This window comes from Paenarthrobacter sp. 22069 (genome assembly GCF_052046035.1).
Classification (GTDB): Bacteria; Actinomycetota; Actinomycetes; order Actinomycetales; family Micrococcaceae; genus Arthrobacter.
The window spans coordinates 1-50,029 of record NZ_JBQEQF010000027.1 but is presented as its reverse complement, the minus strand read 5'-3'; the positions used below and the strand labels follow the sequence as shown (position 1 = coordinate 50,029).

The 50,029-nt window shown below is 60.4% G+C and carries 43 protein-coding genes and 5 pseudogenes; 29 read left to right on the top strand and 19 right to left on the bottom strand.

Features of this window, described 5'->3' with window-relative positions:
* Positions 1-302: 302 nt before the first annotated feature.
* The 6 genes from ACTJK0_RS18695 to ACTJK0_RS18670 all read left to right on the top strand — a co-directional run bounded on the left by ACTJK0_RS18695 (position 303) and on the right by ACTJK0_RS18670 (position 4,582).
* The gene (locus ACTJK0_RS18695; protein ID WP_440746199.1) at positions 303-1,655 is read left to right on the top strand and encodes a ParB/RepB/Spo0J family partition protein; all 1,353 of its coding nucleotides are present in this window, start codon (positions 303-305) and stop codon (positions 1,653-1,655) included.
* A 732-nt stretch (positions 1,656-2,387) separates the two neighbouring features.
* Entirely contained in the window at positions 2,388-2,672 is a 285-nt protein-coding gene (locus ACTJK0_RS18690; protein WP_223917551.1) for a glutaredoxin family protein, read from the top strand.
* Positions 2,669-2,977, top strand: coding sequence for a hypothetical protein (locus ACTJK0_RS18685; RefSeq protein ID WP_223917550.1), 309 nt, complete (start codon positions 2,669-2,671; stop codon positions 2,975-2,977). Before ACTJK0_RS18690 ends, ACTJK0_RS18685 begins: the two co-directional genes overlap by 4 nt.
* An 82-nt stretch (positions 2,978-3,059) precedes the next feature.
* Positions 3,060-3,566 (top strand): single-stranded DNA-binding protein, encoded by a 507-nt coding sequence (gene ssb, locus ACTJK0_RS18680; protein ID WP_223917549.1) that lies wholly within the window; start codon positions 3,060-3,062, stop codon positions 3,564-3,566.
* Positions 3,567-3,702: 136 nt separating this feature from the next.
* Positions 3,703-4,323, top strand: coding sequence for a DNA-binding protein (locus ACTJK0_RS18675; protein WP_223917548.1), 621 nt, complete (start codon positions 3,703-3,705; stop codon positions 4,321-4,323).
* Positions 4,316-4,582 (top strand): ParB family protein, encoded by a 267-nt coding sequence (locus ACTJK0_RS18670; protein ID WP_223917546.1) that lies wholly within the window; start codon positions 4,316-4,318, stop codon positions 4,580-4,582. Before ACTJK0_RS18675 ends, ACTJK0_RS18670 begins: the two co-directional genes overlap by 8 nt.
* 795 nt (positions 4,583-5,377) lie before the next feature.
* Here ACTJK0_RS18670 and ACTJK0_RS18665 read toward each other — a convergent pair.
* A complete protein-coding gene (locus ACTJK0_RS18665) occupies positions 5,378-5,686 on the bottom strand; it encodes a hypothetical protein (protein WP_223917544.1) in 309 nt (102 codons plus the stop codon).
* Positions 5,687-6,379: 693 nt separating this feature from the next.
* On the opposite strand from ACTJK0_RS18665, the gene mobC reads away from it, so the two are divergent.
* From mobC to ACTJK0_RS18650, 3 genes are read left to right on the top strand one after another with little or no spacing between them, the layout of a single operon-like run.
* Complete coding sequence (gene mobC, locus ACTJK0_RS18660; RefSeq protein ID WP_440746198.1) at positions 6,380-6,772, top strand: plasmid mobilization relaxosome protein MobC; 393 nt, start codon at positions 6,380-6,382, stop codon at positions 6,770-6,772.
* Positions 6,772-8,343 carry a relaxase/mobilization nuclease domain-containing protein gene (locus ACTJK0_RS18655; RefSeq protein WP_223917540.1) on the top strand — a complete coding sequence of 524 codons (1,572 nt, stop codon included), beginning with the start codon at positions 6,772-6,774 and terminating at the stop codon, positions 8,341-8,343. The genes mobC and ACTJK0_RS18655 overlap by 1 nt, the downstream gene beginning before the upstream one ends.
* 18 nt (positions 8,344-8,361) lie before the next feature.
* The gene (locus tag ACTJK0_RS18650; protein ID WP_223917539.1) at positions 8,362-9,150 is read left to right on the top strand and encodes a hypothetical protein; all 789 of its coding nucleotides are present in this window, start codon (positions 8,362-8,364) and stop codon (positions 9,148-9,150) included.
* Positions 9,151-9,324: 174 nt separating this feature from the next.
* Here ACTJK0_RS18650 and ACTJK0_RS18645 read toward each other — a convergent pair whose 3' ends face one another.
* A complete protein-coding gene (locus tag ACTJK0_RS18645; RefSeq protein ID WP_223917538.1) occupies positions 9,325-9,708 on the bottom strand; it encodes a hypothetical protein in 384 nt (127 codons plus the stop codon).
* A gap of 470 nt (positions 9,709-10,178) precedes the next feature.
* Between ACTJK0_RS18645 and ACTJK0_RS18640 the strand changes: the two genes are divergently transcribed.
* Entirely contained in the window at positions 10,179-10,976 is a 798-nt protein-coding gene (locus ACTJK0_RS18640; RefSeq protein WP_346656257.1) for a PDDEXK nuclease domain-containing protein, read from the top strand.
* Position 10,977: 1 nt separating this feature from the next.
* On the opposite strand, the gene ACTJK0_RS18635 is transcribed toward ACTJK0_RS18640, so the two are convergent.
* Positions 10,978-13,272, bottom strand: a complete 2,295-nt coding sequence (locus ACTJK0_RS18635) for a tyrosine-type recombinase/integrase (protein ID WP_223995551.1) — start codon at positions 13,270-13,272, stop codon at positions 10,978-10,980.
* Complete coding sequence (locus ACTJK0_RS18630) at positions 13,269-14,345, bottom strand: tyrosine-type recombinase/integrase (protein WP_223995552.1); 1,077 nt, start codon at positions 14,343-14,345, stop codon at positions 13,269-13,271. The genes ACTJK0_RS18635 and ACTJK0_RS18630 overlap by 4 nt, the downstream gene beginning before the upstream one ends.
* Positions 14,346-14,675: 330 nt before the next feature.
* On the opposite strand from ACTJK0_RS18630, the gene ACTJK0_RS18625 reads away from it, so the two are divergent.
* The 6 genes from ACTJK0_RS18625 (at position 14,676) to ACTJK0_RS18600 (ending at position 20,122) form a co-directional block, all read left to right on the top strand.
* The gene (locus ACTJK0_RS18625; RefSeq protein WP_223995553.1) at positions 14,676-15,725 is read left to right on the top strand and encodes a PDDEXK nuclease domain-containing protein; all 1,050 of its coding nucleotides are present in this window, start codon (positions 14,676-14,678) and stop codon (positions 15,723-15,725) included.
* 864 nt (positions 15,726-16,589) lie between these two features.
* On the top strand, positions 16,590-16,919 hold the full coding sequence (locus tag ACTJK0_RS18620; RefSeq protein ID WP_223995554.1) for a hypothetical protein: 330 nt from the start codon (positions 16,590-16,592) through the stop codon (positions 16,917-16,919).
* Positions 16,916-17,599: a DUF3800 domain-containing protein gene (locus tag ACTJK0_RS18615; RefSeq protein WP_223995555.1), complete on the top strand. Its 684-nt coding sequence runs from the start codon at positions 16,916-16,918 to the stop codon at positions 17,597-17,599. Before ACTJK0_RS18620 ends, ACTJK0_RS18615 begins: the two co-directional genes overlap by 4 nt.
* A 259-nt stretch (positions 17,600-17,858) precedes the next feature.
* Entirely contained in the window at positions 17,859-18,578 is a 720-nt protein-coding gene (locus ACTJK0_RS18610; protein ID WP_223995556.1) for a hypothetical protein, read from the top strand.
* Positions 18,568-19,734, top strand: coding sequence for a helix-turn-helix domain-containing protein (locus ACTJK0_RS18605; RefSeq protein ID WP_223995557.1), 1,167 nt, complete (start codon positions 18,568-18,570; stop codon positions 19,732-19,734). Before ACTJK0_RS18610 ends, ACTJK0_RS18605 begins: the two co-directional genes overlap by 11 nt.
* 79 nt (positions 19,735-19,813) lie before the next feature.
* A complete protein-coding gene (locus ACTJK0_RS18600; protein ID WP_440746201.1) occupies positions 19,814-20,122 on the top strand; it encodes a PDDEXK nuclease domain-containing protein in 309 nt (102 codons plus the stop codon).
* Between the two features lie 360 nt (positions 20,123-20,482).
* Here the strand turns inward: ACTJK0_RS18600 and ACTJK0_RS18595 are convergent.
* The 4 genes and pseudogenes from ACTJK0_RS18595 to ACTJK0_RS18580 form a co-directional block, all read right to left on the bottom strand.
* Positions 20,483-20,763 (bottom strand): annotated as a pseudogene (locus ACTJK0_RS18595) (IS110 family transposase).
* 39 nt (positions 20,764-20,802) lie between these two features.
* Positions 20,803-20,994: a hypothetical protein gene (locus tag ACTJK0_RS18590; RefSeq protein WP_223995562.1), complete on the bottom strand. Its 192-nt coding sequence runs from the start codon at positions 20,992-20,994 to the stop codon at positions 20,803-20,805.
* A pseudogene (locus ACTJK0_RS18585) lies at positions 20,952-21,451 on the bottom strand (IS110 family transposase); the annotation flags it as partial. The pseudogene ACTJK0_RS18585 and the gene ACTJK0_RS18590, both read right to left, overlap by 43 nt.
* A pseudogene (locus tag ACTJK0_RS18580) lies at positions 21,431-21,576 on the bottom strand (IS110 family transposase); the annotation flags it as partial. The pseudogenes ACTJK0_RS18585 and ACTJK0_RS18580, both read right to left, overlap by 21 nt.
* Positions 21,577-22,149: 573 nt before the next feature.
* On the opposite strand from ACTJK0_RS18580, the gene ACTJK0_RS18575 reads away from it, so the two are divergent.
* From ACTJK0_RS18575 to ACTJK0_RS18560, 4 genes are all read left to right on the top strand, one after another.
* Complete coding sequence (locus ACTJK0_RS18575) at positions 22,150-23,640, top strand: APC family permease (protein WP_159629951.1); 1,491 nt, start codon at positions 22,150-22,152, stop codon at positions 23,638-23,640.
* 183 nt (positions 23,641-23,823) lie between these two features.
* Positions 23,824-24,654, top strand: a complete 831-nt coding sequence (locus tag ACTJK0_RS18570) for a hypothetical protein (RefSeq protein WP_159629953.1) — start codon at positions 23,824-23,826, stop codon at positions 24,652-24,654.
* A 203-nt stretch (positions 24,655-24,857) separates the two neighbouring features.
* Positions 24,858-26,255 carry an FAD-binding oxidoreductase gene (locus ACTJK0_RS18565; protein ID WP_159629955.1) on the top strand — a complete coding sequence of 466 codons (1,398 nt, stop codon included), beginning with the start codon at positions 24,858-24,860 and terminating at the stop codon, positions 26,253-26,255.
* Positions 26,256-26,675: 420 nt separating this feature from the next.
* Complete coding sequence (locus tag ACTJK0_RS18560; RefSeq protein WP_159629957.1) at positions 26,676-26,981, top strand: antibiotic biosynthesis monooxygenase family protein; 306 nt, start codon at positions 26,676-26,678, stop codon at positions 26,979-26,981.
* A gap of 311 nt (positions 26,982-27,292) precedes the next feature.
* On the opposite strand, the gene ACTJK0_RS18555 is transcribed toward ACTJK0_RS18560, so the two are convergent.
* Together ACTJK0_RS18555 and ACTJK0_RS18550 are read right to left on the bottom strand one after the other, a co-directional pair.
* Entirely contained in the window at positions 27,293-28,228 is a 936-nt protein-coding gene (locus ACTJK0_RS18555) for a LacI family DNA-binding transcriptional regulator (protein WP_440746200.1), read from the bottom strand.
* Positions 28,229-28,258: 30 nt separating this feature from the next.
* Positions 28,259-28,351, bottom strand: a pseudogene (locus ACTJK0_RS18550) (LacI family DNA-binding transcriptional regulator); the annotation flags it as partial.
* A 141-nt stretch (positions 28,352-28,492) separates the two neighbouring features.
* Here ACTJK0_RS18550 and ACTJK0_RS18545 point away from each other — a divergent pair.
* Positions 28,493-29,767: an MFS transporter gene (locus ACTJK0_RS18545; RefSeq protein ID WP_159629961.1), complete on the top strand. Its 1,275-nt coding sequence runs from the start codon at positions 28,493-28,495 to the stop codon at positions 29,765-29,767.
* Between the two features lie 12 nt (positions 29,768-29,779).
* Positions 29,780-31,576 (top strand): glycoside hydrolase family 3 protein, encoded by a 1,797-nt coding sequence (locus tag ACTJK0_RS18540; protein WP_159629963.1) that lies wholly within the window; start codon positions 29,780-29,782, stop codon positions 31,574-31,576.
* Between the two features lie 1,412 nt (positions 31,577-32,988).
* Here ACTJK0_RS18540 and ACTJK0_RS18535 read toward each other — a convergent pair.
* From ACTJK0_RS18535 to ACTJK0_RS18510, 6 genes are read right to left on the bottom strand one after another with little or no spacing between them, the layout of a single operon-like run.
* On the bottom strand, positions 32,989-34,038 hold the full coding sequence (locus ACTJK0_RS18535; RefSeq protein ID WP_159629965.1) for a sulfate/molybdate ABC transporter ATP-binding protein: 1,050 nt from the start codon (positions 34,036-34,038) through the stop codon (positions 32,989-32,991).
* Positions 34,035-34,898: an ABC transporter permease gene (locus ACTJK0_RS18530; protein WP_159629967.1), complete on the bottom strand. Its 864-nt coding sequence runs from the start codon at positions 34,896-34,898 to the stop codon at positions 34,035-34,037. Before ACTJK0_RS18530 ends, ACTJK0_RS18535 begins: the two co-directional genes overlap by 4 nt.
* The gene (gene modA / locus ACTJK0_RS18525; RefSeq protein WP_159629969.1) at positions 34,873-35,676 is read right to left on the bottom strand and encodes a molybdate ABC transporter substrate-binding protein; all 804 of its coding nucleotides are present in this window, start codon (positions 35,674-35,676) and stop codon (positions 34,873-34,875) included. The genes ACTJK0_RS18530 and modA overlap by 26 nt, the downstream gene beginning before the upstream one ends.
* Before the next feature lie 52 nt (positions 35,677-35,728).
* Positions 35,729-36,250, bottom strand: coding sequence for a molybdenum cofactor biosynthesis protein MoaE (locus ACTJK0_RS18520; protein ID WP_159629971.1), 522 nt, complete (start codon positions 36,248-36,250; stop codon positions 35,729-35,731).
* A gap of 59 nt (positions 36,251-36,309) precedes the next feature.
* Positions 36,310-36,819 carry a cyclic pyranopterin monophosphate synthase MoaC gene (moaC, locus tag ACTJK0_RS18515; RefSeq protein WP_159629973.1) on the bottom strand — a complete coding sequence of 170 codons (510 nt, stop codon included), beginning with the start codon at positions 36,817-36,819 and terminating at the stop codon, positions 36,310-36,312.
* The gene (locus tag ACTJK0_RS18510) at positions 36,807-38,096 is read right to left on the bottom strand and encodes a molybdopterin molybdotransferase MoeA (protein WP_159629975.1); all 1,290 of its coding nucleotides are present in this window, start codon (positions 38,094-38,096) and stop codon (positions 36,807-36,809) included. The genes moaC and ACTJK0_RS18510 overlap by 13 nt, the downstream gene beginning before the upstream one ends.
* 272 nt (positions 38,097-38,368) lie before the next feature.
* On the opposite strand from ACTJK0_RS18510, the gene moaA reads away from it, so the two are divergent.
* Positions 38,369-39,514 (top strand): GTP 3',8-cyclase MoaA, encoded by a 1,146-nt coding sequence (gene moaA, locus ACTJK0_RS18505; RefSeq protein WP_201302373.1) that lies wholly within the window; start codon positions 38,369-38,371, stop codon positions 39,512-39,514.
* A 6-nt stretch (positions 39,515-39,520) separates the two neighbouring features.
* Positions 39,521-39,787 carry a MoaD/ThiS family protein gene (locus ACTJK0_RS18500; protein ID WP_159629977.1) on the top strand — a complete coding sequence of 89 codons (267 nt, stop codon included), beginning with the start codon at positions 39,521-39,523 and terminating at the stop codon, positions 39,785-39,787.
* 140 nt (positions 39,788-39,927) lie between these two features.
* On the opposite strand, the pseudogene ACTJK0_RS18495 reads toward ACTJK0_RS18500, so the two are convergent.
* Both ACTJK0_RS18495 and ACTJK0_RS18490 read right to left on the bottom strand, forming a co-directional pair.
* A pseudogene (locus tag ACTJK0_RS18495) lies at positions 39,928-40,707 on the bottom strand (helix-turn-helix domain-containing protein); the annotation flags it as partial.
* 424 nt (positions 40,708-41,131) lie between these two features.
* Positions 41,132-42,235 carry an IS110 family transposase gene (locus ACTJK0_RS18490; protein ID WP_159629981.1) on the bottom strand — a complete coding sequence of 368 codons (1,104 nt, stop codon included), beginning with the start codon at positions 42,233-42,235 and terminating at the stop codon, positions 41,132-41,134.
* A gap of 791 nt (positions 42,236-43,026) precedes the next feature.
* Between ACTJK0_RS18490 and ndhA the strand changes: the two genes are divergently transcribed.
* The 5 genes from ndhA (at position 43,027) to ACTJK0_RS18465 (ending at position 48,994) form a co-directional block, all read left to right on the top strand.
* On the top strand, positions 43,027-43,878 hold the full coding sequence (gene ndhA, locus ACTJK0_RS18485; RefSeq protein ID WP_159629983.1) for a 2,6-dihydroxypyridine 3-hydroxylase subunit NdhA: 852 nt from the start codon (positions 43,027-43,029) through the stop codon (positions 43,876-43,878).
* A complete protein-coding gene (gene ndhB, locus ACTJK0_RS18480) occupies positions 43,875-44,366 on the top strand; it encodes a 2,6-dihydroxypyridine 3-hydroxylase subunit NdhB (RefSeq protein ID WP_328699835.1) in 492 nt (163 codons plus the stop codon). The genes ndhA and ndhB overlap by 4 nt, the downstream gene beginning before the upstream one ends.
* A 1-nt stretch (position 44,367) precedes the next feature.
* Positions 44,368-46,818 carry a 2,6-dihydroxypyridine 3-hydroxylase subunit NdhC gene (ndhC, locus tag ACTJK0_RS18475; RefSeq protein ID WP_159629985.1) on the top strand — a complete coding sequence of 817 codons (2,451 nt, stop codon included), beginning with the start codon at positions 44,368-44,370 and terminating at the stop codon, positions 46,816-46,818.
* A 71-nt stretch (positions 46,819-46,889) separates the two neighbouring features.
* Complete coding sequence (locus ACTJK0_RS18470) at positions 46,890-48,167, top strand: (S)-6-hydroxynicotine oxidase (protein WP_159629987.1); 1,278 nt, start codon at positions 46,890-46,892, stop codon at positions 48,165-48,167.
* A gap of 452 nt (positions 48,168-48,619) precedes the next feature.
* A complete protein-coding gene (locus ACTJK0_RS18465) occupies positions 48,620-48,994 on the top strand; it encodes a DUF948 domain-containing protein (RefSeq protein ID WP_159629989.1) in 375 nt (124 codons plus the stop codon).
* 376 nt (positions 48,995-49,370) lie between these two features.
* Here the strand turns inward: ACTJK0_RS18465 and ACTJK0_RS18460 are convergent, their stop codons facing one another.
* Positions 49,371-49,565 (bottom strand): helix-turn-helix domain-containing protein, encoded by a 195-nt coding sequence (locus tag ACTJK0_RS18460; RefSeq protein WP_159629991.1) that lies wholly within the window; start codon positions 49,563-49,565, stop codon positions 49,371-49,373.
* Positions 49,566-50,029: the final 464 nt, after the last annotated feature.

Here is a 50,029-nt window from a genome sequence, read left to right as displayed (position 1 = left end):
CCCTCCTTCGTCGGGGCCTGCGGCGCGGGAATTTCCCTGCGGCGCTCCTTCGTCGCTGATTTCCTCCGGGAATTTCCCGCCCCTTGCCCTCACGGGTAGACAGGCCTCCGTCGGTCACAGCTCCGCAAGCTTCGCCAGCAGCCAAAACAACAACGGGGGGGAGAGGGGAAGCTGGCCGGTCACCACGGACCGCGTCGGCACCCGTTTTCACCCGCTTGACAGACATAGAAGCGTCGGGGGAGAGGGGAAGCTGGCCGGTCACCTACCGCCCCACACCCCACGTCTCTGCAAGGACAAAAACCATGACAGCAACGCCCACGCTTGAAATGCTCGATCCGGCAACCCTGACCGTCGATATTAACGTCCGGAAAGACGCGGCCCTGACCGCTGATTTCGTTGCCAGCATCAAAGAACACGGTGTGATGGAACCCGTGATTGCCCACCGCAAGGAGGACGGCACCCTGCACGTCCTGATGGGCCAGCGCCGGACCCGCGCCGCTGTACAAGCCGGACGGCCCCTGATCCCGGTCATGATCATCGAGTCCCCCGAGGAGGCCGAGCGCATCGTCACCCAGGTAGTGGAGAACATCCAGCGCGCCGAACTGAGCGAAGCTGACGAGGCCGACGCCTACCACCAGCTTTCCCTGATCGGTGTCTCGGCGGCCGCGATCGCCAAGAAGACCGGACGGACCAAGACCACCGTCGAGTCCGCCCTCAAGGCCAAGTCCACCGAGACCGGAGCCGCCGCCCTGGGCAAGGGATACACGATCGAAGAAGCCCTCATTCTGGCCGAATTTGATGCGGACGAGGAAGCGACCGCCGAGCTTGAATCGGTCATCATGGACGAACCTGACATGCTCCTGCACGTCGCCCAGCAGCTGCGTGACAAGCGCGACCGCGCCGCCGCGCTGGCTGCCTTCACCGCAGAGCTGGAAGCAGCGGGAACCATCGTTGTTCCCGAATGCGGGTACGGGGAGGACAGCGAAACCCTCCGCGTCACGTCCCTGAAAAGGGCAGATGGGGAACCGGCCACCGATGAGGACGGAAACGCCGTCTACATCGAGACGGACTATCGCGGCCAGCACTCCGCCGTCGCCGTCGTCACCGGTTGGAAAGACGCGGGCTTCACCCTCCGCTACTACAGCGGCTACGGCACGTCCTCGGCTCCGAAAGGCCCCATGACCGACGAGCAGAAGGCCGAGCGGAAGACCCTGATCGAGAACAACAAGCTGATGCAGTCAGCGACCACCGTCCGCCGCGAATGGGTCAAGGCGCTGCTGTCAAGGAAGCAGGCCCCCAAGGGCTGGCAGTACTTCACCCTCCACGCGATCACCCACCACCCCGAAACCGCCAGCGGCTACGAGGGCAAGGTGGCAGCTGACATGGTGGGCGCGAAGGTCGAGGAATCCAACCAGTGGGCGTGGAACCCGCTCAGGGACCACGTCGCCAAAACGACCGCCCGCCCGGAGTTCGGCCTGATTGCGCTGGTCTGCGCCGGCTATGAAAAGACCATCCAAAAGGACTCGTGGCGCTCACCGTCCCAAACCCACCGGGACTACCTGAACCAACTGGTTGTTTGGGGCTACACCGCATCGGAGACTGAGCAGATCATCATCGACAGCGGCAAACCGGTCGAGGACGAAACAGCGGCATAAAGACCCCTTGCCGGGCGGAACGCCGCCCGGCAAGGCCCCAGCCAATCACCACAGGCAGGGACGGAACCTTTCAGAAGTAGGGTGGTCCGCCGTCCAGGGAGAACCACAGCATCCATTCACCAGCGGCGGACCGCCGTAATCGCACCATCCAGAATCCAAGACAAGAGTCGCGCTACAGCAAAGACGCTGGCAAAAACGGCCAACATTTCAGCTAGACTGACCGTAGATTTCTTGCAGAGAAACCAGAAAGGAGCCGGCCGACGCCGGTTCCTTTTTGGGTTAAAGCGCAGACTGTCTTCCCGAGCCCAGCGGGTGCTGCGCTTACAGAACGCCCCACCTTTCCCATGGACCAGGACCTCCGCGACCCGCGCCACCTTCCCAAGGGGCATGGGATTCTTCAGGCAGGGACCACATCTGTTCATCGGGGAAGCCAATTGCCCGCAGCCCATCCAACCCCGCCTAAGGGGTCCGGGATGCAGGCACAAGGGCTGCCGCGGGCGGGAACCTGCGGAAATGACCGCAGTCGCCGGCGGTGCCAACAACCGTCAGTCCCCGCTGGTACCAGGGGATCCTTTGCAGCCCCGAAGCACCCAAAAACGGCAGAAACGAATGCAAAAAATCCCTAGAACAAGCGGCCAAATGGCTTTTCATTCAGTTGAATGATTGGTAGAATTGAAGCAGCAAGTCAGCCCGACGAACGAAACTCTTTTGATACGAAACCAGGTGCTGAAAATGACTGCAACACCGGCCGCTTACACGGTCTACACCAAGCCCGACTGCAGCAACTGTGAGAAGACGAAGGACTACTTCGACTCCAAGGGCATCACCTACACGGCCGTTGACATCACCGAAGTGCCGGCAGCGCTGGAATACATCACCGCCGAACTCGGCTACTCCCAGGCGCCCGTCGTCGTGAACAACACCGATGACCAGGACCACTGGTCCGGCCTGCGCCGCGACAAACTCGTCACCGCCGCCATGAAACACCACCACGCCCGGGAAGGGGCCACCGCATGAGCATCAGCACCGACACCATCACCGCGATCTTCGACCGCCACGACGTCCAGCACGAGTACCGACAGGACCCCGAACTCCTCGGCGCCGCCTACGCGCTGGCCTTTCTGGAGGAACCCGACGGGGGAGCGGAACAACGCTTCTACGACGCCCGGACCACACTGCCCGGCGACACCCCCGACGAGCTGTCCTACGAGATGCCCAACCGGGCGATGCTCACCGAAATCTACGACGACCGCATCCTCCGCCGCAGCCACATCCTTGAAATGGAAGACCTCATGGCAGAGGCCGATCCAACCCGCTCTTAACCCTCACCCGGCACCCCCACCCGCCGGGGGTGCCGGGACCCGTACCCGCCATACGAAACCAGCAGAAAAGGGATACGAAACCATGTCAGGCGAAACCACCACCACCGTGATCGGCAACCTCACCAGCGACCCCGAACTGCGCCAGGCAGGCGGGGCCGCGGTCGCGAACTTCACCATCGCTTCCACCCCCAGAACGTTCGATGCCGAAAGCAAGGAATGGAAGGACGGCGACACGCTGTTCCTCCGCTCCACCGTCTGGCGGGAAGCAGCCGAACACGTCGCCGCGTCCCTGACCAAAGGCAGCCGGGTCGTCGCCACGGGGCGGCTCAAGCCCCGCACCTACGAAACAAAAACGGGCGAAAAGCGCACCACCATCGAATTCGACATCGACGAAATCGGAATCTCCCTCCGCTATTCAGCTGCCACGGCTACAGGAAGCAAGCTGCCACCCACGGCCCAGGAACCCCGACTCCAGGATAAAGAACAGACGCGCGATGACCAGCCGGCACACCAGGAGACACCGCGCATCGGGTGGCGGGACCGGCTCAAAGCCCAGCAGGAAGCCGCTGCCGCCGAAGCCGCAGACTAACGCCGACGACGACTCCCGCTTCGGCAAAAACGCGGGCGTCCGCCAGTCACCACCGCGGGCCCAAAACGATCTTGCGCTCCGCGTAGTAGGCGTAGTAGTTTTACTACTACTCCTACTACTTTTTAAGGATGTCGCCGTGCCTTCGAGTGCTAAAGACCGGGTTTTTGCCGCCGCCGAGCAGATCAGCGCTGAGCGCCGCCCTACCGTGTCCACGGTCCGCGCGGCCGCCGGGGTCAGTAACGCCGACGCCACCCGCTATTTGAAGGAGTGGACCGAGGAGAAGCAGGCCGCCGGTGGCCAGGTCGCGGCGACCCCACCGGCCATCCTCGAGCAGGCCGCACGCCTGGCCGGGGCGGTCTGGGCTGAAGCGTCCTCCGCAGCGCAGGAGCGGCACGCCGCTGCCGAACAGCAATGGGCTCGTGAGAAAAAAGAGCTGACCGAAGAGGTCGCCGAGCTCGTCGCTGACCTCGACACCGTCACCACGGAGAAAGAGTCCGCCGTCGCGGCACTCACGGGCCGGGTCGAGGACCTGGAACGCCGGCTGGCCGCCACCGCCGAGCAGCTCGAGCAGGCCCGGGCAGCCGGGCAGGAAGCAACGGCCGCGGCCGCGACGGCAGCGACCCGGACCGCGGCCGCTGAAGCCCGGGCAGCCGCACTTCAGGAAGCCCACGACGCCCTGCTGCAACGCATCACCCCCGAGCAATCCACAGAGCAGTCGGGGGAGCAGTCGCCGCGCGCAGGGGAGCCACGTGCCTAAGCCCAAAAAGGTCCCGGCTTTCACCCCGTACTTCACCGAGGACCAGGCCGATCAGGTCAGGGCCGCGTTCCAGGAAACCGGCGAAGCGGAAGGCGACGCGAGCGTCTCGGACTTCATCGTCTATGCAACGATGCGTGAGGTGAAGCGCCGCCAGCGCAAGTACAACGGTGGTAAGCCGTGGCCTCCGGTGAAGGCCGGCGGGCTGCGCCGCGGCCAGCGAACGATGGACGAACTGCAGCACCGGCGCGAGGACGCCTAACCGATAGCCACGCCTATCCATTAACGCGACCGGTGACGCCGCGCATGAAGCCAGGGACTGCCCGCGGATGCTGACGCTGGATCAGGTAGAGCAGGTCCTGAATCCGGGCAAGCGTCTCGTCTACGCGCTGGTGCGCGCCGGCGGGCTGCGGACCGCCCAGTAACGGCGGCCGGGGATGTCTGGCGGGTCCGCGAAGACGACCTGATTGCGTACATTGACGCCGCGTACGCGAGGGCGGCCGAGCGGATCGCCGCGGGCCTGGTCAGCAAAGGCGATGCCTCGCTGAAGACTACCGCCGGAACCGGGAATACGCGGCCACCTTCCGTCACCTTTTCCGGGTGACTGGATCCGGTATTTTCGAGGCCGCCTCGAGATGGCCTTGGAGTACTTCCGGGTGAGCTTTGTGCCCCCCGCTTGGATCATAATGATCTGCTGGCAGCGGGTGTTGCTTGGGTGCCGTCCGGCTGCTTGTGATTGTCTCTGCCCTGTCCCGGCTCCGGGGAGTCCTCTTGTGCCACTGGAAGCCGTTCAGACTGTGGTTCCTGCGCTCCGGCTCCCTGCCCGCCGCGGCCCGGGATACGGGCCCGCGCTGCCGAAGGAAATCGGTTTTGTGGGGTCCCCTTTGCGAAGCGGCCGGTCCGTGCACGTGCCGGGGCGGTGCATAGCGTTTCTTGTCCCGCTCGTGCCACACGTACAAGGGAGGACCGACATTACGTCGGTCCTCCCTTGTGTGCAGCTACTGGGTGGCGTTTTTGCCGGCGTTGCGTGTGTGCGACGCGGTGTCGGTTGCCCTGGTTACTGTTCGCTGAGGGAGGTAAGCGCCTCTTGGCCGGTTTCCTGGTCCGGGCCGGTGGAGCGCTTTGCCGCGCGACGGCGTTTTACCGCCGAGGGTTCGAGGCCCAGTTTTTTGAGTTCGTCTGCGCTCCATCCGTCCCGCGTGGCTTGGACGTAGGCGCGCTTGTCGTCGCGTTCGGCGGCGACCAGCTGGTCCCGCAGGTCGTTGATCCGCTGGCGGCTCTTGACGAGGGCAGTGACGGATTCGATGCGGGAGTCCAGCAGCGCGCGGGCCTGGTTGCGTGTCTGTTCGATGTCGAGGGTAGCCATGGGATCCAGCCTAACGATCACGCCCGCAGGGACGGGACGTTGACGCGACTGTCGGGGCGCGCGATTCCGGCGATCCTGCGCGTGCGCCGGCCAGCAGGCCCGCGTTGCCGGGGTCGTTGAACCAGTCCCGCAGATAGTCATCGCAGTAGCTGATGGTCCGTGTCGTGAACTGGAAATAGTCCGGGCCGATACCTTGCCGTCGCCACCGACGCAGCTGCGTCGGGGAGACTCCGTATTGCCTGGCCACTGTGGGAGGTGAGATGAGAGCCAAAACTGTACCTTTCGCTAACCCTATGCCGCGTTCCTTTCGGCACGCTTGCCGAAACTTGGCCGGTGAGGGAATTGGCCAGTCGGAGTGGCCGGACCGTGGAATACCGGAGCGCAGCGAGGATATGCCGCGAAAGCCGGCCGCGCAGACTTGCCAAGGAAGGACCGGGCAGTAGCCTCACCCAGCCGAAACGGAACGACGCAGTCGTTGCTGAGCAGATCAGACGCGCAGCGTCGTCCAGGGCAGTACCCGGCCACACCCGGACGCTCTAGATTCCTGTGCTGGCAGTTTGCCGGAGCAAGCTATGTGGTTATGTGCCATAACCAGCGTGTCGATCCACGGCCCGCGGTCGTTGATCGGCGACACTGGGTGGTGTCGGCCCGGAGATTCCGGGGCGCTGCGCTGGGCATGGGGAGGGGGTCGGGATGACTGAAGAGCCGAGGCCGTCCCGCCGGTTCGCCCGTCGCCGCCGTGCCAACATTGATGGTGAGACCCAGTACGTTCGGGTGTCGATGTCGGAGTTTGAACGCGCGAAGTTGAAGGTCCTGGAGGAACGGACCGGGCGGAGCCCGTCGGAGATTTTGGTCAGCGCCGCCCTGTACGCGGAGAACTCTGAATCGCTGGCTGAACGGCGGGCGATGGCAGTGGAGTTCATTGCCGCGCGTCGTTACCTTGCTGCCCTGTCGAACAACGTCAACCAGCTGGCCCGGCACGCAAATGCCACGGACGAGTTCCCGGAAGCTGCCAGGACCGTGCTGACCCGTGTGAGGGCGGTCCCTGACCGGATCAATACGATGCTGGATGCGATGGTGCGCTGATGATTCCGAACATCACCAAGGGCACCCGCATGCATGGGTTGATTGCTTACCTTGCCGGCCCGGGAAGGGCGAACGAGCACAGCGACCCGCACCTGGTCGCGGGCTCCCCGTCGATCATGGCCTGGCACAACGATGATGAACTCAACGCCGACGCGGCCGGAGCGATTGCCAAGGAGCTTGACCGCGCCCGGAGCGTTCTGGGAGTGGAGATTCCCGGCGGCCATGTCTGGCATTGCTCCCTGTCGCTGCGTGCCGAAGAAGGCGATCTCACCGACGATAAGTGGGCGGCTATCGCCCAGGACTTCATGGATGAGATGGGTTTCACCGAGGCCAGCGGCCGCGCTCCGGCACAATGGGTCGCGATCCGTCACGGACACAGCAAAGCCGGGAACGACCACATCCATATTGCCGCGTCCATGGTCCGCGAGGACGGCACTAAATGGAGCAGCTGGCGCGACTTCCCCCGCGCGCAACACGCGGCCCGGGAGCTGGAGAAAAAGTACGGCCTGGAAGAACTCTCACCGACCCATTCCACCCGAGGGCTGCGCCCAGGGGAACGCGAAGCATCCGCACGCCGCGGCGCGCCCGAACCGGAACGCCGGTCCCTGGAACGGAAGGTCCGCGCCTGCGCGACCGCAGCCGCCGATGAAGCCGAATTCATCCGCCGGATTCGTCGCACCGGGGCGCTGGTGCGGCCACGGTACGCGTCCGGACGCGATGACGTCGTCGTCGGCTACAGCGTCGCCGAACGAGCCCCCAAGGGTGGCCGACCGGTCTGGTTCGGCGGCGGCCACCTCGCCAAAGACCTGGCCCTGCCCAAGCTCCGTGCCGAGTGGAACGACACCCCGCAAGCGGCGACCGAAGCCGTTGCCGAATGGCAGGCAGCAGCCCGCGGCCGGCGCCCGGTCACCATCGGCCGTGAAGCCCATGAACCGGACCCGCAGATGTGGGAGCACTACAGCGATGAAGTCGCGCGGCTGCGCGAGACCCTGCGGTCCGTTCCGCTGGATGACCACGCCACCTGGGCGCAGGTGGCCCGCGAAACCTCCGGCGCGTTCGCTGCCTGGTCGACGGCCACGGAACCAACCCCTGGACCCCTGGCAGCCGCAGCAGATGAACTCTCCAAGACAGCGCAGCTGCGCCGCTACCCGGCCCGGCCGATCCGCAGTGCCGGCCCGTCGGCCCGGGGCGCCTCGCTGATGCTCATGGCCGCGACCATGGGCGGGGCGGGAACAGCGGCCCAGGCCATCATGCTGCGCCAGCTGCTCAACGTCGCCAAAGCCGTCCACGACATGCATAAAGCATCCAACGACCTGCGCAGGGCACGCCAAATCAGTCACATGGTGAAGCACCACCTGAGCCAGGTCGCCGCAGCGCTGCCGAGTGCTCCTTCACCCGCCCCCGCGACGTCACCGGTCGTTGATAGCGAAGCAGCGGAGGCTGTTCGCACGAGCACCACCGGCCAGACCCAGGCACGCTTCGCCGGATCAGTACTGCCACCACAGTACGAGCAGGCACGCACCCACGCGACTACCCGTGGCGGGACCACCCGCCCGGACATTGAAAGATAAACACCAGGAGGGGGAACCATGAGTGAATCTGACGGCATCGAGGAAGCCATCGAGTCAATGTCCCGCGTCGGACTGACCGTCGCCGGACGGCTCGGTGAGCAGCTGGCCAGGACACGCGAACAGGAGCTGCGCCGCGCCCAAGCGGCCGAAGAACAACAGGCCCGGGAACTGCAGGCCCGCTTCGACGCGGAGCGGGCCGCGGCGCGCGCCCAACTCGCCCCGGTCATGGACAACCGCTGGTGGGATACCGCCAGCGGCCGCGACATCGAACGCGTGCACGAAACCGCAACAGCGTGGAAGGACCACGACCCGGCAGCCCGCGACGCGGCCGAGGTCATCCGCGACCAGGTGCAGCGCCGCTACGGCCTGGACCTGGAGCACCTGGGGGCCGACGAAGCATCCGTCACCGATGCCCTGGCAAGGGCCGAACAAAACCGCGAACAGGCCGAACAGGAACGCACCGCCGGCCGGGACGGGACCGCCCAAGCCATGGCCCTCCTGGCCGAAGCCGACAGGGAAGACAGGGACCGCGCACACGGCGTCGCGGAAGAGAATCGCCATCCCGAGACGCTGCGGGAAGAGGCCGCCTCCGAATACGACTCAGCCGAACGGCGTCAAGAGCTTGCAGCAAGCCTGGACGGTGTCGCCGACCGCGAAGCCGTACAGGCCCGTCTTAGCGCAGACCAGGACCAAGCCACCCCACCCACGGCCGCCGTCGCCAAGGCGCCCGGACGGAACCCGAAAGCCCGCAAGGCACGCGGAACCACCGGACAGACGAAACTCCTTCAAAAGGGAATGAGCCGCTAAAGAAGCGCTCGGGCGATTACGGTTCGCCCCGGTCAGGGAGGCGCAGCCCCAAGACCAGGGCGACTCCTTGGCCGGCAAGCAGAGGCCAAAAGGACCTCCGCTACCAGGAGGCGGGGGAGTCAGGTCCGGGTCTGTCGGTTATTAATCTGGCGCCGCCGGCCGCGCAGACTCGCGTCAACCGGGGAACCTGTCCTCAGTCATAGCTGTCGTGGCCGCCATGACTTCTTTGGCCCGCATGTCTTTGATGGCCTCGATGGGGGAGACCTCATCCAGCCAGGGGTTAGCGCCGACAAACCACAGCCTGGTGACGTGTTCGCCTTCCACGCTTGAGACAGCCGTCCATGCGCGGTGGGCCAGCTGCAACCGGGCCTGCGCCTCGGGCCGCGGCTCAGGCCCATCCATGCGAGCCCAGCGGTAGCTGATTTTGGAGTCCTTGCCGCCGGCCAAGGCTGCGACCAACGTGGCGCCCAAACCGCTGTTCAGTTGCCGGACGATCTCCCGGATACCCAGCCGGGTCGTGCCGCTGTGGGCCGTCCCGACGTCTATGGAAATGCTCACGCCGTCCTTCCTTCGATACTCCCCGCATACCTTTTATCTGCTCATTACAAACTAAAAGACCGCATAAAAACACCTAGTAAGTGCTGTCGCTTGGGAAGCCGACTGGCGTACGGAGCCGTACGCATCAGTGGGTGTAGACCGGCTCCCCTCTCGGTCCGCGACTTCTTCTCCGGTGCCAGCTTGCCGTGGTTGTAGTTGATGGATTGGCCATGCAGCCACACCCAGAGGACGTACCTTTACCCGCCCCACCGGTACATTCCACCCACTCCGAGGACGGTGCAGAGCGCCGCGCATGCTGCACCGTTTGAGTCTCCGTCACCGCCACTGGTTCTGCTCTTCAACGTAGCCGGCGAACGCACGCCAACACAGACAGAGCCGAGACTTGCAGGGACGATACCTTGCAGGGTGGATCTCCGCGGGGGACGCAGGGACGGAAGGGTGTGTGGATGCTGGTCGGTAGGATCGAACGCATGTCTGACGCCCGTGACCTCGCCCTCCCATCCGGATATGCCGCCCTCCTCAACGAGCTCAAGACCCAGGTCAGGGCTGCCCGCGCCAAGGCGCTGCGCGCCGTCAATACCCAGGCCATCGCTTTGAACTGGGTTATCGGCAAAACCATTCTCGAACGCCAGGAGACCGAGGGGTGGGGGAGCGGGGTCATCGGGCGGCTGGCCGACGACCTTCGTGCCGAGTTTCCCGAGATGACGGGCCTGTCGCGGTCGAATCTGCAGTACATGCGCAGCTTCGCCGAGGCGTGGCCGGGCTTCGATCCAAATGTCCCACAGCCTGTGGGACATTTGCCGTGGGGTCACATCCGCATCATCCTGGACAAGCGCCTCGCCCCGGAAGCACGGGACTGGTATGCCGGTGCTGCCGTTCAGTACGGGTGGACGCGGGACGTGCTCATGAACATGATCATGAACAAGACCCGGGAACGCACGGGGACGGCGCCGTCTAACTTCGGGCAGCACTTGGTGTCCCCGGATTCCGAGCTCGCCCAGCAGGTGGCCAAGGACCCCTACAATTTCGAATTCCTCGGCCTGTCCGGCGAGGTTGCCGAACGCGACCTCGAAAACGCCCTCACGAGCAGGATCACGGAAACTCTCCGCGAACTCGGCCCCGGCTTCGCCTTCGTCGGACGGCAGGTCCACTTCGACGTCGACGGCGATGATTTCTACGTCGACCTCCTCTTCTTCCATATCGAGCAGTCTCGGTTTAACTGCACTAAGGGTTTACGTCGGCGGGAGCAGTTCGCTTTAGCTGCCTGACTTAGTATCCGGTGTATAGCTCGGCGCCACTGCTGACCCGATCGCTGATTTGGGTTGCCTGCACTTGTTTCTCCCGGATGTGGCGCAATGATTCCTCGAGCGCGGCGACTTCGCCGAGCCATGTCTTTTGCTTGGCCTCTTCAAGTCGCCTGACTGCGTTCGTCTCTAGCTCGTGAAGCCTAGGCAGCTGGGCGGGGTCGACTTGGAGCATGGGACAGCGCACACACGCATGCTCATGAATGCAGGGCGTGCCGTAGGGGCGGTGGCATGTTCCGAGGGCAACCCTCCGGAGGGTGAAGTGGTTCTCGAATTCCGCCCATTCTTCCGAGGTGGGATCCCGGTACTCCTGTGTGGGGCGGAAGACTCGCCGGTTGTCGATGAAGCCGCGGTAGTTTCTGATGACCTGTTCGGGGTAGACGGCGATGTAGCCCTGGGTCGTGTTGAGGTTCAGGTGGCCGAGCAAGTGCTGGGCAATGTGGACAGGCAGACCGCTGTTGACGGTCTCCGTTGCGAAGATGCGGCGCAGGTCGTGAGGGGTGAAGGTTAGGGGTGTTCCGTCGATGTCCTTGCAATCCGCTTTGGCGGCCAACGCGCCGAGGAGGCTTCGCGCACCGGCTGTTGAAAGTACACGGGGAACTCCGCCAAGCCTGAGCTGGAAGAGGTGAGGAAGCTTGGCTCCCCAAGTGCGTTCCAGGGGGTCGAAGCGGCTTACGAGGGGAAGGGTGTCATCCGGTCCCTTTACCCTGCGAATAATCGTGGCCAAGACTGAGGCCAGTTCCGGAGATGCCGGGATGAGACGTTCCCTGTCGGTTTTCGAGGGAGCGACGTGCAGCAGGACTGTCGCTTCTCCAGCAGTCGGATCGTAACGCCGGATGGAGGTATGGGTCAGTTCCACTAGTTCCTCAACACGCAGTCCTGTCAGGCGGAGGACCTCGAGAATAGCCCAGCTCCAGAACGCCGTTTCTTCCGCGCGGTGCAACCGTATGACAGCACCCGTCTCCAGGTTCTCAATCGATGGCCACCCGTTGTCCCGGTAGTGGCCGCGGACAACGCGGCGGTAAGTCGTCCCGTGAACGGTCAGGAATTCACCTTCCGCTGCCTGAGATGCTGCTTGGAGAAGTGCGGCCGTTTCAGCGCGCTCCTTCGCCGCTGCTGAAACGAGGGCATTGAGCCAGGGTGCGAGGGTTCGGGTGCGCTGATGCATGCGCGACTGCCGTTGGTGCTTTTGCTTGGCCAGGTTGCTGGTTTCGGCCGCGCTAACCGGCGACGGACAGGCCCACAGCGCCCATCGCTCTGGCTCGGTGATTGCCCACTGGGCAAGGTCGGTGTAGAACGCCCGCACCGCGGTCAGGTGCGCAAAGTAGTCTCGGCGTTCCCGCCCTCCAGACAGGTACCGAAGGCGTTGCTTCCAAGCTGTCGCGGTGTCGTGCGGGAGCCTGATGGTGTTCTGCCCGGGGTTATAGCGTTCAATGTCGGCCCAGAAGTTCCGGACCAGCATGCGGGTCAGCCCGGCCAAGGACGAGTAATCGAGAGCGGCAGCTCTCTCCGTAAGGTAGTCGATGAGCAACGTGCGGATCCTCGAATTGCTTACCCCGTACGTGTCGACGAGCTGTGGGACCGTGCGCTGTCCCCCCAGCTGCAGTGCACGGTAGTCGTCTGGCTCTCCTGATAGAGCCCCGCAAGCCTGGAGGGCTTGCCAGACCACTCCGACCGACCGGGTTCTCCTCAAGGCTTTCCATTCAGCTTCGGCACAAAGGAACTGTGATGCCGTGACGCTCAGCAACGGGACACCTGTACGGATCCTCAGAAGGGTCATCGCGTTCAGGGCCAACATTTTGGAGGTTTTCGACAGGTGAAAAGTGCTGAGCTTCTCATCCAACAGGGCAAACGTTTCGGAGTCGACGACGTTTCTGTAGGTGATGAACATGTGCGGCGGGGTGGCGGTCCGCAGCCAAAGCATGGAAGGCCGGACGACGCCAAGAACGACGAGAGCGATCACAGCACTGCCCTGCAGCGACTTCCTGTACGGAATGAGGTCCTGTTGCCCCCAGGATGTGCCAGCCTGGTCGCAACCTGCCGCAATCCAACGCTGCTGCCAGTTATCCCCGGGGAAAGTGCTAAGCCATTCCAAAAGGTAGGCCAAACCTTTTGCCCGTTCCACCTGTCTTTTCTTGGTGCCTGGGAGCAGCTCGGTGGAGCGGGCAGTAATTTCGTTCAGGCTCCACCGGGCGCCCTCAGGGGCGGAGAGCGACTCCCAAGAGGTCGAGGTTTCAGGGACAGTCACGGTGGTCGTCATGGCAAGGTGCCGAAGAGCTCGGCCATGTCTGATGGGTCGTATCCCCAGGCGGGTGTTGGTGTTGCCTTCGGAGGCGCATCGTGGTGCTGCAGGACGCGTTGGACCATGTCCTGGGTGTTGGTATGGATGTATTTGGACGTCGTGGTGAGGTGCTTGTGCCTTAGAACGGCCTGCACGTCGGTAAGAGGGATGGACGGGTCATTGGCCAGCCGGGAAGCGCAGGTATGACGGAAATCGTGCAGCGTAAGGCCGGTTCCCAAGGCCTTGTTTACTCGCACCAGCATTGCCCGCAAAGCAGAGTATTGCAGTGGGCGGTAAGGCCGGCGAAGGGTACGCCACAGGGCATCCTCAGGCGAGTTCAAGGGCATCTCGCCAAGGTAAAGCCTCAGCCAGGTCAATGAGCCCGGGGACGTGGGCACCCATTGGTACGCGCGAGTCCCTTTGGATACGACCGCGATTGACTGATTGCCCCAGTCGACGTCCCGGGCCTTCATTCCGAGCAGTTCGCTTGCCCGAGCACCTGTGGCCAGGTACATGGCCACCAACGCTTTGTCCCGGGTAGAGGTCAGGGCCGTGAAGACCCGGTCTACGAGGTCGTGGGAGAGCGCCCTGGGTGTTCCTGTGACGACGCGCTGCCGGTAAGGCCCCCGCTTCTGCGGCTGGTAAGGGGCCAGCGGGTTGTGATGTTCGTATCGGCGCATTCCCATGGCCGCGCTAGGTACCGGATTCGCAACCGGCCCCTGCCCTAGCCGGGCGTGATGCTCGTAGAACACAAAAAGTACCGAGAGCATGTGGTTGATCGAGGTGGGACTGTACGCGCGTCTGCCTTGCTGCTGTGGCTGCCTCATCCAGAGGACCAGGTCGCGCACGTCCTCGCGTGTCGCGGTGTCCCAGCGGATCCCGACGGCGGCCAGGAACCTCCACCAGCGAAGTAGGTCGAATGCGTAGGAACGAAGGGTCTGCGCGCTGCAGTCATTAGTAGCCAGCGTGAGCAGGAAGTCGTCGATCTCCTTGGCATCCGCGGTCAGGCCGGTGACGCGCCACGGTAAGGGGCCATCCGCCGTCCTGGTCACGCGGCCGGTCCTCGGCAAGTCCGCCCCCGGTAGAACGCGTGGAGAATAGAACTCCTGACGGGAATCGGTCCGGTCCATAGCTGAGCCTTGCAGAACGGCAGGCCACCGGCCGTACGACACTCCGACACTCGCCTAGGATGGGCTGCCATCTCCCCCCAAAGCCGAGTGATCCGTTGTCTGCCGGCCAACTGTCCAAAGTTCTTTGGACCATTTGCTGCAAGGATGGGGAGCCACGCTGGATCGGGTTCTGAATAGTCCAAAGTTCTTTGGACAATTCAGGCGAAGGCCGTGCCGAGGGGCCCCGTCGGCTCCAACGACTAAGGTGGGGGCGTGCCCCAGATAGAACCTGAACTGCCCAACGGCTATGCCGGTATCCTCGTTTCCCTCAAGGAACTCGTCAGCTCGGCACAGTTACGCGCTCAGCAGGCTGCAAGCAGTGCGATGGTTCAGATGTACTGGGAAATCGGGTCCACGATCCTCGAACGTCAGGCAGCCCAGCCTTGGGGAGGCAAGATACTGCAGCGATTGGCGACAGACTTGAAGTCAGCGTTTCCGCACATGCGTGGGTTCTCCCGTTCAAACCTCTTTTACATGCGGGCCTTCGCAGCAGCCTGGGACTTGTCCCATCCCGAGGACAAGGCTCGGGTTGGCGCCCTGCCCTGGGGCCACATCATCGAACTGCTCAAACTGAAAGACCCCGAGATTCGCAATTGGTACGCCGAACGAGCAGGCGATCACAACTGGAGGCTTGAAGTCCTTGAGCACCAGATCACCACAGGGCTGCATCGCAGGGCTGGTGCTGCACCAAACAACCTTGAAGAACGCCTGTCCGAGGACGGGGCGGCCTTGGCCCGCAGTGTAGCCAAGGATCCTTTGGTCTTCGACTTCCTCGGTTTGACCAAGGAAGTCGAAGAACTGGCCATGGAAGAGGCCATGACTCAGCGGATGTCTCAGACTTTGGCTGAGTTCGGCCGAGGGTTCGCCTTCTATGGCCGGCAGTTCCACCTCGATGTAGAAGGTGAGGACTTCTACATCGACCTTCTCCTTGTACATGTACCGACCAACCGTTTTGTTGTCGTGGAACTCAAGTCCGGCAAGTTCAGACCCGAACATCTGGGCCAGCTGAACTTCTACGTCGCAGCGGTCGATGACCTCGTGAAGTTCCCCGGTATGGCTCCCACCGTGGGCATACTCGTTTGTGGCTCCAAACACGAGCCGACAGTCAGGTACGCACTGGACGGCTCCTCGCAGCCCGTCGCCGTCAGCTCATATACCTACGACTCTCTCCCTCCGGAAGAACGAGCAGCGCTGCCATCGCCGGAAGCGATCACTGCGGCGCTCGAACAGGGCACCATTGCTGATTCCGAGACCCGTAACTGAAAGATCTGCCGCGCACCTGCGTCGTGATGGGACGGCGCGGGGCAACTTCCAACCGAGGATCATGCCCCTACCATCGCCAGTGTCCCGGAGAGCCTGGCGACCGCTCCTCAGCGTCACTTGGGGCTAGTCAGCCAACGCAACGGACAAAAACTTGAAATGGGTAGCGGGGATACGCTCACGAAACATTGAACTGAACGACCCTGGCATCGGCGCTAACTATGTGGATCGCATAGGTATCGCAGAGGGCATCGCATTGGCGTATCGAAGGCGTATCGCATTATCTGATGCGAAACGGCAATCGGTACCCTGCTACTTCTGGAATGCGTTTTCGCGTTTTGTGGCATGATCATCTCTATGCACGAAGAGGACGAGGGAGCGTTGCCCCATGAAACGCGAACGGAAATGCTCCGTCTCGCAGCACGCGGATACACTCAGCTGCGGCACGTCCTGGTACAGCTGCCAGACGCAGACCAGCCGCGCGCTTCGACCATTGCACGCATGGTGACCCAACGCAAGCATCGTGCCCTCGTCCTATACATTTTGCTCCTCGCATGCTGGCCCTGGCTGTCTGAACGGCGAGAACCCCTTCAGGGTGGGGTCTGGATTCGTGCACTCACCACAACCAAAGGACTTACTTGGACAGCATCAACCCTGTCCCGAGCCTGGAACGACCTTGAAGGGCTCGGACTCATAGCGAGGAGCCGAGAAGACCGACTCCTGCGGGTAACCCCACGACGCGAAGACGGCGAAGCGGACTACGACGCCCCGGGGGGCCGAACTGACCGTTGGAACGCTTACTTCGTTCTTCCCGACGCTTTCTGGACCGAGGAATTCTTTGCGCGCCTCAGCCTGCCAGCCCTGGCTATGCTCCTCGTCGTGGCGAAAGAAACCAATGCAAAGCCGGAGGTCTGGCTAACCTACGAAAATGCTGAGAAGTGGTATGGGCTGAAACCACAAACAGCCAAGAAGGGGCTGAAGGATCTCGAAGACGAAGGGCTGCTCCACCGCCGGGTGGAAAAAATTAGGGCGCCCCTCTCCCCAACAGGATGGACCGTCCGGAACTGGTACTCCCTCACTGGGGACTTCGGACACCTCGCGCGAAGATCGTTGCAGAAGCACGCGGCCAGCGAAAGAAAGAACCGACTGGCAAAGAAATCCACCAAGACAACCCGCAAGGAGGCCTCGGGCCAATGACCATTTCGCGCCTCATCTACGTCGACGACTCGGGATCCGTCGACAGCAATCTCATCGTCTATGGCTGGATTCAATGCTCGCCCGAACGCTGGCGCTACGCCCTCCGCGCTATTCTGGAGATGCGCAAGGCCTTGTACCGAAATCACTCCGTGCCGCCATCGCAAGAGCTGCATGCCACGAAATTCATCAATGGACGTGACCGAATCAGTACCACGGCGGACAAGACGGAGTGGAAGACCCTGGGCCGCGAAGTTGCGATCCACTGCCTTGCAACTCTGGCGAACTGCGACGACATAAGGATTGGGTCCGTCTACCGAAGGACGACCTCAACAGGGAGCAAGTATCACCGGGAGCGCCAGGACGTGTATCAGAAGCTGCTGGCCAGCCTCAACGAACAGCACGCCACTGACGGAACTTACGCATTCATGAGCATGGATGGCAACGGCTCTGACCCAACGTATTACAACGCGCACCGAGCCCTGCCTCTGGACACACGGCACATCATTGAAGATCCGATGTTCCATGACTCGGGCAGGTCCCAATGGGTACAGATGGCGGATCTGGTGGCGTACACAGTCTTTTGCCATCTCCACCAACATCCGGGCAAGAAATTTGCCTGGAACTGGTACACGGAATATCTCTCGTCCAGGGACTGCCAAGGAGGGCCCCAATCCATCTAGCCCTTAAACAGCTAGACCCGCCGATCCACGTGTGTGGGGCGAGTCCGCATCCCAACTATACAACGGACTTTTCGAAAGCGTAAACCGGCTGACGGCCAGCCAATCCTGAAGCCGGCTTGAGGCGCCGTCAACAGCGACGCTGGCTGGTCCGATTCCTGCCGTATGCGAGCAAGGCGGGCGACACGCGTAAAAGTGTCGCTTTTTGCCATTTTTCTGAAGTGTTCGAGTATCTTATGGAGTAAGGACAAAAGGAGAAGATGTGAAGAACTCGCATGAAACGCAGTGGTGGCTGGAACGCTTCGGTGCCCTCGGCCGCTTCACGCAGGAGGCTATGCTCGAAGCACTGAACACTGCACACGACGAACACATGAACGCGCAGGCACAAATCAGCGCTGGGCATCGAAGAGTGTACGGTCCCGTGAACTTTTCGGCGCAGGACTTGTTCTACAAGGCCTTAGGCAAGCGCCCGGAGGTGTCCTTCATCCAGCCCAAACGTGGCGTTCGGAAACTGCCCGTCATTAACGGTCGAGCAGTTGTCTTTTGGCGTTACGCCAACAAGGACGGGGTCGACATCCTGTTGAAGAAGTTTGCCACTTCTGACGCGCGCATCGCAGCTTTCAATATGGCAGTCGCTGCCCAGCAGGAGGTTATGGCACTGGACATCGACGAGCAGTTGCAGCTCACAGGAGCAGACCGTGCCTTCCTTGAACAGGTGGAAGACGCTGCCAGTGCTGGGGACAGCGAAGTCTATCCGGTGACCGTGGTGGCCTATTCGAGCAATGTGGCAGGACTGTACGAGATACTTTGTGCCGACGCCCAGTTGAATGCTGATGGGACTTTGAAACTGACGGACATTCATACTTTGTCGACTGCCAGGCGTGAGCCGGCTAGTGTTGCCCCCCATACGGAAGTCAAACGATTCGATAAGGCTCCACGGAAACAGTTCGACCTGAAACCGAAGACTGGAAATGAAGGATAGCTCAGGTCGCCAGCTCGAGCTTTTCTCCGATGACGTCCTCATGTCAGCCCGTGCGGTACACGACGATTTCGAACCGCTTCGGCTGGGTCAGGCACGTCGCCTAGCTGGCCTAACGAAGCAGGCATTAGGAGAAGCTGTCGGAGTTTCAGGGGCAGCCATAGGCCAGTACGAAGCCGCAGTAATGGTGCCCGGACCCACCGTAATTGCTGCCTTGGCCCGGGAATTGAACGTGCCGGTGGCCTTCTTCACACCTGGTCGCCCAATCGGACAAGTTGATGCATCCCAAGCGCATTTCAGAAGTTTGCGCGCAACACGATCGTCTGAGAAGTTGAAAGCCGCCACCTATGTCGAGTGGTTGTGGGAGCTTTCCCTGGCAATTGAAAAGCGGGTTTTACTTCCAGAAGCCAATGTTCCCTCACTTGATGACAGCTCCTCATCAATGACACCCGCTGAGGCAGCCCAGGCGCTGCGTGACTACTGGGAGCTGGGGACCGGCCCCCTCCCGCACCTAACACTCACAATGGAGCACAACGGGATCTTGGTTTCTTGTCTTGCGTTTGCTGGTGGGCGCCAGACGTCCGTGAGGGTGGATGCATTCTCTACGTCGGCGCTCGAACGTCCCGTGGTGGTCACGACAACTGAGCGAGCCAAGTCTGTCTATCGGCATCGCTTCACGTGTGCTCACGAGCTCGGTCATCTTGTCTTACACCGTGATGTCGTACCAGGGGATCCCCGGCAAGAACGTGAGGCAGACATGTTTGCTGCTGAGTTTCTGACACCGCTGTCCGAGATTGAACCCCTATTGCCAACCACGATGAACCTGGCACGCTTGGGCCGCCTTGGATTGGAGTGGGGTGTATCTACGGAGTCACTGGTCCGTCGTATGCAGGAAGTGAGAGGCGTAGCTGATGTTTCAGTGCGTCGCGCCTACCAGAAAATTCGTGAGCAAAATCGGCTGGGGATACGCCATGATCCAGCAACTGCCGATTCTCCGGGAGAACAACCTTCCCTGCTGATGGAGGCCATGGGCGTGGCTGAGCGAAACGGCTTTTCGATTGTCGACCTAGCCAATGAGCTCCGTTGGCCACTTGAGCGAGTTCGTGAGCTAGTCGGCATCCGTGAGACCCGGCCTCGACTACGATTGGTGGGCGGCTGAGGCAGTATGCGGTTGCTACGGTTCGCCACTGTAGATTGCACGCTGACAGGCTCGATGGTTGCGGTCGGTACCGCAGTTAGTGCGGTTAACGGGCTACATCGTGATCGAACTCAAGACCGGAAAATTCAAGCCAGAGTACGCCGGCAAACTGAACTTCTACATAGCCCTCGTCGATGATCGACTGCGCCGTGAGGCCCACGCTGAAACAGTCGGGATCCTGATCTGTGGCAGCAAGAACGAGCACATCGTCCGTTACAGCCTGGGACGTGCCACTTCTCCAATGGCTGTCGCCTCGTACACGTACGATGCCCTGCCGCCCGAGGTCAAAGACGAGCTTCCTGACGCCAAATCGATCACGGCTGCACTGGACTGGACAGAACCAACCTGACCGGCCGACTCGTCCGTCCTCGCCGGCAAAATGTCAGGTTGGAGTTTCAGACCTGCAAACTTGTGCGTGGTGAAAGGCCGGCGCGGACCCCAATCTGACGGGTTTGCAGCGGCTGCCTGACGTCAGGTTGAGGTGTACTCCTCCCAAAGACATCTGCCACTGGGGTCGCGTTCTTGAGACCGGACTAGATAGCGCTTGTTCCTTTCGGCGGCACCTTCCATTCAATGGCTGCGTTCTGTCTCAGCATGCGGGGCGTGTCCCTATGCTTTTCGTCAGCGGCTTGGGGCGGTTTCTCCTCGTAGAGGGCGCCGTTTCTGAGCATTGAGTAGATGACGTCGCAGCAGCGCGGAGCGAGACAGATTACTGCGGCGTTGGGCTTCTTTCCCTGGTCCCGTTTCTTTGGTAGTAGGCCTTTGAGGCCGGATGGTGGCGGCTGGCAATCCATGTGGATCTGAACAGTGCGTTCTTGAGCTGCTTGTTGCCGGAGCCGGCGGGAAATTTACCGCGAATTGAGGTGCCGGACGTCGTGTCACCGGGGCTATTCCCGCATAGGCGGCGAGGTGTCCGGCGAAGGTGAAGGTGCCGGCATCGGCGATGGTCAGGAGTATCGTCGCTGCGGTCTTGATGCCTACTCCCGGCATGGACATCAAGATCTGGGAAAGAGGGAAGTCATCGAGGAGCTATTCGACTTCTTCGGCGACGATCGCTCGTTGGTGTTTGTGTTCTTTAGTTTGTGCTGCGACGCGGGGGATGACCAGCTCGACGGCTTCGGCGCCGATGACGGAGACGCTTTGCTCGTCCAATGCCGCAAAGATCGCCTCGACCAGGTTCAGCGGATACTTCCGGCTGTAGTTTCGGGCCCAGCGCAGCACATTGGACCGCCGGCAGCTCGCAGCCCGATGGGGCCGGAGTACTTGATGAACAGCTCCAGGACCAGGGACCGGGTAAGCACTGTTCCTGGGAAGACACGCTCCAGGGCGGGGAAGATTTGCAGAATCTGAGACCGCAGACGGTTGATCGCTCTGGTGCATTCGTGAGTCAAGTCAGTGTCGAATCCGAAGAGGACCTTCAGCGCTGCGAGCACTTCGCTGTCTCGGTCTACTGCCCGCAGCGTGCGTGGCATGGCACGTGAGGTCTCAGCGATGATGAACGCATCCCGGGCGTCCGTTTTGGACTTCCGCGGTACAGGTCAGCCGCTTTGCGCGTCGCCAGGCCGGGCAGGTAGGCAACGGTGCAGCCGCAGTCCCCGGCCACGGCTATCGGCAGTGCGCCGATGGTGTTGGGTTCGTCCACGATCACCAGGACCCGGCCGTGCTGCTGCAAGCAAGTGAAAAGCTCGCGCAGCCGGGCCTCGTCTTGCGGCAACGCCTTACCGACTACCCGTTTACGACCGCGCTCAACGCGGCCGCGTGATGCTCGCATTTGCCAACATCAAGCCGCAGTAGACCTCGTATCCTTCGTTCATCCGGCGCTCCCTTGCACCACTTCTGGCCACAGTCACGACACCCGATGCTGGCACCCACGTTACAAAGAGACCTGGATCCTTCGGAAGGAGCCAGCCGTGTCCCTATCAGCAGTCAACGCGTGTCTCCGAACCTGGCGACAACACCCCCGGATCATCAGTGACAGGGCAAGAAAGTCATACCAGGTCCAGCGCCCAAATCCCCGGCCCTCGGGGACGCAATAAATGTAATGGGGGGTGAAGTTATTGCGTGAGTCGAACCCCGGGTGCTGTCAACGACTTGAGTAAGGATGCGGCCGACTGCTGAACTCAGACTCGGAGGCGAACATCCGAGCGGATAATAGCACGGCGACCGTACTTTCGGATTCAAACTTCCGTACAAATTCCGGATTCAAAACGTATGCAAGTCAGATTGTCGTCGTGGGATTCGCCCACTTAGATGGAACCTGCAAAGTGACGTGCACAACAGACTAAAACTGGCCTCAGCGTCGAGGCACCCGCAGGAATGGTGGCCGCACAGCAGCTCTACCGGCTCGCCCCCCAACCAAATCCAGGAGCATTCCCCATGTCTGAGATAAAAATGCATAAGGCTGAGATCGGCGTGGACCTTCCGCCGAGTAAAGATTCCCAACTAAAGGGAAGCATCGGCTTTGTAAACCTCATCTTCACTGTCTTGGCCTACAACGGCCCGATGGTGAACTTCCTCGGGTTCCTGCCCGTTGCGATCCTCCTGGGCAACGGCATCGGCACACCGGTGATGTTGCTCGTGTGTGGCGTTGTCGCTGCGCTCTTCGCCTCCGGTCTGGTCGCCATGGGGCTTCGCCTACCGAGACCAGGTGGCTACTACTCGTATGTTTCCGCCGGGTTGGGAAAGATCGCTGGTCTCGGTACAGGATTCACGGCCATAGTCTGCTATTTTGCAGCCAACATTGCCGGGTATGTCCTTGGTGGGATCGCCGCGGAGAACCTTGTACACAGCGCCCTCAATGGCCCAGACCTCCCATGGTGGCTGTACGGCAGCGTTATGTTTATCATCGTCTCGATCCTTGGCTATCTGAACATCGACTTCTCTGCGAAGATCCTTACAGTCTTCCTGGCGCTGGAGTTGCTCCTTATGGTCATGTACAACGTCTCCGTCATAACGCAGGGAGGCGCGGAGGGTATGGGTCTCGACAGCTTCAAACCAGAGAACATTTTCAGTGGTGACATCGGCATCGCCTTCATGTTCGGAATCGGCGTCTATGGCGGATTCGAGGCCACCATCATCTTCCGGGACGAAGTTAAGCGCCCTGAAAAAACTATTCCGCGCGCAACCTTCGCGGTTGTCGCAATCCTGGCCATCCTCTACTCACTCACGGCTTGGGTATTTATCAACGCCTATGGGCCGAACGCCATCATGGGCGTACTCACCGACAATGTCGTGGAGGCCTCCGGGGCAAGCGTTCAGCAGTTTACCGGCACCGCGGCCTACTACGCGGTTACTTCCCTTCTGATTACAAGCTGCTTCGCCCTTTCTCTGGCGAGCCACAACATCGTCTCCCGCTACCTGTTCAACCTGGGGGCTGATGGAGCGCTGTTCAAGTCATTGGCCCGTGTGCACGCCCGGCATGGTTCCCCGCATCGGTCTTCCGTCGTGCTCAGCGTAATGGTACTCGTCGGCATCGTCCTTTTCAGTGGAACCGACGGAGAGACGGCGTACGCACGCCTGGCAGGCATCTACTCGTTCGCATTCGCAATACTTATTGCATTCGCTGCCCTTGCCATCACTGTCTTCCTTTCCCGGGATAAGAAAGGTGGGCGAAAAGCGGTGTGGCCGGCCATTGGAAGCGGTGTCGCATTCGTATTTTTCACCACAGCGCTAGTGCTCTCCGGACTCAATTTCGGATTGCTCACCAGTACCGAAGGATGGTTCACCTGGGCGCTCTTGGGCTTGATCCTTGCCATCATCGCTACGGGAATGATCCTGGCCGCGGTCTACCGCAGCCGTCGACCCGAGGTATACGCCAGAATCGGCCGAGACGACGCTGGCGACCTGGTTCCCGGTACGGAAAGTTAATACGCTCTTTCTAAACCCGGTGTGATGACCGGGCAAAAGTGGCAGTGGCAGCTCGTCAATCGCCCTTCTCTTAGTTCACGCGCACTATCTGCGCGTGAACTAAGAGTCTCAACCGCGGTTAAGCGTCTTTGAAAAGAATCCCATCCCGACAGAGTTACGGGATGCATGCAATAAGGAGCTCACATGCACCTCTCCAAGTTCGTCGCCAGGGAAAGTTTCGGCGTTCGTATTGGATCGGACGGCAATCGCACCTCCGGAACGCTGGACGACCTGTTCCCCAACTGGGGCATGACAGAGCGGCTTGGCATCGTATTGAGCAAACCGTATGGGGCAATTGAGACGAGTCTCGCGTTGCTTGCCATGACGCCGTTGTTCTACGGACTGGTTCCAGAGCGTGCGACGACAAAGCCCCAGTATCCACCGATCATTCTCTTTCATGTCGGGCAGATGCACGGCAGCCACATCATGCTTGACGTGGTTCCCCATCGCTACGAGGTGCTTGTAGAGAACGACTCCTACTCCGTGCTCGCCGCCGTAAAGGACTATGGGATCACGCGGTTGATGGTCCCCGACGAACACGCGGAACGTGATCTTTCCTATGTCGAGCGAGCTCCACTGGGCTGGACAGATCTCCGTTACCTGAGGGAAAACTTGCGCTCGGTCTATGCGTATGGTCAGGAGAACGGCCTCGCTCATTCCTCGACCATTGAGATCACCTCGATTGATCCGCGTCTGGAGGACTCCGTGACCCAGGTTCTCAGGCCCGAGGAAAGCATAAAGGTGTTCACTGATGCGACTGAGGAATCGCTGGCTACGAAAATGATCGGTGAGACGAGCCTGGAAGATCTCGAAACGCTTACGCCTATCGTGGCCAAGCGAATGAATGAGGTCGGAACAGAAGAAAGGGCGCGGTTACTCGCTTCTCGAGCAGCGCGTCGAAATTCTCAGGGGAACATCACGCAGGCTTATCGGGAACTGAGTGTTGACGGCGGCCTCGCCCGGCTAGTTCCATAGCCTGCTTACATCCGTTCCGCTGCAGACGCGTCCTCCACACTGAATTGGGCGACTGCCAGGAGCAGCGGATCTGGTATGAACAGGAAATTTTGACAAAAATACTGCCCCTATCCGGGAGCAAGGGGCTCGAACCGAGGCACGCAGTCCCTCTTGCGGACTGAACCAGAGAAACTAAATTAACCGCGACTGTCGTGTGTCAAGAGATGGAGGAGCAGAAATTGGCGTTACCAAGGATAACCACGCCACTCAATATTGATGGTGATGTTCTTTTCCCCGGCAATAATGATTTTGATGCGGTCGCGGGGATTTGGGACGGCCGCCACTTGCAGCAGCGGCCGTCGGTGATCGCGCGCTGCACGAGCGCGGGAGACGTTCAGAAAGCCATTCGCTATGCACGCGAAAATGACCTTGAGATATCGGTCCGTGCCGGTGGCCACAATCCAAATGGGTATGCGACCAACGACGGCGGCATCGTTTTGGACCTCAGGCTGATGGATAGCATCGACATTGACACGGTCACGGGTAGAGCGCGCGTCGGTGGTGGGGTGATCGCTGGCGATCTCGTCCAAGAGGCAGCCAGACACGGTCTAGCGGCTGTAACGGGCATGCACCCCAAAGTCGGGTTCTGCGGCCTCGCGCTCAATGGAGGCGTCGGCTTCCTCACTCCGTTCTATGGTCTCGCCAGCGACAACATCGTGGGAGCGACTTTGGTGACGGCAACAGGCGAGCTGGTTCACTGCTCGGCGGATGAACGGCCCGAATTGTTCTGGGCAATCAGAGGTGCAGGCCCTAACTTTGGTGTCGTCACAGAGGTCGAGGTCGCTCTCCACGAGCTGCCCAGGCAGATGCTTGCCGGATTCATGACCTGGCAGCCAGCGGTCGATAAGCTGCCCAGCCTTCTGACGTCCATCCTCGATGCGCTCAACGCAATGGCAGATCATCTTTACCCCAGCGTTTTCATAAGCATGGACGAAAGCGGGGCCCCTGCTATTACAGTCTGCGTGGGTCACCTCGGAAAGCTCGATATCGCCGAACGGGACATCGAACGGCTTCGTGGCCTGGGTCGACCCGTGTCCGACTCCATTGCCATCCGCTCGTACGACGAGGTAGTCGCCCTTAACGCCGAGGTGGGTAGTTTCGAAGACGGAATGTTCAACCTTTGGATCGACCGGGAGATCGCCGTGTCAAACGGTCGTTTCGCTGAAGCCGTTGCGGCGAATCTCGATAAGTTCATCAGCGAGCCCTCGACCGGGAATTCTGTGAAACTGGAGATCGAAGGAAGGCCCTTCGGAAACCCGAAGGGAACGCCGGCCCGGCACCGCGATGCGATGGGCGTGCTGGCCGTCGCGGAATGGGACGGGACGAGCCACGGAGCTGCAAAGTACCCCGAGAGGGCACGAGAGCTGGACGCGGCCCTACTTCACGCCGGTGCCACGACTTCTAAATTCGGTCTCCTAAATAACAATTCAGAGGTCACACCAGAGATGGTCATCGAGGTCTATACCCCAGAAGTCTACCGCCGCCTCGCTGCAGTAAAACGCGAATACGACCCGGAAAACTGCTTCCACCGCAACTACAACGTAGACCCCCAGCGATTCTGACCCTCCCAAGACGCCGCGCTAACAAGCCCGGGTGGACTGCCAGACACTCATCTTGAACCACCAATTAGCCCGTTCAAGCGGAGGATCAACGACAGGTCGAAGCGGACCGGAGGCCGCTGACGGGACGATTCTCAAGCGAATTCGCTTGATGTTGTAATGGAACATTCCGCGGGCTTGTCCATTTCGCCAATGCTGCCGGGGGAGTGGAACTTTTCATTTGTTGTAAGTTGCGTTAGGTATCTGTAATGGCAGCTATTGGAGCCACCAGACAGGGGCAAGAATGAGTGCCACCAGGGTCATTCCTCGGCGCACAACTGCACGTGCTGAAGACTTCGCAGCCGTGCGCGGGGTCATCTATCCTGTTCTTGTTCCCCGGACTAGACGTTTGTGGTAGAAATTCAATCCTCATGAGGAGGCGACGTGATAACCGTTGTCAGCACTATGCAGCTCGAGTCGAACGCAGAGCAAGAATGGGATCGGCTAATCCGAGAGCGCTTTAAATCAGCCCACAACAAGGAAGGCTGGATACACGGTCAGTTGCTCACTCCCGCTGACGCCCCCGGTACTCGCGTCATCATTGGCACCTGGAGAAGTCAAGCGGACTGGGAGGCTTGGCATGCGGATCCCGCCTTTCTCGCCTCGCGTACCAGGCTCGACGAACTACAGCATGCAGACCACGGGACCGCACTGTACGACGTAATAGAGGATGCCCAGGGTACCAACTAATTTTGGCCCAATGGCCTCCGTCGGACGTTTCTCTCCACTGGGCCCAGGGTTGTCCTCTTAGGGCTAGGGCTTGGGCCAGTGGAGAGTTTGAGGGGTCTGTCCTCGTTTGGTTTTGGTGAAATCGGCAGCCGACGTACCTAACCAACGTGCCGGTACGGTGGCTGCAACTGGTTGCCGACAAATTCGCGCTGCCCTGAAGGCGTACATCGTTTGCCGCCGTTCCTGGCGGACTGTCCTACCGAGGGCGACTGTGCGACCGGCGGGTCATGCATGCGGGTACGCTTGTGTGGTCGTGTCATCCGGTTGTGCCGTCAGTTTTGCTGACACTCTTGGGGCGAGGGAGTTGATGAACGTCGTACGAGTTCCGTGACGAATTCGTAGCGGCGAATCTCAACGTCCTCACCTTGAATTTTGCGCAACAGTAACTGAACCGCATGCCGGCCCATCTCGGCGTAGGGCTGCCGGATTGTGGTTAGTTGTGGATCGACCAGCATGGCAGCGCGCTCATCGTCAAACCCCACAATGGAGATGTCTTCGGGTACCTTCAACCCGCGGGCACGAAGGGTCCGCAGGGCGGCAGCTGCCATAGTATCCGCAGCACAGAACATAGCGTCAATTCTGATACCTTTCGACAGTTCTGATTCCAGCTCCCTCCAGTGCATGCGTGTTTCATTAAAGGGATCCATGCAGTCAATTATCAGCGACTCGTCGAAGGTAATTCCGGCCGAATCCAGTGCATCCCGGTACCCCAGAGTGCGGTGGTCAATGAACAGCCCGTCACCCCAAGTATCTGTCTCCATTTCCATGTTTGGACGCAGGAGCGCGATCGATCGTCTGCCGAGCGAAATCAAATACTCAACGGCAATTCGGGCGCCTTCCCGATTCTGCGCGGAAATGGTCGGAAACCGAACAGTGCGACTAGTATCGTCGATCGCAATAGCAGGCAGTGCTATGCGGTCACATGCTTCGCGCACGCCATCTTGATCCGGCACTCCAATAATGATCACACCGTCCGTCGGTACGTTGGCAAGTGCCCCCACAATCGCGGCGGCGCCGCCTTTAGTGCCGGCGACTGGATGCGCCATAAGGTAGTAGCCCTCTTCGGCGGCTGCTCGAAATGCAGCGCGAACGACCGGCTCCCACCATCCCCACCCTGCATCGGGCACGATGACACTGATAGCGCGGTACTCACCGCTGCGCAGCGCCCGCGCTGTGGCAGAGGGACGATACCCAAGATTGCGCGCCACAGCGCGAACGCGCTGGCGCGTGGTTTCGCTGACATCCGGATGGTCCCCGAGAGCCCTGGATACCGTAGCTACCCCAACCTCGGCCGCGCGCGAGACGTCCGCCAATGTCACCTTACGAAGCATTAAGTTCCTATCCCTAGAGCTTAAGTTGTGCTTTCGCTCGCACTGCAACAATCCGGTCCCTAGTATATCGGCAGCGTTTCCGGTAACGTTTCCGGTAGCGTTTCCAACTTCGTCCACTACTCTCAATGGTGAGGATCATTTATGTCAGTACCCACTAGCGCAACCGAGACGGGGGCTACCAACAACGTCCCGGAGCGTGTCGGTCCCCTCTTCATCGGAATCTACGTGCTCGCGTTGTTCGGCATCTGGATGTCGATCAACTTGCCCGCTTCCGTCACGCTCGCGTTGCGTATCGACGAACTAGACCCGGATGGCAAGGCCACCAGCTACTCGATGGCTGCGGGGATCGGCACGCTGACCGCGTTGATCGCGAATCCCCTTTTCGGTCGGCTCAGCGACCGGACGCGGAGCAGGTTTGGCCGTAGACGGCCGTGGATAGTGGTGGGTCTGGCCGGCACGATCGCCGGGGCTGCCGTCATCGGGTTCAGCAACTCAATGCCACTGCTGCTGCTCGGCTGGATCATCATGCAGGCCTTCGTGAACGCGTCGATTGCAGCATCTTTGGCCATTGTCGCTGACCGCATCCCCGAGAAGCAGCAGGGTTTCGTTGGGGCACTGTCTGGTATGGCCGCTTCTGCGGCATTACTCGTGGGCGTGTTCTTTGTACAGTGGTTCCCGTCAAACGTGCTGGCCCAGTTCGGTCTGCCCGTCGCGGTCGCAGTGGTGTTCTGTGGGCTGCTGCTCGTGCTGTTGCGCGACGACAGGCCGGCAGGCGATGACATCGCTCCTTTCGGCTTCCGTGAGTTTTTGGGCAGCTTCTACGTCAATCCGCGCAAGTCCCCTGACTTCAGTGCCTTTCTCGTGGCGATGTTCCTTGTCACGTGCGCTTGGGGGGTTGTGTCGACCTATACTGTCTATCTCCTCCAAGACCGCATTGCAGTACCGGAAGATGAACTGCCAGGGGTCATCACCTTGGCCTACGTCATTCCCGGCATCCTTGCCGTGATCTTCGCTCCGATCGCCGGGTGGCTCAACGACCGCACCGGCCGCCGCAAGCTGGTCCTGGGGGCCACGGCTGTAATCATGGCCGCCGGAACCATCCAGATCGCATTCGCAGACGGTGTCCTGCCGTTCCTTATCGGCGTAAGCATTGTCAGCGGCATCGCCGGCGGAATGCTCTACGGCGGATACATCGGCTTCGCTGTGGCGACCATGAACGACCCCAACACAGCGGCACGCGACCTCGGGGTCACCAACATCGCATTCACCCTGCCATTCTCGGTAATGCCATTCATCGCGCCGCTGCTGCTCGGCGTCGGCGGGGGAACCCCAAACTACCCGCTGTTGCTGGCCGTGGGGGCCGTGCTCACTTTGCTCGGCATCGTTCCTCTTTTCTTCATTCGATCGACTCGCTGAACGGAAACCGTTGTGAACGATTATCTGGACCCTGCCCTGCCCGCCGAACGCCGGGCAGAAGATCTGCTGGCGCGCATGACAGTCGCTGAGAAGGCGGCGCTGATGTTTCACCCTTCTACGAGCCCCGGCAGCGGTGGCCTTACGGACAGCGAGGCCCTCGCCGCTGCCGAACTGAACGTCGGCCGTTCGGGCATCACCCACTTCAACGTCCTCGGCGGGGAAGACAGCATCTCTGTTGCTGCGTGGCACAACACGCTGCAGGAGATCGCGGAAAGTACACGCCTTGGTGTCCCTGTGACCCTGTCAACTGACCCCCGCCATGGCTTCCGCAGCAATCCGTTCACCGGTCAGGCGCTCGGCAGTCTGTCGCGCTGGCCAGAGACGACCGGAATCGCTGCAATTGGCGATATCGATTCGGTCCGAAGCTACGCCGACACCATGCGCCAGGAACTGCTGGCCATGGGAGTCCGAGTTCTCCTAGGACCGATGGCCGACATCTTCAGCGATCCGCGCTGGTCCCGCGGCTCAGGTACCTTCGGCGAAAATCCTGAACGCGTGGCCGAACTCACCGTAGCGTTCATCGAGGCTCTCAGAGGAGGCCCCCACCTTGGCCCCGAATCGGTGGCTGCAGTCGTCAAACACTTTCCCGGCGCCGGGCCTCAGTTAAGAGGCGACGACGCGCACGATCCCCGCTATCCAGAACAGGTGTACCCGGGCGGTATGCAGGAACTGCACATGGATCCGTTCCGCCGCGCCTTCGCAGCAGGAACGACACAGGTCATGACCTACTACGGCAAACCTGTCGGAACATCCTGGGATGAAGTCGGGTTCGCGTTCAACGCTCCGGTCGTACGCGACATCCTGCGACGGGAACTCCGCTTCGACGGTATCGTCGTAACCGACTGGAACCTGCTTGAGGCAGAGCAGATCGGCGACGTGACGTTCGGTCCAAACGGCTGGGGACTGGAACACCTCGAACCCAAGGAACGCGCCGCCATCGCAATAGACGTCGGGATCGACCAGTTCGGAGGCGACCGCAATCCCCTTCTGATCGAGGAACTCGTGGACTCAGGGCGCATCACAGAAGAACGCATCGACCAGTCCGCGCGTCGGCTCCTGCGCGAGAAATTCCGGCTCGGCACTTTCGAACACCGCCGGGTTGACGTGGAGACCACTCGCAGAGTGTGCGGCTCCCCGGTCTTCCTCGAACGGGGAGTAGCTGCTCAACGAGACTCCCTTGTGCTGATCTCCGCAGAGGAGGGGGCCCTACCTCTTGCGGGAGGAACCCGCGTGTATCTCGACGGCCTGACAGCCCAAGATCTTGCTGACGAGCTGGTTATCACCGACGACATCACGGCCTCCGACGCGATTGTGGTCAGGCTTGATGCACCCTTCGAACCCGGCCGCGGCTCCCTCGGCGACTTCTTCCACGGCGGGACCCTCGAGTTCCCCCAGGAAACCGTCGACCGCATCCGCGCCTACGCCACGCACGCCCCGGTGTACCTCTCGGTATACCTCGAACGCCCGGCAGTGCTCACACAATTCATCGGAGCCACGGCAGCAATAGTCGGTGATTTCGGCTGCAGTGACAAGGTCTTGCTCGATGCTCTCACCGGACGGGCCCCATTCAAGGGAACCCTCCCCTTCGACCTGCCCTCCTCCATGACCGATGTCGAGGCCTCACGGGAAGACGTCCCCTTCGACATGGCCGTTCCGCTCTTCCGCGCCGGCTCCGGACTAAAGCTCGAGGCGGGCCCAAAAATCCCGTCAGCCGCCGACGCTTCTCCTGACACCTTCAACACGCGCTAAACGTTTACCACAGCACAGCCCCGCGAAGGGCATCACGCAAGTGAGGTCGGTGGGTTGCCCTGCCCGCCGGCCTCACAAGGACGATTAGGAACTGCGGTGCCGAATGCGCTGACCAACCCATCCACAGGCCAAAACGAAGATTCAAGGTCTCCTGGGATGCTCGAGGTGACAGTCGCCGGAGGCGCCGCGGAAAGGGAACGAACGGTAGACGCCGCCATCGAACTGGTAACTCAGGCCGCACGGCGCAACGACATGGGGATCATGGTCACTGATATCGGGATGGGTCAGTACGTTGTACGGGCACATCCAGCAGTGCCTGTCGACTTCGTGCGCCGACAGGAGACCAGATTTACGGAGGGATAGCCACCCCAATAGCTGCCTGCCCACTGGTCAGAACGAAGGGAAGATGAGTATTGTGTGCCTGATGCCGGAACACACAGGCCTTGTTCGCCCGGTGTCCCGGCATCAGCACCCATAACATGTCAGCGGCGGGGTGTGAAGGGGTTCCTGGACCCCCAGAACGAAAAATATGATTCGCGCGTCTAAAGACGCCCTGACCGCGCTGGACTAACGTGGACCCGTCGCTGGTTGGAAGGACGCCTTCCTGAGTTGAAGCGATGCGGATCAAGAACCTTCTTGTGACTACAGGTTCATCAAGAACGCCCTGCAGGAGGGCCGAAGGAGGATTACATGAGTTCGAACGATACGAAGACAGCTGCCCCGTTCCCACCCCAGGCTCAGGAGGTCTTTCTTCCTCGCGGGGGCACAGACCCGGATTTTTACATGCCCGCTGAGTGGGGCCGGGGAGAACGGAGTTGGATGAAACGGATACATAAACGATTGAGGCTCCTCATCGGCTTGTCCACGTAGCCGCCGGGCTTAATCAAGGCCCCGATCCGCCTCACCTTCTCCAGGTCATCCCTGCGGGGCCATCAAAATGGGGTGTGCCGTACCGGACCCTATGACCACTGGATGATACTGACGCACGTGTCATGGAGCCGATAAATCTTCAGCAAAATCTGCCGGTCCTGTGAATAGGGCTCTGTCAGACGGAACCACCGATTCACCCGGAACCGCCGAGGCATTGACCTGGCCTTACAACTTCTGGCCGAACGTGGCGGATCGCCATTCGACACCACTGCCGCTCTGGTCCTGTCTGCTCTAGCATGCTGGGCAGAACCGCAACGGTCCGGTCTGGTCTTTCCTTGTTCGACTGGTTGCCCCGGAATAGGGCCACCGTTGCAGGACACTGCCTGCTCCGGACGTCTTCGTGACCAACTCCGGCGGCGCTTGTCGGCCGGTAAGGATCAGGGCAGGACACCCACTGCTGTACACCTTGTGATGAACTACCGCACGCGATTCCGGCATGACGAGACCTCGACCGCAGAGAAGATGGGCCCGAACGTTGTGTGCTATGCCGGGTAAACGGTGATGGCCGTAGCCTTGATGACGAAGTAGACGGTTATCCCGGGCATGAGCCCGAGGTCTGCCGAAGCGGCCGGGGTGATGTCTGCCATCAGGCCTCCGGCGTGGACACGGATATGATCGCCGTGGGGTTCCAGATCCGTGATTCGGACGGCGAACGAGTTCCGTGGGCTACCGTGATCAGCAGTCGGGAAGACCGCAACCGCGATCGGTGAAAAGAGTGCAACGCCGTCCTGGCCGACGACTGCTCCGTCTTGGGGATGTGCGTTGATGTCAAGCCCGCAATTGGACGTGAGCCCTTGGCCTGTGATAGTTCCGGAGAGCAGGTTCAAGCCCGCCAGTCCGGCAGCAAATTTGCCGCGGGGTTTCTTCAGGATCTCCCGGGGTGAGCCTTCCTCGGTGATCCGCCCGTCTTCGATGACGATGGCGCGGTCGGCGAGCATCAGCGCGTCCAGGACATCGTGCGTGATGATGATGGTGCGGCGCGTAGCGAGGATCCGCTTGAGAAGGCGGCGCAGCATGGGGGCGGCATGAATGTCGAGGGCCGCCATGGGTTCGTCGAGGAGCAGTAGTTCGGGCTCCGTTGCAAGCGCGCGCGCTAAGGCAACGCGTTGAGCCTGACCGCCGGAAAGCTGGCCTGGCCGCCGGTTGGCGAACTCCACCGCTTCTACTTCCGCGAGCCAGAGTCGAGCCGTCTGAAGCGCACTGGCCCGATCCGCGCCGGCAGCCCGCGGACCGAAGGCTACGTTCTCCAACACGCTCATGTGCGGAAACAGCAGCGGTTCCTGTGCGAGCAGCGCGGTTCCCCGCATGTGCGGCGGCAGGAAGTTGTTCCTGCCGTCGCCAATTTCGAACAGCATCTTCTGTTTTAGCGCCGCGTTCCCGCTATCCGGGCGGATGAGCCCTGCGATGATTGCCAGCATCGTCGACTTGCCGGCACCGTTTGGACCCAGCACGGCTACTGTTTCTGTGCCTCCGAAAGTGAAGGAGACGTCGAAGTTGCGCGCGTGCAGGGCGGCATCGAGTTTGAAGGTCATCTTGATTCCGCATCCGCTGCCAGCGCCGCCGAATTCCGGAAGGAAAGTGAGACGACCGCGACCGCCACCGCCACAAGTACCAGGGAAAGGGCGACGGCAGCGTCGGCGTCGCTTTCACGCTGAAGGTAGATCTCCAGTGGCAGGGTGCGGGTGACACCTTGGAGGCTCCCGGCGAAGGTCAGAGTGGCGCCAAATTCGCCCAGGCATCGCGCGAAGGACAGCACGGCGCCGGAGGCAAGACCGGGCAGGACCAGCGGGAGAGTGACCCGGCGCAGCACCGTGCTCGGGCGGGCACCAAGCGTCGCTGCGACGGCTTCATACTTGGTGCCGGCGGTACGGAGAGCTCCGTCGAGACTGACCACCAGAAACGGCAACGCCACGAATGTCTGGGCGAGGACGACGGCGGTGGTGGAGAACGTGATTTGGATCCCAGCCAGTTGCATGCTCTTCCCGAGGAGTCCCTGACGGCCAAACGTATAGAGCAACGCGATGCCGCCGACCACGGGCGGCAGGACGAGGGGTAGCAACACAAACGCCCGCAGCAGGTGCTGGCCCGGGAAGCTGGAGCGGGCCAGAAGGAGGGCCAACGGCACCCCGAAGACGACACACAACACCGTGCTGGCCGCAGCCGTCCGCAGGCTGAGGCCAAGCGCCGTGAGCGAGGATTCCGATGTGATGAGCGGGATGAAGTGCGCCCAGTTGACCCTGAACACCATTGCGGCAAGCGGCAGCAGGACAAACAGGCCTCCTGCTGCTGCAAGGGCGAAAACCCACGGAGGGAGCCCTGTGTAACCGGTGTTTTGTCGATTTGTCCTGCTGCCCGACCAGGCCTTCTTACGGGGCACCAAAACCGGCGTCACCGAGGACCTTCCTGCCTTCGCTTCCCGTAACCATGCCGATGAACGCGTTGGCCAGATCCTTGTTCGCGCTTGTTCCTACCGCAGCGATCGGATAAGTGTTCACAGCCTGGTCGGACCCGCTGAAAGCGATGCCCTTGACCCTGCCACCGGCGGTCTTGACATCGGTGACGTAGACAAGGCCAGCGTCGGCTTCCCCGGAGGTGATCTTGCCCAGGACGTCTGTGACGGAGGATTCCTCGCTGACAGGCTTCAGGGTTGTTCCCGTAGCCTTTTCCACCTTCCCCGTGGCGGAGCCGCAAGGAACCTGCGGCGCGCAGACAACTACTTTGGTGCCCGGCTTCGCTAGATCTGCGAAGGAAGAAATCGACGCCGGGTTTACTGATGGAACCGCGATCGTCAGGACGTTCGTGGCGAAGTTGGTCGGCGTTCCGTTGATAAGCCCGGCAGCGGAAAGTTCAGCCATGTTCTTGACATCGGCGGAGGCGAAAACATCGGCCGGAGCGCCTTGGGTAATCTGCGAGACCAGGGCCGAGGATCCGGCGAAGTTCAGCGTAACCTTAGTGCCCGGGTTTGCTGCCTCGAACTTGGAGGCGATCTCGGTGAAGGGAGACTTTAAGGACGCGGCGGCGTAAACGGTCACCGAGCCTGTGATCGTTGGGGGAGTGCCGGTACCTGGGCCCGGGGCTTTGTCATCGGCGGAGTTAGCGCAGCCAGCCAGTCCTGCTGCAACGACCCATGGGGTCAGCAGCAGGCTGATGCGCACGCGAAAAATGTTCATGTGATGGTCCTTCTCAGGGCTCGGCTTGATTGACCCAAACGCTCGCATGGGATCAACCTGTTATGCCGGAACCGACCCATTCCAAGGTCCCATCGGCGAAGAACTGTTGCTTCCAAATGGGCACCTCTTTCTTGATGCGGTCAACCAGGTCCGAGCACACAGCGAATGCCTGTCCCCGGTGTCCCGCGGCTACAGCACAAACGAGAGCCGCGTCCCCAATTCCGAGTGCTCCCACCCGGTGCGATGCCCAGATCCGCACGGGAACGACTTCCTCCGCCTCATCAGCGGACGAGTACTTGGCAGCGACCGCTTCCAGAACATTTTTCAACGCCTGGTGTGCGGTGGGGTGAGCAGTGTAGGTCAGTCGGTCGACTGCCTTACCGCCGTCGTGATTGCGTACCACTCCACAAAAACTGACTACTGCTCCGGACGTGCTCGAATCCACAGCCGCTGTGGCCACCTCGACGGAGATGGGCTGATCGCTGAGCTCGCAATTGACTACGGCAAAGGCTTGCCTCGTTGTCTGCGCTGCGGTGGCAGCTTCTCCTGCGTCCGTATGTTGGTCGGTGCTCATTCCTGTCCTCTCATTCAACGGTAGTCGCCTGTCAAGCCCACTCGTGTCTCCAGTCACGCCTATTCCTCCGAGGTTTTCAGAGACCAGTCCCCACTCTTGCCGCCAGTCTTGGCAAGTACCCGGATATCCGTAAGAACAGCGTGCTTGTCAACGGCTTTGATCATGTCGTAAACGTTCAGGGCGGCGACGCTTACTGCAGTCAAAGCTTCCATCTCTACTCCTGTCACACCCCTAGTCTTAACGGTTGCAACGAGCCGCACGCTGTCAGGTCCCAGTACGAAGTCGACCGTCGCCCTGGAAACAGGTAAGGGGTGGCACAGCACAATCAATTCGGACGTTTTCTTGGTCGCCAGGATGCCTGCGATCCGGGCGACGGCCATGGCATCGCCCTTGGGCAATCCCTCCGATGAGAGCAGCAGCAGGACTTCGCGAGTCGTACGAACTGTTGCCGTAGCTGTTGCCTCCCGGTTGGACTCAACTTTTTGTGAAACATCAACCATGTGGGCAGTGCCGTCCGTGCGCAGGTGGGTGAGGCCCGCGGACCAACCTTCAAGCGTCAAACCGCCCATACCTCCACCTCTGATCCCTCCGCCAGTTCCGAAATTCCCTCTGGGATGTGCACCAAGACATTTGATCGAGCAAGTGCTCCGAGCAAGTGGGAACCTTCGCCGCCTTCCAGTCGAACAGTGCCGTTCGCTAAGAGGACACCCCGCCGGACCTGGTGCTTTTTCGGGGGCGACGTTAAGGGATGCGAAAGGGGTGCGCGGAACGAGAGCCGGGGAGCCGGCGCAGCAAACATTTCGCCCAGGAGCGGACGCAGGAACATCTCAAACGAGACAAAGCAGCTCACCGGGTTTCCAGGGAATGCGAGGATCGGAGTGCCCTCGAAGGTGCCGACTCCCTGGGGACCGCCGGGCTGAATGGCAACGTGGGAAAATTCGACGTCATGATCGGTCATGGTCTGCCTAACAGGCTCGTAGGCGCCCGCGCTCACGCCGCCACTGGTAACAATCAGGTCGACGTGCGCGGCATGGATTTTCAAGAGTTTCGATAGGGCGCCCGGCTCATCCTTGACTATGCCTGCCCTGACGACGTTGAGCCCTGCCTGAAGCATAGAGGACTCCAGGAGCGTGTTATTTGCATCGTAAATCTTGCCCGGTTCGGGCTTCTCACCGGGCTCAAGGACCTCGTCCCCGGTGGTGGCCAGCAGGACAGTCAGCTTTTGAGTAACAACAACTTCAGTGACACCCAATGCGGCGAGCAGACCAAGCTGGCGCGGACCGAGCACGGTTCCGGCGGGCAGTGCGCATTCGCCTTTAGCTATATCACTCCCTGCGCCGCGGACAAACGTACCGGCAGCTGTCTCAGGAAGCCACACTGTCGTATCCAACCCAGGGGGAGGGAAGTGGTTTGGCGCTGCCCGTTCAATGGGGACGACAGAATCAGCTCCATCGGGTAGCAGGGCCCCCGTCATGATGGGAGCAGCTGTCCCTCCAGCCAGAGGTGCCGGTACTGTGCCTGCCGGGACGGGTGATACCACACGCAATTTCCCTTGGCCGTCAGTGATGTCGCGGGATTTAACCGCATAGCCATCCATTTGGGAGTTGGTGAAGGGTGGCAAATTTGCCGGTGCCTTAACGGTTTCGGCCAGGCCACGGCCCAACGCTTGCATTAAGGGGATTCGCTCTACCTGGGGTGGGGTCAACAGCGGAAAGAGCACGTCCCGGATTGCCTGCAGGTGTGTCGATACACTTCGATGTTCATGTTCCGGCAGAGACCTTCCGAGGATCCGGGGGCCGGGACGCTTGCCCCCCAGTCCGGTCAGCTGCTCTTCTTGCCTTTGCATGTCCTGCCTCCGGGAGATCTTTTTCGGTCTGGTGAATCCTGCTCGGCCACGCCAACCTGCTTATTCTTTCCAACGAAGCTTTTGGCGGAAGCATCTCTCTGGTTCTCGTGTGCGCCCCAGGTTCGATCGTGTTGCGCAAACTGGTCCTCCTGGGTGCAAAGTGATTCCAACAGGAAAGCGACGCTTCAGCTATAACTACTTGCCACAACTGGCTTCCGCAATTGTCAGTTCCAGCACAAAGGCCCCTGCCCTGCTTCGCGTAGCCTGAAGACATGAGTATCCAGCTAGGCATGCCGCAACCCCGGGAGGATGCCGGGCTGTCCGTATCCGCGTCAAGGCCTGCCGGCATAGGCGCCGCGCTGGTGGACCGGTATGGGCGCCGCGCCACTGACCTGAGGTTATCGTTGACGGATAAATGCAACCTCCGCTGCACCTATTGCATGCCTGCCGAGGGGCTCCAATGGCTATCCAAGCAGGCGGTCATGTCAGCCTCGGAAATTATACGGATCGTCCGGATCGGTGTGGAGAACCTGGGTATCCGCGAACTGCGGCTGACCGGAGGCGAACCCCTGGTCCGCCACGATCTACTGGGGATCATCGCCGAGTTGCGGCGAAACCACCCTCAGCTGCCGATTTCAATGACCACGAACGGTGTGGGGCTCGCCAAAAAAGCGGCCCCGCTCAAGGCTGCCGGGCTGACCCGGATTAACGTCTCGTTGGATTCGCTGCATGAGGAGACCTTCAACCAGCTGACGCGTCGGCCCTTCCTGGACCAAGTCCTGGCCGGGGTGGATGCCGCGTGGTCCGCCGGACTGGGGCCGGTCAAGCTCAATGCCGTATTGATGCGGGGCATCAACGATGCCGAAGCTCCTTCGTTGCTCGCGTGGGCGCTTGACCGTGGTTACGAACTAAGGTTTATTGAGCAGATGCCGCTGGACGCTGATCACGGGTGGACCCGGCGCAACATGATCACAGCAGCCGAAATCCGTACGCTGCTGTCCACTGACTTTGTCCTCACCCCGGATCCTCGGGCACGTGAGGGCGCGCCGGCGGAACGTTTCGAAGTACGGCGTCGGGCAGTTGGGTCGGAGGTGACTGACACTTCGTCGGCAGGGGGCCAGAACGTGCGTCCGGCGCTTGGGACAGTGGGGATTATCGCTTCAGTCACTGAACCCTTCTGCTCGGATTGCCGACGGACACGGATCACGGCCGAAGGTAAGATCATGGGCTGCCTGTTCTCCCGCGAGGAATTCGACCTGCTGGGTCTTCTGCGATCAGGCGCCTCAGACGAGGCTCTCGCACGGCGGTGGCAGGATGCAATGTGGCTCAAGCCAAAAGCTCATGGCATGGATCATGTAGGACTAGACGCCCCGGACTTCGTCCAGCCGGACCGCAGCATGAGCGCCATTGGAGGATAGCTCTTTATGAACGTACGCTATTTTGCTGCCGCACGTGCTGCTGCCGGATTTGAGGAAGAAATGTTCGACCTTGCAGACGGCACGACTGTGGCAGGGCTCCTGAAGGCCATACGGTCCGTAAAACGTCCGGAACCTCCCGCAGGGACTCCCCCTCTGACCAATATTTTGGCAAGAAGCAGCCTCCTGTTGAATGAAGTTGCAGTGCGTGATCACTCAACGGTTGTAGGTCCGAACGATGTGGTTGACGTGCTTCCCCCGTTTGCCGGCGGATGAGCCGCTTCAGCTTTTTGTGCATCCGGTCTGCAACCCAGTGTTGCCAATCTTGAAGGTCTTAGCGCGCTTCACGGGCTTCTCGACAGCGTGCGACACGTACAACGTCGTCGTAGCGGCGATCGTTCTTCAGCTAGTTGTACTGGCCTGGTGTATTTGTGTTTGATGCCGGGACCAAGAGCTTCGTTGAAAACCCGTGAGCGGTAGCAGGAACCGTTGTCGGTCAGCACCCTGCGGGGTGAGACCCCGTAGCCCTGAAAGTAGGCGCTGCCCCCTTGCCAGAATCGGGCAGCGTTGTTGTCCTGCCGCTCGTCTAAGAGGATCTCTGAATACGCGAGCCGTGAGTAGTCATCAATGGCGGTGTGAATGTGGCTAGCCGGGTTTAGGGCGGCCTTAGCAGTGTCCGCGGTTGGACCAGCCCTTGGCCCGGCCCACGGCCCTGTTGCCTCCTCCGTCGGGGACCCGGCCGAGCTTCTTGACGTCGACGTGAACGAGAGCTCCAGGGCTGTTTGTTCGTAGCGGCGAATGACTCGTCCTGTCGCCCGATCCAGACAGGACAGCCTCGCCAGACGATAACGGGACAGGACCTTGTGGACCGTGGACGGGTGCAACCCGAGCAAACAAGCGATGCGGGCCGGCCCCCAGGGCCGGTTCACCCGTAGGGCAATGATCCGCCGCTCGACCCGCTGTTGTGTCCGCTGCGGGGATGATGCAGGACGGCTCGAGCGGTCATCCATACCCTTGGCGCCGAGCTCGCGCGCCTGGGGACCAAGCTCAAGATAACGTTTGGCCCAACGGGCGGCGGTCGGCACAGAAACCTGCAAACGTTCGGCAGCGCGCCGCAACGGCCAGCCATCATCGACGATACATTTCGCCAACTCAAGCCGCCCCAAGGACGCGAGGAAAGCGTTAGGGTGGGACACGAAGACCTCCGATTGTGGAACTTGACTCTAGACAAGCCCCGCTCCACTCGGAGGTTTTCTTCATATCGCCATGCCATGCCGACTGTCACCAACGTCCGTGGGTAACACAGCTGATATGTAATTCTTGTGTCAAGAGCGTGGGGATGCAGTCCCAAGGTTTTGGGCCGTGGGACTGCATCCTTTGTTTTGCCGGGGTGATCGTTGGTGTGGGTTAGCGTGTCGTTGGCGACGGCGCGGTCAGACTGATATGCGCGGGTTGGTTACCGCAGGACGATGTGTTCGGCTGGAGGCTACCGCTGGTCTAGGAAGATCGGGCATACCCTGTTGGGGGCGCCCATAGCTGTATCGCGGGTTTACTCCACGCGCTGCGATTACCCCACCATCGCTGGCGTCCCGGCTGTTCCGTTCCGTGAAGGGACGGAAGTCAGGTAGTTGTTTGGGTGGTCTCCAGGCTTCCGGTAGCGAGGGACCAACACCAGCCGGAGAGCTCGCGGGCGATGGCGACGTTTGCGATGACGGGCCGCTTGCGGCGTTCGAGGTAAATCATCCAGCGTTCGTGCAGGCGCCGGTTCCCTGCATGGCCACGTGCTCGGGCCTGGGAACTGGCTTCTTCCCACCGTGAGCGCATGAGCCGGGACGAGACGTTGTATGGTCTACGGTGGTGCCAGGCTGCTTCGACGAGTAGCCGGCGGGCATGTCCGTTTCCGGTTTTCGTGATGGATCCCTGGGACCGGGACGCCCCCGATGAACGCTCGGTCGGGACCAGGCCCAGATATGCGCCGATCGTTGAACCGGTAAACCGGTCCCAGTCACCGATCTCCACGGCAAGACCAAAAGCCGTCAGCGTAGATATCCCGCGCAGGCACTGCAGCGACCGGACAATGGGCGTGTATTCGCTTGCATAGGCCATGGAGGCGATCGCCTGATCGAGGCGGTCACGGCGGTCCGAGATCTCATGCATCGCTTCCAGCGAGGACGCATAGGTCAGTTGTCGGGCCGGAGAATCGAATCGCTGGCGTGCGAGCCAGAGTTCGTGGGTTCCGGTCCAGGCCTGCCCGCCGGAATACACGATGCCCTGTCGCAACAAGAGCTTGGAAATGCGGTGCCGGGAACGCATCAGGTCCCCGCGGACATCTTCACGGAAACGCACCAGATCCCGGGCCGCTTCCTGATCCACCGAAGGAACCTGGACCGCCGTGATCTCACCGAGTTTGAGCAACCGGGCCAGATGCAGAGCATCCCTCGCATCGGTCTTTACCCGGTCACCGGACGGGCGCTGAAGCTTCGACGGGGCTGCAATCACCGTATCGATGCCGGCAGAAAGCAGGAACCTGGCCAAGCCAAAACCTGTTGGACCTGCCTCGTAAACGACCTTTGCCGGCGGAGGCAGCGAGATGATCCAGGCAAGAATCTCATCCCGGTCCGGCGTCAAACGGCGCCGGAAAACTTCCCCGGTCCGACCGTCCAACGCACAGGCCACAACACTACGGGCATGGACATCCAGGCCAACGCTTGTACGCTCGAACATAGCTGGAACCTCCAAATTTCAAATGTGGCTCTACCTGTTCGCCAAGTGTGGCAGGCAACCCACGACTTGCTTTGAAAAGGAGGTTCCAGCCCCCTGGACCACATTTCCCGGGCCCTTCTGACAGAGGGCCATCAGCGCCGGAACAAGATCCGGAGCGTCCACCCCCCCACCCGTCATTAGGGACAGAGGATCCAAGCTGGACGCTCCGGAAACGGTCCGGCGAAAATGGACCTCCAGAAGGGTCCAGAAGCTCCACAGCTGCTTCGCCTAAGCCGGCAACCTCCTGCTCATATCGTCTAGTGGATGCGTACCAACCGTGATGAAGAGTCGGGATCTGAACATTGGTAGTTGCTCCCGTGGATTCTGGTGACTTTCGAATGGATGGCGAACACCTGAAGTTCGTTAGGTGCCGCCGCAGGAGTACCAGTAGCCATACCTTCGCATTTGGTGCAGGGGTAGACAGTTACGGCCCCCTGGACGGCGAACGCATGCGAAGAAGCACACGTGGGCTTGCGTTTCTGGCTCATGCGCGATAGCCAGCGCACATAACAGGCTGCCTGCAAAAATCAGGGGACGCAGGGGCGTGCCCACCCGGTCGTTTAAAGGAACAGTCCGTGACGTCTAAACGGACCCTTTGTCCTGCGTACCCTTTTCCCTGCCCAGGACCGGAATGGTGGGCGCGTTGTTCCTTGTGCACACTTCGACAAAAGGTCGGATGTAGTTGTCCTTCAATGCCATGCAAAAAGTCACGGCGGGTAGGGGAAGATGAAGGTCATTCGAGGGAGTGAAGGATGAAACTACCTAATATCAGATACGCATCACCAGCATCAATTGAAGATGCCTGCGATCTACTGTCAGCTGACGAGGACTCCAAGATCATTGCTGGAGGCCAGAGTCTGCTGCCTGTCATGGCCATGCGCCTAGCCCAACCGTCCGTCATTGTAGACCTGGGATACGTTCCTGGCCTGACTGACCTGGAGGAAGTCGGAGACTACATCCGCTTCGGACCTATGGTCACCCATGCAACGATCGTCAGTTCCCCTGCCGTTGCCAAGAACCTGCCAATGATGGTGGCAGCTGGCCACCACATAGCCCATCCCCAGATTAGGAATCGAGGGACCTTGGGCGGAGCCTTGGCCCATGGCGATGCAGCGGGCGAATGGCCGCTCGTATTGCTTGCCCTCAATGGAATGGTGGAGGTTCAAAGTGTAAGAGGACGGCGCACCATTGATGCCGATGACTTGTTCGTCGGTCCGTACATGACGAGCATTGCCGCTGACGAGATCATCACTGACGTTTGGCTACCTTCACGTCCCGACGGATGGGGCTATGGGGAGTTTGCTAGACGATCTGGAGACTATGGGCTCGCCAATGTCGCAGTCGTAATGTCGATTGAGGGTTCACAAATTTCAAATGCGCGGGTGGCCGTTGGAGCCGCTGTTGGCAAAATCCAACGAGTGCCCGAGGCGGAAGACGTCCTCAACGGATCAGAGCTGTCACCGGAAAGGGCAGAAGTAGCCGCAAAAGCTGGAGCGAAATCGCTCTCGTATATCTCAGACATCCACGGCTCGGCCGAATATCGCCAAGGCCTGGTGCAGGAGCTGATTCGGCGCACCATAGTTGAAGCAGGAGCACGTACGTGACATCATCATCCCCATCAGAACGCGTCGAAATAGACGTGGAAGTAAACGGACGTCGGCGCACTGTTGCAGTAGACGCGCGCGATACTTTGGCCGACCACCTGAGGAATGACCAAAAGCTCACCGGCATCAAGCTCGGATGTGAGCATGGGGTTTGCGGTGCGTGCACGATCCTCATGGATGGGGCTGCCGTGCGGTCCTGCCTGACCCTTGCCGCCCAGGGAAACGGACGCAGCATACGGACCGTCGAGGACCTGTCGGATGGCGCTGCCCTTAGCCCACTTCAGGAAGCATTTAAAAAGCACCATGCCCTCCAGTGCGGTTTTTGCACGGCAGGGTTCCTCATATCAGCTACAGAGTTGCTAGACGCAAACCCTAGTCCGACAAAAGACGAAGTTGTCGAGGCCCTCTCCGGTAACTTATGCCGATGCACGGGCTACCAGACGATTGTTGAGGCTGTCCTGGATGCAGCGGGTCAGATTGGAAACTAAAATGGACAACCCACATTATTACTCTCCTCCTATAACAAGAAACGTTATAGGCAAGCGGGTCCCACGAACTGAGGACGCAAGACTTCTTACCGGGCGGGGAAAGTACCTGAACGACATCAACGTTGAGGGCCAGTTGCATGCTTGTTTCGTGCGCAGCCCTGCTGCTCATGCTCAAATCACGGGCATTGATACGTCGGTCGCCTCAGAGATGCCTGGCGTTCACCTTGTCTGGACGGCTTCTGACATCGAAAAGTACTGCGCCGGCATCGAGGCACAATATACGGCTGAGGGATGCGAAGCGATGACCATGCCGCTCTTGGCTAAGGACGTCGTACGTTACGTGGGTGAACCGGTTGTATTGATAGTCGCAGACTCGCGAGCGGTAGCAGAAGATGCGTGTGATCTCGTAGGTCTCGAGCTCGAGCCCCTCGAAGTCGTGCTTGACCCCCGCAAATCCATCCAAGGGGGCCCAGTAGCAAACGGCGAACGCCCTGACAATGTGGGCATTCGCGGGAGAGCAACCTTTGGGGACGTGGATGAGGCGTTCGCCAATGCCGAGCATGTCGTTTCCGCCCTGTACCACCCTGGTCGGGTGGCAGCCGCCCCTATGGAGACGAGGGGTTGTCTAGCGGACTACGAATGGACTGAGGACCGGCTTAGGCTATGGGCGTCAACGCAGATGCCCCATTACGTGAAGATGTGCCTGAGCCTCTTTCTTGGTTTCGATGAGTCACGAAGCGAGGTCATTTCTCCTGATACCGGCGGCGGTTTTGGGCAGAAAGCGCACGTATTCCCTGAAGAAATGCTCATGCCGCTCGCTTCGAAGCACCTGAAGACGCCAGTAAAATGGGTAGAGGATCGGCGCGAAAATCTTTTGGCCGGTTCACACGCCCACGAGCAGTTCGTCACAATCCAATATGCCGCCAACGCTGAGGGACGAATAACTGGGGTTCGGACCCATTCTTTAGTTGACGGAGGCGCCTACCATATGCCCCCGCAGACTATGGCTGTGGAATGCTGGGCTACCGCGGCCGTCACGCCCACCGGTATATACGATATCCCAGCGGCGGAGTACGTTTACGAGGGGGCCGTCACCAACAAGTGCCCCATGGGCGCTTTCCGCGGGGTTGGATACACGGCGGGAACCCTCGCCCGGGAATCCCTTATGGATGATCTGGCGCGACAGATGAAGGTGTCTCCTTTTGAAATCCGGAGACAGAATGTTGTTAAAGAATTTCCGTGGACAAATCCCCAGGGGGTCGTGTACGAGGAGGGGTCATTTCTTGAGGTAATCAACACCTTGGAAGAAATGGTCGACTACCCGGCCTTTCTCAAACGACAGGAAGAAGCCCGCAAAAACGGCAAATACCTGGGGTTGGGAATCAGCGTCTTCGTCGAAAGTAGTGGCGAGAGCACGGGCATGATGCAGGCCCATGGCGCAACCGATGTGTTCCATGACACAGCAACCGTCAAAATGGATTCGACCGGCTCGGTGACAATAACCTCGGGTTTGAATTCACAGGGGCAGGGCCACCAAACGACCCTAGCCCAGGTAGCCGCGGATGTCTTAGGCATCCCCTTCGAATCGATCAGCGTCGATGCGGGAACTTCCACCAAGGGCGCCTATGGCAGCGGCACCATTGGAAGCCGCGCAGCCGTCATCGCCGGCGGATGTGTTAATCGTGCAGCCCATGCCATTCGCGAAAAACTGGTTGCCGTTGCTGCCAATATGCTCGAGTCTTCTGAGGAAGACATCGTTTTGGAAGAAGGCTTCGCATCCATCGTAGGGGCTCCGGAATCGCGAGTGAGCGTCGCCGACGTGGCCATGGCAGTCTACTGGGACTCATCCAAGTGGCCCGCCGGTTTTGAACCCGGATTGGAGTTCACTAAGGCATGGGACACATCCCGGCCCATGTTTTCGAACGGCGGTCATGCCCTTATCGTTGAACTGGATCCCATCACCGGGTTTGTAACAGTCGAAAAGGTCTATTCCGTCGAGGACTGCGGCGTTATCATCAATCCCACAATTGTAGAGGGCCAAATTCGCGGTGGGGTCATACAAGGAATTGGCATGGGCCTTTTCGAGCAGCTTGTCTACGATAATTCAGGAAACTTGTCTACAACGTCTTTCCTGGATTACCAGACGCCAACGATGGATGTTTCTCCCCCATTTGAAATCAGGCACATTGAAACCCCGTCGGTGATGACAGCGTCAGGCGTGAAGGGGATGGGAGAGTCTGGTCTGATCTCGGCACCGGCTGCCGTACTCAACGCCGTGAATGATGCACTCTCTCCCTTTGGTTCCGTTCTCTATGAACTTCCAGCAACCCCCGAGAAAATTATCCGCGCCACCAAGGGAATTGTCGACCTGGAAGGCCCGGAGGATTGGTCAGACCTGTGGGATCGGGCAGGGGTGCCCGCGCTCGATCGAGGCCCAATGGATACGGAGTAGGGACAGCATGCGTGCGTCCCTGATTGCAGACCCAAATTCCAAAGTCCAGGACATGTGAAAGAAGGCAAAATTTGTATGACGCAATTGTGGTTGGCGGCGGTTTTAGCGGTCTGAAAGCAGCACGCGACCTTACCAATGCAGGCAAAAAAGTACTTCTCCTTGAAGGGGGCGACCGCCTTGGAGGGCGAGCGTATTCCCGGGAGTCCCGGAATGTACCCAACCTGCAGGTCGAGATAGGTGGAGCGTACCTACACCGAAAGCATCACCCGCGGCTGGCAGCCGAATTGGACCGGTACGGAATTGCCACGGCGGCTGCTACCGAGTTCACCTCGTTTAGGCATCGTTTGGGCCCGACCGCACTGAATCAGGCATTTCCTATTCCCGGTTCGGAAGCAGTTGCAGTGGAAGCAGCCACCTACACTTTGCTGCGGGATGCGCACAGAATTGACCTGGAAAAGGGGTTGGAGAACCAGGACCTTGAGGACCTGGACATCCCACTCATCGAGTACGTCGACGGGCTCGACCTGCCCCCTGTTTCCAGGCAGTTTTTGCTCGCCTGGGCGTGGAACATGCTGGGCCAGCCTGCTGACCAGTCATCCGCGTTGTGGGCGTTGCAACTTGTTGCAGCACATCACTACAGCATCCTCGGCGTGCTTTTCTCGCTGGATGAAGTATTTGCCAATGGTTCAGCTGACCTGGTCGACGCCATGAGCCACGACATTCCTGAAATCAGGATGCAGAGCGTCGTTACCGGCATAGATCAGTCAGGCGATGCAGTGCATGTGACCCTCAAAAGCGGGGACGCCTTCCAAGCACGTTCCGTGGTAATTGCTACCCCAATGAACACTTGGCGGAGGATTCTTTTCACCCCGGCCCTACCTGAAAACCGGCGGTCAGTAATTGAGGAAGGGCACGGTGGCCGCGGACTTAAAATTCTGATTCACGTGCGGGGAGCGGAAGCGGGAATCGAATGCGTCGGAGACGGAATTTTTCCCACGCTTTACGACTATTGCGAGGTGTCGGAAAGCGAACGACTGTTGGTGGCGTTCACCGACTCGGGATCCTTCGATCCTACCGATCTCAGTGCTGTCAAGGACGCTGTGCACTACTATCTACCGGAGGTTGAAGTCCTCGGCATCGATTATCACGACTGGATCAAAGACCCACTTTTCGAAGGGCCCTGGGTCTCACCCCGAGTACGACAGTTCAGTCGAGTACACAAGGAACTTGGTGAACCGGCAGGCCGTGTTTATTTTGTAGGATCCGATGTGTCGTTGGGGTTCCCGGGATATATTGAGGGCGCGCTGGAAACCGCTGACTCGGCGGTCAACGCGATTCTGCGTTCGTAGAACGAGGGCTTCCTGATGCTCTCCCCGGAGCTTATGGTTCGCTCGCAGCCGGCGCAGTCATCCGGCCAAAAACGCTGACAAGAATGCCGTTGCACGGTCCCATGAACGCCATCGGCCATCAGGAATGATGGCCGATGGCGTTCTGTCGGGATCAAAAATTAGGTTTAGGTGTTTGGGTGTAGCGTGATCCTCTAACCCAACGGTGCCCCCGATCCCGCCTCATGATCCTCCTGCTCCAGGGAGGGTCACTGCTATCCGTTTGGTAGCCAAGTTTCCTGCTCAGGGCCTTGCCGCGCCCCCGCAGGAACTGGACCACTGCCTCCGCCCGTGAGAGTTGCTGCTTCGCCTGGTCGTCCTCGGACCTCGCCGGTTCACAAATTCGATGCCTCACATCCCTTTCCTATACACAGGCAGTTTGTGCTCACCCCGTTCACTTCGAGGAGATGAATTTGATGTCTATCGGTGCTATCGCCGGTCTGATTTCCGCTGGGGTCTTTGCACTCCTTGTTCTACTGCTTGCAGTGCCGATCATGAAACTCGGCCAGGTACTAGACGAGGTACGAATTGCGATTAGGTCGTTGAGCGACGGTGCGATTCCGATAATGGATGGGGCCACAGCTATTGTGGCCACCGCCAATCAACAACTTAGGAAAGTGGACGGCATTGCGTCGAATGTCTCTGATGTTAGTGCCAACTTCTCCGCCTTGACCTCCCTGATCACGGCCAGTGTCGGGGCACCCCTGATCAGAATGGCGGCTTTCAGCCATGGTGTCAGAACCGCTTTAGCGAAACACCCTAGGCCGGCTACAGGCCGACGAAGCCGCTAAAGTTCGGAGGCCAGTATGAACCGATTTATCTGGCTGGGAACCGGCATGCTTATTGCAGTCATTGCCCTTCGGCAAGTGAATGCAACAAAGACCGGACCCGGCCCGTGCAGGGCCTTATAGACGGTCTCAGGCGCGACGTGCAATTCCGGCTGTCCAGGAAGACACTACACAGCCGGTTGCCGATCTGGCGGGGGCTTCATCGCTGTTCGAGGTGCTCCCAGACGAAGGCCCACAGCTCCTGGATCGGACGACGGCGGGACTTTGCTTGCGATCTTCCCGGTTCGCTGACGACTCCTTCTGCGCTCGGCACTGCGCAGGGCTGTCTGCGGACGGTAGTTGCCAGAGGGTTCGTGAAGGTTGCGGCTGATCTCCGTGCTCACGGTAGCGGACTGCACCCGAGCTGCCGGGCAATGGCACGGATGCTACGCCGGGCATGCAGTAGGTCCGCAATCGTAATCCGTTCCGGCTCGGAGAGATGACGGCGGAGATCCCTGCAGGCCGCTGCTGTGAAATCGGTGCGTACGTCTTGATGTCTCCGGACTTTTAGACGACCGTTTGGCCGTGCCGCCACCGAGTGCCGGGACTACGGCTGGTTCCCACGATGCGGCAGGCTTCAGGATTGCCCATTTCCTGTTTTATCAGCTGATCATAGTGAGCCCGGGCAGCCATCTTCGGTGGAGCGCATCGACCCCTCGGCGGTCCTTTCATCTGGCCCAATTGCAACTCATAATCGCTCAGGTGTTGCAACCACCGCTAGACGGCAAGCCCACGCAACATGGCTCAGTTTTCGAGCATCGCTGACACCAGGGTTCGTTTTGGATTCGGATGCAGGCTTGGATACGCCATCAGCAGCACTAAGGAACGTTACGGTAGCGCTTAACACAGGGGAGGGGACAAGTTCCTCGAGTTGCAGGAGACGGCCTGTAAGCGGCCATGAAAAACTGCCCATAGGCGGCCACGAAATTGCCCACTGACGGCCAGTAGAACTGCCCACTGGTGGCCATGAGATCTGCCCACTTCCTCAACTGTTCCTGC

What these genes read in the sequence shown, in the direction of transcription:
- ACTJK0_RS18695 (WP_440746199.1), top strand. Translation starts at nt 303, where the DNA reads ATGACAGCAACGCCCACGCTTGAAATGCTCGATCCGGCAACCCTGACC.
- ACTJK0_RS18690 (WP_223917551.1), top strand. Translation starts at nt 2,388, where the DNA reads ATGACTGCAACACCGGCCGCTTACACGGTCTACACCAAGCCCGACTGC.
- ACTJK0_RS18685 (WP_223917550.1), top strand. Translation starts at nt 2,669, where the DNA reads ATGAGCATCAGCACCGACACCATCACCGCGATCTTCGACCGCCACGAC.
- ssb (WP_223917549.1), top strand. Translation starts at nt 3,060, where the DNA reads ATGTCAGGCGAAACCACCACCACCGTGATCGGCAACCTCACCAGCGAC.
- ACTJK0_RS18665 (WP_223917544.1), bottom strand. Translation starts at nt 5,686, where the DNA reads ATGGCTACCCTCGACATCGAACAGACACGCAACCAGGCCCGCGCGCTG.
- mobC (WP_440746198.1), top strand. Translation starts at nt 6,380, where the DNA reads ATGACTGAAGAGCCGAGGCCGTCCCGCCGGTTCGCCCGTCGCCGCCGT.
- ACTJK0_RS18655 (WP_223917540.1), top strand. Translation starts at nt 6,772, where the DNA reads ATGATTCCGAACATCACCAAGGGCACCCGCATGCATGGGTTGATTGCT.
- ACTJK0_RS18650 (WP_223917539.1), top strand. Translation starts at nt 8,362, where the DNA reads ATGAGTGAATCTGACGGCATCGAGGAAGCCATCGAGTCAATGTCCCGC.
- ACTJK0_RS18640 (WP_346656257.1), top strand. Translation starts at nt 10,179, where the DNA reads ATGTCTGACGCCCGTGACCTCGCCCTCCCATCCGGATATGCCGCCCTC.
- ACTJK0_RS18635 (WP_223995551.1), bottom strand. Translation starts at nt 13,272, where the DNA reads ATGACGACCACCGTGACTGTCCCTGAAACCTCGACCTCTTGGGAGTCG.
- ACTJK0_RS18620 (WP_223995554.1), top strand. Translation starts at nt 16,590, where the DNA reads ATGCTCCTCGTCGTGGCGAAAGAAACCAATGCAAAGCCGGAGGTCTGG.
- ACTJK0_RS18615 (WP_223995555.1), top strand. Translation starts at nt 16,916, where the DNA reads ATGACCATTTCGCGCCTCATCTACGTCGACGACTCGGGATCCGTCGAC.
- ACTJK0_RS18605 (WP_223995557.1), top strand. Translation starts at nt 18,568, where the DNA reads ATGAAGGATAGCTCAGGTCGCCAGCTCGAGCTTTTCTCCGATGACGTC.
- ACTJK0_RS18575 (WP_159629951.1), top strand. Translation starts at nt 22,150, where the DNA reads ATGTCTGAGATAAAAATGCATAAGGCTGAGATCGGCGTGGACCTTCCG.
- ACTJK0_RS18570 (WP_159629953.1), top strand. Translation starts at nt 23,824, where the DNA reads ATGCACCTCTCCAAGTTCGTCGCCAGGGAAAGTTTCGGCGTTCGTATT.
- ACTJK0_RS18565 (WP_159629955.1), top strand. Translation starts at nt 24,858, where the DNA reads ATGGAGGAGCAGAAATTGGCGTTACCAAGGATAACCACGCCACTCAAT.
- ACTJK0_RS18545 (WP_159629961.1), top strand. Translation starts at nt 28,493, where the DNA reads ATGTCAGTACCCACTAGCGCAACCGAGACGGGGGCTACCAACAACGTC.
- ACTJK0_RS18535 (WP_159629965.1), bottom strand. Translation starts at nt 34,038, where the DNA reads ATGACCTTCAAACTCGATGCCGCCCTGCACGCGCGCAACTTCGACGTC.
- modA (WP_159629969.1), bottom strand. Translation starts at nt 35,676, where the DNA reads ATGAACATTTTTCGCGTGCGCATCAGCCTGCTGCTGACCCCATGGGTC.
- ACTJK0_RS18520 (WP_159629971.1), bottom strand. Translation starts at nt 36,250, where the DNA reads ATGAGCACCGACCAACATACGGACGCAGGAGAAGCTGCCACCGCAGCG.
- moaC (WP_159629973.1), bottom strand. Translation starts at nt 36,819, where the DNA reads ATGGGCGGTTTGACGCTTGAAGGTTGGTCCGCGGGCCTCACCCACCTG.
- ACTJK0_RS18510 (WP_159629975.1), bottom strand. Translation starts at nt 38,096, where the DNA reads ATGCAAAGGCAAGAAGAGCAGCTGACCGGACTGGGGGGCAAGCGTCCC.
- moaA (WP_201302373.1), top strand. Translation starts at nt 38,369, where the DNA reads ATGAGTATCCAGCTAGGCATGCCGCAACCCCGGGAGGATGCCGGGCTG.
- ACTJK0_RS18500 (WP_159629977.1), top strand. Translation starts at nt 39,521, where the DNA reads ATGAACGTACGCTATTTTGCTGCCGCACGTGCTGCTGCCGGATTTGAG.
- ACTJK0_RS18490 (WP_159629981.1), bottom strand. Translation starts at nt 42,235, where the DNA reads ATGTTCGAGCGTACAAGCGTTGGCCTGGATGTCCATGCCCGTAGTGTT.
- ndhA (WP_159629983.1), top strand. Translation starts at nt 43,027, where the DNA reads ATGAAACTACCTAATATCAGATACGCATCACCAGCATCAATTGAAGAT.
- ndhC (WP_159629985.1), top strand. Translation starts at nt 44,368, where the DNA reads ATGGACAACCCACATTATTACTCTCCTCCTATAACAAGAAACGTTATA.
- ACTJK0_RS18465 (WP_159629989.1), top strand. Translation starts at nt 48,620, where the DNA reads ATGTCTATCGGTGCTATCGCCGGTCTGATTTCCGCTGGGGTCTTTGCA.